Source organism: Ruegeria sp. H8 (assembly GCF_056532905.1).
In genome coordinates this window covers 226,101-283,297 of record NZ_JBQFNY010000005.1, presented here as the reverse complement: position 1 = coordinate 283,297, position 57,197 = coordinate 226,101, and the positions used below count along the sequence as shown (strand labels likewise).

The window sequence follows — 57,197 nt, the reverse complement described above, 5'->3', positions numbered from 1 at the left end:
GATCTTAAAGGGGGCAGGTCCTTCGAAATTCCAACCCCATGCCCAAGCCAGAATGACCCGCATGATACCGATATGGCAGACCGCGACCGTATCCTGCCGCAGCGCGGACAGCCAGGGGCGAAGCCTGTCCCGAACCTCGGCCGGGCTTTCCCCGTTTGGTGGACAGAAATCCCAGCCCCAATGCTCGATATGACGATATCCGCTGGATGTGTCCGCGATCAGGTCGACCCCGCGCTGACCTTCCCAATCGCCCCAGTTCATCTCGGTCAACGCGTCCGCGGTGTTCGGGTCGCGACCGGTCACGATTTGCGCCGTCTCACTGGCGCGGTGCAGGGGGCTGGACCAGATGTCAGCCTCGGCCCAGTCCTGTGGCAATCCATAGCCCGCCAATTCGGCTCGGGCGTCATCGTCCAGCGGTATGTCGCTGCGCCCCTGGATCCGTCCCGCTCGGTTCCAATGGGTGTGCCCGTGTCGGAGCAGTGCAAGCCGGGTCATGATACGTCCTTCAGCAGGGGTCGGAGGGTTGCCCACAAGCGCTCGGTCGCCTGTGGCATCAGGTGGCGCTCTGCCACGTAGTTGCGTGCCGCAGCGCCCAGAGTGTGGCGCAGCGTGGAATCCGACAAAAGGGCCTGCATGCCATCCGCAAATCCCCTGGCGCCACTTTCGACGGATGGATAGGCCGCCGGGGACAGAACATCGCGTACGCCGGGCCGATCCTGAGCAACCACAGGCAATCCCGCAGCCTGCGCCTCGAGGTAAATCATGCCGTAAGCCTCATTCACTCCGGGCCATGCAAGCAGAGATGATTGTTGATAGACGCGTTGCAGTTCTTCCCGGTCAAGCTGACCCAGAAAACGCACCCGCTGTCCGAACGGCGCCATCAGCGCCTCAACCTGCCTGCGCGCCGGGCCGTCTCCTGCGATGTTCAGGTGCCAGTCCCCGGTCAAATGCGCCAGGGCCTCGGACAATATCTGATAGGATGCCAGCTTGTCCCCATGCCGCATCATGCCGACGGTCAGCATGGGTGCGCCACCTGTGGCGGCCGGAGGCAGTTCCGAGATGGGCAGGAACGGAGGCAGTTCGACCAAAGCCTGATCGCCAAAGCGATCCCGCTGCAAAGTGATCAGGTCGTTGGCCGTATGATAAAAGATCACATCCGCCGCATCGCAGGCCTGATGCGCCGCCTTGGCGAACTCAGCCCACGGCCCGTTTAACCGACTGGATGCGCGGGTGCTTTCCAGTTGCACATAGGGAATGCCACGTGCCTTGCAAACCCGAGGGCCCAGCAGGTCAGGTGCCTTGTAATAATTGTGGTAGGTCACCCACAGATCGGTATCTGATGGCATGTCAGAGACAAGTCGCTTCGCTTCATCTTCTGCCGCGCGCCTCAAGGCTTGTTGCAGGTCTTCGTCGCCGCTTTTGTCATAGATGCGCAAGTCGGTCGCCAGAGCGACCGTATCACCCTCGGCGGTCAGCGCCTGCATCAGATTCCGGGCCATTTCACGGTCGCCCGAAGGTTTCGGGCTGTCAGGAGATTTCATCGGGGCATAAAACGCGACCCGCGCCATTACGCGTTTTCCATGCACATGGAGTTGAGGTGTTCCGACAGCCGTGCGATGCCGGGGGCCATCCGGAACTCGGCGATCAGGCGATCATAGGCCGCATGCGCCATCTGTGACGCTTGCTGCGGATTGGCTGACAAACGTTCCACGGCTTCCGCAAGTGCAGAGGGGGCGTCATCGGACAGAACCCCATGTGTTCCGGTTTCGATAAACTCGGGGATCGCCGAGACCGGTGTCGACAGGATTGGCAACAACTGAGACGCGGCCTCCATCAACACATTCGGCAACCCGTCGCGGTCTCCGTCCTTCGCGATGCGGCTAGGCAGCACGAACAGGTCGGCATCGCGCATTGCTGCGATGACCTCGGGCTGGTCGCAAGCCCCTTTCCAGGTGATCCGGTTCGCAATGCCGGCTGCGTTCGCCTGTGCCCGCAAAACGTCACCCAATGCGCCGCCGCCGATATGGGTCCAGTGCCAGTTCAGGTCATCGGGCAGCAATGCAAAAGCCGCGATCAGACGATCGAAGCCTTTCTTCTCGACCAGCCGCCCGACGGAAATCATGTGAAAAGGATCATTCACAGCACGCAGCTTTCGCGTCGGAGGCTTGGGAAAGCGAGACAGGTCCAAACCGTGATAGATCAGGTCCACGCGCTTGGGGTCATCGGCCAGGCTGCGCAGATGTTCCGCTCCGATGGCTGTGCAGGTGGCACCAAACGTGGCCCCGTAGGATGCGGCTTGCAGCTTTTCACGTTTTTCCCAATCCGGCGACGTCCAGATATCCTTGGCATGAGCCGAAAAACTCCACGGCAATGCGCGCATGATGGCGGCGTAACGGGCAACGGATGACGGCGTGTGCATGAAATGAGCGTACAACCCTTGCGTCCGGGCAGGCAATTCCGCGGCCAGAACGCAGGCTTGCCCAAACCGTCGGATGCGATTGGGTGTCGGGTCGCGCTTCAAGTCCTGACGCCAGATCCGATAGGCCTTGTCGTAACCGGGAAGCGTTTTGGCCAGGGCCCGTGCCGCCCAGACCCGTTTGGGTTCGTCATGAAGATACTCGGGCAGATATCGGACCCGTCCTGTGAACCGGTCGTGCAAGGGATGGCGTTTCGTATCGGTCGGGTGCCGCAAAGACCAGATGTCAAAGCGATGCCCGGCCTCCTGCAAGGCGACAAGTTCCTGCGCAATGAACGTTTCGGACAGTCGTGGCCAGCCTTTGACCACAACCGCCAATCGAGGAGAATCTGAGGTCATCCGGTGGCTCGTTCCTGTTCCCAGGTCAGCAGGCTTTCGATGCGGTCGGTGACATAGTCTAGCCCGTCCAGCAATCCGCTTTGTATCGCCTGCGACGGCAGGGACTGGTGCGGCAATTCCCGAATGGCGCGGATCATCGCGTCCGGCGTCAGGCCATCCCGGTTTTCATCCAGCATTCGGACAAGGCCCAGCCCTTCTGCGCGCGAGGCCCGTATCCACTGTTCCAGACGAGGCGTGGTGCGCGGGACGATGACAGCGCGTTTGTCAAAGGAAAGAACCTCGCAGAACGTGTTGTAGCCGCCCATGCAGACGACGCCTTCGGCCCCTGCAAACAGCGTTTCGATCTGGGATTCGAACCCAACGGCGGTGACGCGACCGTTCAATGCGGCAACGCGGGTTTCGAAATCTTCGCGCAACTCGCCGGACAGGAAGGGGCCATAGACCAAAACCGCCCGCGGCGACAGGTTTGGATCTTTTTCATAGGCAGACAGGACCAGGTTGACCATCGCCTTGCCGTCACCCCCGCCGCCGGGCGTGATCAGGATATAGGGTTGTTTCGGAGGCTCGCCGACCGGACCAAGATCGCGGCGCAGATATCCCGTCCAGTGGATGCGGGATTGTGCCGCGGCGCTCAGCGGCAACCCCCTTGTCGGGTCGTAAATCGACTGCAAGCCGTAAACCCAGATTTCGTGATAAAACCGTTCGGTGGCTTCAACCGCTTCCTTGCGCGCCCACTCGGCGGCCAGGACTTCGGGTTCATCCAGAACATCGCGCAACCCAAGCACCATTTTGGTTCCGCAGTTCTGTTGCAGGTGGTTCAGTGTCGGCAGCAGCTCACCCCGGAACCCCGTCGGTTCCTTGTCGACGATCAGCACATCAGGGTCGAACTGCTGAACAGCGGTTTGAATCAGACCCGACCGCAACTCGGTCACTTCTTCGATGCCCATCCCGATGGTGCGTGCAGCATAAGACCCGTCTGCGCGTTTGGTGACACCGGGCAGGCGCACGTGGTCAACGCGACGGGGAAAGGTAAACCGTCCGGCCACGGGTGATCCCGTCAGGATCAGCGCAGACGCGCTTTGGTCCGCCTGCGTGATCGCGGCCGCCAAAGCCCGAGACCGGCGAAGATGGCCCAGCCCGAACGTGTCGTGACTGTAAAACAGGATACGCGGTGCGCGGCCCGGTTTGGAATTGGTTTTGCCTAGGCTCATAGTGTTGCCTGTCTTCTTGATCCCGGTTCGAAATCCGCGCGTTTGCAAGCGTTACTGTATATATCCCCGTCACGCTTGCCAAAGGAGGAATTGCTCTTCCGCAAATGTTCCAAGCATTGCGATTTGGCAACAGCATATTGACGGTTTCGCGTCATGTCGCACCAAGGCTTGAGAGGGATCGCAAAAGAACCGGTGAACTGGCAAAGGGGCAGGGCCTACAGATCCCGTTCATATTCAATTTTCGCCAGATTGAAAACATCCGGAATCAGGCAGTGCGCCAAGAACACGCCCGAACACGATATTGAGCAGGGCGCGCCCGAGTGTTTGAACTGCCTGAAACCCTTCTGTAATCTGACCGCTATCGGAAAAACTGGATGCAAAACCCCATGAAACATACCTTCCTGGCCGCAACACTTCTGGCTTTGTGGGCTTTTGTACTGGCGTTTCCGGTCAGCGTTTCAGCGCAAACATCCTTGATTCCGGGATACAATGCGGACAGTTCGTCTGCGTCCTCGCCGGAAAGCGATCTGGCTGCCGCAATTCGCGCCGCCAGCGAAGCCGGGGCCAGTGTGATCGTCATCGACAGTGCCGGGCAGGTTGTGACAACAGCCGGCGGCACGGGTGCGGGCGCGGATGATGCAGCGGGCGATTCGAACAATCCCATGGGTGAGGGATCGCAGCTGATGAAGGCGCAGGAGCGGTTCTCGAAATTCCGTGAGTCCATGCAATCGCGGCTTGAGGCGCTGCCGTATTCGGTGTTCGAAGTGAAGTATATCCTGCGCCAGACCAGTCCGGACGGTCGCATTCAGACCTATGTGGAAGTTCTGGGCTGGAACATTCTGTTCCTGTTGTTGGGCCGCTGGCTGTCTATCGAGATATACGGGAAACGCATCGCGCGCCGCTGGGTCGTGGCGCGCATCAAGGATGAACCGCAGGGTTACCGAGAAAAGATGCCCTTCCTTCTGTTCCGGTTCCTGATGGGGATCGGAGCGACGATATTTGCCATGCTCATGGCCCTGATCGTCGGATACCTGTTTTTTGGCGAAGCGGACGATATCTCGATCCAGTTCACGGTCACGGCGATCTTCACGGCGTTCTTCCTGTCGCGCACGGTGTCCGATCTGTGGCGGATGGTTCTGTCACCTTACCTGAGCCAATACCGGCTGCCACCGTTCTCGGACCGGGACGCCAAGCGGCTGTATCTGTGGGCTTCGGCACTCGCGACCTATGACATCACGGTTGTTTTGTTTTCGACCTGGGTTGCGGATTTCGGGCTGAACTACAACGTCTACGCCATGGTCTATGGCTGCCTGACAATGGTGGGCGCTTTCGGCAATATTCTGATGATCCTGTTCAATGCCCGGGCCATTTCAAATGCAATCCGGGGCGGCAGAGCGCCGGATCAGGTCTCGTGGTTGTTGCGGTTTGTATCCTTCGGCTGGGCACCTGCACTGATCGTCTATGTCGTGTTCAGCTGGTTCCGTCTGGCGGTTGATCTTGCACTGGAGAACCCAACGCCGCTGCCGCTGATCGCAAGCAGCTATATGATCTTCATGTCCGTCGTCGTTGCCTATGGTGCGATGAACTACGTGCTGGAGCGGTATTTTGACCGTTCGCGCAAGATCAACGAGATAAATGAAGAAACCGCCGCTGCCGAAGCGGATGCCGAGCCCGTGGAAACGCCCGAAGCAGAACAGCGCAAACAGTATCTTCTGACCTATGAGGATCTGGCGCGCCGGGTGGCCGGAATTCTGGCCTTTGTGATTGGTGTCTATGCCCTTGTGGTGATTTGGTACCCCGATGCGGACTGGAGCGAGGACCTGCCAGTTGCACGCGTGCTGGATGTAATGGTCATCATCTTCATCGGCTACATCCTGTTTCATTTCTTTCGCATCTGGATCGACAGCAAGATAGCGGAAGAAGTCGATGATGGCACCGAGGCCGAACTGGGCGATGAGGGCGGGGAAGGCGGGCAAAGCCGGTTGGCGACGCTGCTGCCATTGTTCCGCGGCGCAATTCTGGCCGTTGTGGTCGTGACCATCATGCTGATCGTTCTCATGGAACTTGGTATCAATGTCAGCCCGCTGTTTGCCGGTGCCGGTGTGGTTGGCCTGGCTGTCGGTTTCGGATCTCAAACACTGGTGCGAGACATCTTTTCCGGGGCGTTTTTCCTGATGGATGATGCCTTTCGGAAGGGTGAGTACATCGATATCGGAGACGTCAAGGGAACGGTCGAGAAGATCTCGGTCCGGTCCTTCCAGCTGCGTCACCATCTTGGTGCGCTGAACACGATTCCTTTTGGCGAAATCAAGGTTCTGACGAACTATTCCCGTGACTGGGTGATCATGAAACTGCCGCTGCGCGTGACCTATGACACTGACGTGGAAAAGGTGCGAAAGCTGATCAAGAAGCTGGGGCAGGAGTTGCTGAGCGATCCTGTGATCGGCGAAAACTTCATACAGCCGTTGAAGTCCCAGGGCGTGATCGAGATGCAGGATTCAGCGATGATCATCCGGGTCAAGTTCATGACCAAACCGGGCGATCAGTGGTTGGTGCGCAAGAAGGTCTATCAGGAAATTCGCGAATTGTTCGCGCGGGAAGGCATCAAATTCGCTCATCGCGAAGTCACCGTGAGGTTGGCGGACGGCAAAGAGGCCGATGACCTGACGCCGAAACAGCGTGAGGCGGTAACAGGCGCGGTGCAGGCCGCGATCGATGAGGACTACCTGGATGATATCGGCCCTGGGGGCGATGATCGATAGGGGCGCGGCTGCGTACCGGATGGTCAGTTGGCGTCGAGCGGCCAGACAGGTTCTGAACTGCCCAGTTTCGACGCAGGCAAATCCCAGCGCATCGTCGCTTCGCCGACCCTCAGCGCAGGGTTGAGGCGATGGCCCGGCCCCCAGCCGGACGCCTCCGTCGCCGTGCCGTAATCCGTTGTTGCCGGGGTGATGGGCGCGGATTGTGCTTCGTCTTTGCCGAGCACGGCCAGAAGCTCGGCGGTGCGCGCCAGAGAGAGATGCGCGTGCATGATGGAATTGCCTGATGCGGCCTCGGCCAGTGCGGACAGGACAGCAGCCGCCATCAGATAGCCGGTCGCGTGGTCCAGAGCTTGAACCGGCAACGGGGTCGGCTTGTCCGCGTTCGCCCACTCCATCCCGGCATGGGCGATACCCGCGCTCATCTGGACAAGGCTGTCAAACCCGCGCCGGGTCGACCATGGCCCTTGCCAGCCATAGGCATCCAGCGTGACTTCGATCCGGTTCGGAGCCAGCTCGTCACGTTTGGCCCGGGTCAGACCCAGTGCCTCCAGCGCGCCGGGGCGATACCCGTGTACGAACACATCCGCCTGAGCCAGCAACCCATGCAATCGTTCAAGGCCGGTTTCGGATTTCAGGCCAAGATAGGCGCAGCGCTTTCCCAGCGATATGTCGGGGATCACCCCCGGTTCATCCCAGCCAGGCGGATCGATGCGCAAGACGTCGGCTCCGAACCCTGCAAGCGTTCGGGTAGAAACCGGGCCGGCCAGAACGCGCGTCAGATCCAGCACCCGCAACCCGGCCAGAGGCCGATCAGCGGTGGCCCGAGGTCTGTCGCGCAGATTGACATAGCGCGGTCCCTGCCATCCGATCAAAGGGTCGCGCGACACGGCGCGGCCTTGTGGGTGATCAAGCCATTCCGTCCGGCTGCGCATGGCAGCGGCCACCCCACCTTCGGCAACAACCGCGGTTTCCAGATCCGATACTGACCAAGACCTAACTGCTTTTGCCACGGCTTCACGCTCTGGCTGGGTGGCAAGGACTTTCAACGCGGCAGAGCGATGGCGGGGCAGGTTTGTGTGCAGCCTGATCCAGCCATCAGCGGCTTTGTAGTCGCCCGCGACCGCGTCCCACAAACTGGGCATGTCCCAACCTTCCGGTTTGAAGGAATAGCCGAACCACAGAGATGCCAGCCGATGATCGATCGAGACTTCGGGTGCGTTCCTGGACAGGTTGATCGCCTGGGTCAGCCGGGCCATTTCCCGCCCCACGGCTGCGAAACTGGCGGTGGCCAGTTCGGAAACGGCGAAGGCGCTTGGCAGAACACCGGCACCGACCCTGTGATAGCTGCTGGCAGCGGGAAGCGTGGCCAGCAGACTCATTGCTGATAGGGGTCGAGACTGTCGCGCAGCCCGTCACCAAGGAAGTTGAACGCCAAAACCACGACAATGATCGGCAGCATCGGGATTGCCGTCCAGGGATAGATCTCGATCGACGCGAGGTTCTGCGCGTCATTCAGCATCACACCCCAACTGACCGCGGGTGCGCGCAGGCCGAGGCCAAGAAAGCTGAGCGCCGTTTCCCCCAGGATCATGGCTGGGATCGACAATGTGGCCGATGCAATCAGGTGCGACATGAAGTTGGGCAGCAGGTGCTTGCGGATCACGCGGCCAGAACTTGCGCCCATCATCTCGGCGGCCCGGACATATTCCTCTTCCCGCAAAGACAGGAACTTCGCCCGAACCGAGCGCGCCAAACCCGGCCAGTCGAGGATGCCCAGAATGATCGAAATGATGAAGAACACCGCGACCGGGCTCCAGTTCGAAGGCACGGCGGCGGAAAGGGCCAGCCACAGCGGCAGTTCCGGCAACGAACGCAGGATTTCAATGACGCGGTTGATGGTCCAGTCGATACGTCCGCCGAAATAGCCGGCCATCGAACCGAACAGGATGCCAAGAAAGAAGGACACCGAGATACCGATCAGACCCACCGTCAAAGACAGCTGCGCGCCATAGAGAATTCGGCTGAAGATGTCTCGGCCCAGACGGTCGGATCCCCACAGGAACAGCGTTGTCCCCTCTGGCGGGCAGAACAGATGCGTGTCCGACGGTATGAAACCGGCCAGCTTGTATTCAGAGCCTTCGCAGAAGAACCGGATTGGGCGCGGGTCTTCCGTGTCGGGGACAAACTTCCATTGGAAGGTTTCAAGGTCCGCCTCGGCGACGATCGGATAGACATGTGGGCCGATGAACTCACCCTCGTGAAACCAGTTTACCGATTGTGGCGGCGCGTACAGGTGCTCTCCGTTTCGGTCATTTGGCCCGTAAGGCGCAATAAACCCGGCAAAGGGCAGCATCAGATAGCAAAACAGCAGGAAGATGCCCGAGATCAGGCCCAGCTTGTGGGTTTTGAACTTGCGCCAGACCAGAACCCAGTTGGGGGCATCCAGATCGGCGCGTTCCAGCTGCTGAATCGAGGCCTGCGGATCAAACGGCGCGTCATCGACATAGCGGTTGTCAGGACGATCAGTCATGCCTCGCGCCCCTCATACCGAATGCGCGGATCCAGCATCACCAGCAGGATATCCGAAATCATCGTGCCGATCAGCGTCAGCAGGGCGACGAACATCAGGATGAACGCGGACAGGAACTGATCCTGCGTCTTCAAAGCAGTCAGCAGAGTAGGGCCAATGGTTTGCAGGCCCAGAACGACCGATACCAGAACCGAGCCGGACACCATCGACGGCAGCAGGTTGCCGATATCGGCAACAAAGGGGTTGAAGGCCACCCGCAGGGGATACTTGGTCAGCATCCGTGACGGGGCCATGCCCTTTGCGATGGCGGTTTCCACATAGGGCTTGCCGAGTTCGTCCAGCATGTTCGCGCGCAGACGCTGCATCATCGCCGATGCGCCTGAAGTACCGATGACGAAGGTCGGTACGATCAGGTGGACGAGGATGGATTTCAGTTTCTCCCAACTCATCGGCTGGCCTTCGAAACTGGGATCCATCAAGCCCCCGATCGGCAGGTTGAAATACTGGTGGCCATAGTAGAACAGGATCAGCGCCAGCAAAAAGTTCGGCGTTGCCAGCCCCAGATATCCCACGAAGGCCGAGGTATAGTCGATCCATGTCCGGGACCGCGCGGCGGCGATAACGCCCAGCGGCAACGCGACGGCATAGACAAACAGGATCGCAGCCAGATTGACCACAACCGTCAACCAAAGCGTGTCGCCGACGATTTCGGAAACGGGACGGTCAAATTCAAAGGACCACCCGTAATTGCCTTGGATCAACCCCGAAAACCCATGCGGTCCGGGCCAGAATCCCATCCAGATCAGGTATTGTTCCCACATCGGACGGTCCAGAGCGTATTCAGCGCGCAGGAACTCTGCCTTTGCGACACCTGCCGACTGGCCCGAGGCCTGAAGTTCAGCGATCTGGTTGCTCAGATAGTCGCCGGGCGGAAGGTTGATGATTACAAAAACCAGAACCGAGACCACCAACAAAGTCAGCAGCATCGTGAAAAAGCGATACACCACGTAGCGCAGCATGATCATTTAGCTGCTCCTGCTCAGTCGGCGAAAAAGAACTCGTCCGGGCGGTGAATGCCGAAATGTGCACCGGGTTCCCAGGCCCACATAGCCTGTTCCGGAACATTTCGCAGGCGGTTTGACACCACAATGGGCTGGGGGGCGCCGTTCAGGATGCCTATGGCATAGACCTGATCGGCATGGATTTTCAACATCTCGGTCCAGACAGCCGCGCGTTCTTCATCGGTCGTGGCGATTTGCCATTCATGCGCCAATTCCATCAGGCGCTGCGCCTCTGGCATGTCGGGGGCTTCACCCGCTTCGCCACCGGTCTGATAGTGCTGCCCCCATTTTGGCCAGGCCAGGAACACCTGATCTGTCGGGGCCAGATAAGCCGGGGACGTATGCGCCTGCGGAATACCATCATCCCAACCGAACCAGACGGACGCCATGGAATTGCCCGCGAAAACGCGGTTGCGCAGGATGTCCCTGTCCAGCGGGCGCATGACCAGTTTGACACCGATTTCACGCCAGGTATCGGTTACGATCTGAAGCGCGTTTTCGACTTCCTGCCGCTCACCTGCGGTTTCGATCACCAGCTCCATCGGACGACCGTCAGGCAACAGGCGGATGCCGTTCTTGTCGCGCTGATCCAGACCAGCCTCATCCAAAAGCGCATTGGCCTGATCCACATCGTATTGCGCCCAGGCCTCGGCGTTTTCTTTACTGTAGAAGGGCGAGGCGGGAAGAACCGAGTTCGCGGCGGGGTGTGCGAGTTTGAAGTAAAGCGCCTGGTTGATGGTCTGCCGGTCGATGGCCAGCGACAAGGCGCGGCGCACGCGAACGTCCCTCAGTACATTGCGCCACACATCATCAGAAAAGTTCAGGTTCGGGTAGATCGCGATCTGCGAGGCCACGCCGGTTTTCCACAACAGCGTTTTGTATCCGCCTTGTGCTTCGCCTTTCTTGAGGATCGACGCGTCTCGGAAGGCAAGGCCACGGCCTTGCAGGTCGCTTTCACCGGCGTTGGTCTTAGCGGCAACAAGACCGGGGGCGACGATCTCCATCTCGACCACGTCAATATAGGGAAGTTGCACCCCCTTGCTGTCGATCCGGTGATAATAGGGGTTGCGCACAAAGTTGTGACGGATTTTCTTGCCCGAGCTGGCGTTCAGCCACGGCTGCAACGTGGGAAGTTCGTGGTTGTCGAACTTGTAAAGATTATCCAGCTTGTTGTGCAGCGCCGCCCAGCTTTTGACCCGGGCATCTTCAACCTGAAAGGCAAGCTCTTCCGCGTCCGCGTATTTCTCGTGATACTGTTTCAGAAAGGCGGCCGGCCGGTAAATAAATGGTGGTCGTGCTTGTGCCAGAGATTGCAGAAAGTTCGGGTTGGGATCATCCCATTCGAAGATCACTGTGGTCTCGTCAGGAAACGTGACCGTGGGCAATTTACCTTCGACGATCAGAAAATCGGGTGGGCCTGACGGGCTGAGCAACTCGTTGTTGGCGACGTCTTCCCACCAATAGCGGAAGTCTTCCGAAGTAAAGGGTGAGCCGTCCGACCACTTGTGTCCTTCGCGCAGTTTCAGGGTGAATTTGCGATTGCCCTCGTTTTCATACGAGGCCAGCAGGTCGGGTACCAATTCGTAATCTTGGTTGAACCCGACCAGCCTTGCATAGCCATAGACAACCATCTGCCGGATGTCTTTGGATCGCGTGACCATGGTGCGCAGAGTGCCACCCGGTTTCCCGAATTCTCTTCCTTTCGCGGCCAGATCCACAATCAGAGGGTCCTTCGGCAAACGCTCCTGCACTGGCGGAAGATTGCCGCTTTCAACCTCGGCGCTCCAGAATGCGCTTTCCTGAGGTGTTGGGATTGTATCTGCCGCCGCGGGCAGGATCCCTGAAAACGCCAGCATAGCAGCCAGCAGAAGAGGGCGAATGGTATTAAACATGGCAACGTACCTTATGGCCCGGTTCCAATTCCACCAATGAGGGTATCACGGTGTCCGAGAAACGAAAGGCTTCATCCCAACTGTCCGGCGCGCCGGCACCCAGAGAAACCAATTGAAGGTCAATCGGGCGATTGATGTCGGGTTCGGGTTGAGCGGCAATCAGCGCCTTGGTGTATGGATGGCGCGGATTGTAGAAAAGAGTTTCGGGCGGTGCCTGTTCGACGATCAGACCCCGCCTCATGACGGCAACTTCGTCAGCGATCCGTGCGACAACGGCCAGATCATGTGAGATGAACAGGTAGGACAGGTTCAGACTGTCTTGCAGGTTTTCCAGCAAGGTCAGGATCTGTTCCTGAACAGACACATCCAATGCCGATGTGGGTTCGTCGCACACGATCAACTGCGGGTCCAGCATCATGGCCCGCGCCACGGAAAGGCGCTGTCGCTGCCCTCCGGAAAACGCGTGCGGATAGCGTTTGAGCATATCACCCGTCAGGCCGACGCGCTGCAACATCTCGGCGGCCTTGTCCCGCTGTTCGGCTGTTGTGCCGATGCGGTGGATTTCCAGAGGTTCGGTCATGGCGTCCTGAATGCGCATCCGGGGGCTGAGCGAACTGTAAGGGTCCTGAAACACCATCTGCGCCTTGCGCTGAAACGCCGTGCGCTGGGCTCGGGTCATGTTGTGCACCGTGATCGGGTCGGCGTCGGGGGCGGTACGAAACAGGACTTCACCACCGGGGTCGGGCAATTCAGCCCCCAGGGCGATGCGGGCCGCCGTCGTCTTTCCCGATCCGCTTTCACCGACAATTGCCAAAGTCTTGCCGCGCGCCAGGTTCAGGTCGACACCTCGGCAGGCATAGATTGCTTTGTCGGACTGCCATCCTTTGCTGGACCGCATGGTGTAGGTCTTGGACACATCCTTCATCTGAAGGATCAGATCCGTGTCGGGCATCGGTATACCCACCGCATCCTGATCCGGTATTTCCGGCGCGGCATCAAACAGCTGCTTGGTATACGGGTGTGCGGGCGCGGTCAGGATCGGGGCGGCGGGGCCGGCCTCCATGATACGTCCCTTGTGCATGACGACGACCTGCTCGGCCATGTTGGCGACGACACCCAGATCATGAGTCACCAGAATGAGCGCCATGCCGGTTTCACGCTGCAACTCCTTGATCAGGCCCAGAACCTGCGCCTGCGTGGTCACATCCAGTGCGGTGGTCGGTTCGTCCGCGATCAGCAATTCGGGTTTGGACACCATGGCCATGGCGATCATGGCGCGTTGGCGCATACCGCCGGACAACTCGAAAGGGTAGGAGTCATAGGCACGCTGTGGATCAGGGAAACCGACGCGTTCGAATTGCGTCAGGACCTTTTTGCGTGCCGCGGACTCGGAAAGCCCACGATGCAACCACAAAACCTCGCTGACCTGATTGCCGATCTTGTGCAGCGGGGACAGCGATCTCATGGGTTCCTGAAAGATCATTGAAACCCGATTGCCGCGGATGTCGCGCAATTCACGCTCAGACACTGTGGTAAGCTCGCACATGCCCTTGGAATCGTTCAGGGTAATCGTGCCGCTTCGAATCTGCGCCGTGCGGGGCAGGATACGTAAGGCTGCGCGGCATGTGATTGTCTTTCCCGATCCCGATTCTCCGACAAGGGCAAGCGTCTGTCCGGCTTGGACATCGAAGTTCACATCCGTGACCACGGAATTGCCCGTACCAAAGCCGATGCTGAGGTCTCTTACGGACAACAACGCGCTCATGCGGGTTTTCCACCCGTTTGACCGTTCGATGACATCGGTTACTTCAACTCCCCGTGATTTTTTGTTCAGTGTCGCGCGGTTCCGCCCGTCTAGTCAAACCCGTTCTTGGGCCGAAATGTCGCGAAATCGTGAAACTACGGGCTTCGTCGCTACACAAAGTCTTGAGATTTTGCCATCAAGGACGGCATCGGGCGCATTTATGCTCTCGAATGGTATCAAGGAGATATTTTCCGGTGTCCGAGAATCAAAGCCGTCTGGATCTGTTCATCGATCGCATGGTGTCACAGCGCGCTTGTCTGGATTACGCAATCCGGCAAACTGCGGGCATGACAGGTCCGGTGTTCGAATTGGGTTTGGGCAACGGGCGTACGTATCACCATCTTGTGCAGCACATGGATGGCCGCCCGGTCTATGTGTTCGAACGCGCGGTGGCTTCGCACCCCGACTCGACCCCGCCCGAAGATCACGTGATTCTGGGCGATGTGCGGGATACCCTGCCTGCATCGGTTGAGCGGTTCGGCGCGTCAGCCAGCCTGATCCACGCGGATCTTGGTGGGCACAATCGCGAAAAGAATGACAAATTCGCGCGGTTTGTATCTCCGCTCATCGAGCCTTTGCTTGCTCCGGGCGGGCTGATGGTCTCAAGTGATCGGATGTATTTCGAAGGGCTGACCGAGATGCCGTTGCCCGAAGGCGCCGTCGAAGGGCGCTGTTTCATATATCGCCGCTGACCGAAAAGGAGTAACGGCATGATTTTTTACGATTGCTCCACTGCTCCAAACCCCCGTCGTGCGCGGATGTTCATTGCCGAAAAAGGTTTGGATATCGAAACGCATGAGGTCTCGATTGCGAAAGGTGAACAATTGAGCGAAGCCTTTCGCGCCGTGAACCCACGGGCCACGATCCCGGTTCTGGTAACGGATGACGGAACCGTTCTGACAGAAAATCTGGGCGTTGCAGCTTTTCTGGAGGCACAGTTTCCCGAACCGCCTTTGATGGGCCGAACCCCCGAGGAAAAAGGTTTGGTTCTGATGTGGAACGCGATCGTCGAACATCAGGGCGGGGCACCGATTGCCGAGGCTTTGCGCAATGGACATCCCGCCTTCAAGGATCGCGCCATTCCGGGCCCTTCCAATCATGCGCAGATTCCCGAACTTGCACTGCGCGGGCGCGAGCGTGTGGCATCCTTCTTTGAAATGCTGGAATCACGTCTGACGAAAAGCCCTTTTGTGGCCGGTGACTTGTTTTCCCTGGCGGATATCTCGGCTTTCGTTTTTGTCGATTTCGCCCGCGTCATCAAGATGCGTATCCCGGAAGACAATGCGGCCACCCTGGCGTGGTTTCAAGCCATCCAATCTCGTCCAAGCGCAAGCCAGTAAACCGGCCGAACCGCGCCGGGTTGCGTTGTGATCGGCACTGTACAGAAATGTCTAGACAGATGTGAACAGTGCCACTAGCGTCTCCTCAGATTCTGTTCAGGGGAGGTCGGGATGAAATCCCAATATCGCGTCGTGGTCATCGGAGGAGGCGTTGTCGGGGCCTCGGTTCTGTATCACCTGGCCAAGTTTGGCTGGTCGGATGTCGTCATGTTGGAGCGGCGGCGGCTGGCGTCTGGGTCGTCCTGGCACGCAGCGGGGGGCATTCATGCTTTGAATGCCGATCCGAACATGGCGTCTTTGCAGGCCTATACCATTGATCTGCTCAGCGAGATCGAGAAGGAATCAGGCCAGAATATCGGCCTGCATATGACCGGCGGTCTAACGCTGGCGGGAACCCCCGAGCGGTGGGAGTGGTTGCAGGCCAATTACCGTATCTTCCAGTCCATCGGCATTGATGACTGTGAACTGCTGAGCCCTGAAGAGGCGCAGAAACGCTGCCCGATCATGTCCACCGATGGCATTCTGGGCGCGATGTGGGCCGACCGCGAAGGCTATATCGACACCACAGGCACCGTGCAGGCCTATGCCACAGCCGCGAAAAAGCGCGGGGCGGAATACTATGAAGAAACCAAGGTCGAGGAACTGATCCAGACGGCGGATGGCTGGCAGGTGGTGACCGACAGGGGCACGATCACTTGCGAACATGTGGTCAACGCCGCCGGTTTGTGGGCCAAGCAGGTGGGGCGCATGGCTGGGGTCGAACTGCCGGTTTCTCCGCTGAAACACCATTACCTGATCACCGACACGGTGCCCGAGGTCGCAGCGGCCGATTTCGAAATGCCGATGACCGTGGATCTCGAGGGCTTCACCTATATGCGGCAAGATCAGAAGGGCGTTCTGGTCGGCATTTATGAGGTCGATCACGAGCACTGGGCCATGGACGGCGCGCCGTGGAATTATGGCGAAGAGCTGTTCCAGGAGCAGCTGGACCGCATCGAAAACGAGCTGACGCTGGGGTTCGAACGCTATCCGGCGATCCAGAACGTGGGCATCAAGACATGGGTGAACGGCGCGTTCACCTTCTCGCCCGACGGCAACCCTCTGGTCGGCCCGGTGCCGGGCAAACGCGGCTATTGGACCGCCTGCGCGGTGATGGCCGGGTTCCTGCAAGGCGGCGGCGTCGGCAAGACGCTGGCCGAATGGATGATCCATGGCGAGCCCGAGGCCGACGCCTGGCCGATGGACGTGGCGCGCTATGGCGACTATGCCCAGAACAAGCGCTATATCCGCGAGACGACCGGGCAGTTCTATTCCCGCCGCTTCGTGATGACCTATCCGAACGAGCAACTGCCCGCCGGGCGGCCGCTGAAAATGGCACCGGCGCATGATGCGATGACCGAGGCAGGGTGCAAATGGGGCGTCAGCTGGGATCTTGAAGTACCGCTTTATTTCGCGCCGAAAGGGTTCGAGGAAACCCCGACGCTCAAGCGTTCGAATGCGCATGACATCGTGGCCGAGGAATGCAAAGTGATCCGCGAAGGTGCGGGCTTGCTGGATATTTCGGGCTTTTCTCGGTTCGAGGTTTCCGGTCCGAACGCAGAAGCTTGGCTGGATAGGGTAATGGCCTCCAAGCTCCCCGGCCCGGGTCGTGCGAAACTGGCCCCGATGTTGGGTGAGGATGGTCGGCTGAAGGGCGATCTGACGGTTCTGAACTGGGGTGACGGGACCTGGTGGATCATGGGCAGCTATTACCTGCGGGCCTGGCATATGCGCTGGTTCGACGATCACATGATGGATGGCGTCAATATCCGTGATTTGGGCGAGGAATATTGCGGCTTTGCCGTGGTCGGGCCGAAGTCACAGGTGGTTGTGGAAAAACTGGCGGAACAGGATATCTCGGGCTTGAAGTTCATGGGGTGCGGCGATTTCGATATCGGCCTCGTGCGCGCCCGCGTCGCCCGTATGTCGGTGACCGGAGAAAAAGGGTACGAGATCAACTGCCGCTATGGTGACCATATCAAGCTGCGCCGCATCCTGTTGGAAGCAGGGGCCGAGGAAGGCATCCGCGAATGCGGCTTCAACGCGATGCTGTCAACACGGCTTGAGAAAAGCTTTGGCATCTGGTCGGCGGAATTCACGCAAGCCTATACACCGGGCATGACCGGAATGGATCGCTGGATCGACTGGGACAAGGACTTTGTTGGAAAGGCGGGCGCGCTTGCCGAACGTGACGGCAACGGCCCCGCGCAAATTCAGGCGACACTGGAAATTGATGCACTGGATGCAGATGCCAGCGGATACGAACCGGTCTGGGCCAATGGCGAGCGCGTTGGCTTCGTAACCTCGGGCGGCTACGGGCACTATACCGGCAAGTCTTTGGCGATGGCCCTGATCGATCGGGACAAGGCGGAACCGGGCACGGAACTGTCCGTCCATGTGGTGGGCGTTGAACGTCCGGCGCGCGTGATTGCGCCGTCGCCTTATGATCCTCAGGGCAAAGCGATGCGAGGCTGATCATGACTGCTGCGGAGCGCGGACGCCGACGGCGGGGGCGGGGGGCTGAAGCCGCCCCGCAGCCCGGTCGCGATGTGAACTATCGCCAGCTCAGGAATCCTTTTCCATTGATGGAAGTGTTCCCGGCCGACCAAATCGCGGACATGCATGACACCGCGTTGCGGACTCTGGAACAGTTGGGGGTAAAGACCCTGCTTCCCGAGGCGCGGAAACTGTTCAAACAAGGTGGCGCGCGGGTGGATGAAGACAGTGAGATGGTCTTTATCGGGCGCGAGATGGTTGAAGCCGCAGTCGCGTCAGCGCCCAAATCCATCGGCTGTCGCGCCGGTGCCCGGCGTCGCGATTTCACGCTGGAATTGGGTTCTTTGGTTTTCCAGCCCGGAGCCGGCGCCCCGAATGCCACCGATCTTGAACGCGGTCGGCGCCCGGCGACGGGTCAGGATTATCTGGAGTTCCTCAAGCTCACCCATCATTTCGACGTGTTCCAGATGATCTCGCCACAGGTCGAGCCGCAGGATGTGCCGACCCATCTGCGTCATTACTTCACGACTCGGGCGCAGATGGAACTGACGGACAAGTTTCCGTTCTTCTTTTCGCGTGGAACCCCGCAGGTGATGGACTGCTTTGAGATGCTGACCACGGCCCGCGGTCTTTCGGATGATGCGTTCCGGGGCCATGCCCACTGCTACACCATCATCAACACCAACAGCCCGCGCACGTTGGATATCCCCATGGCGCAAGGTCTGATCGACTTTGCCCGCCACGGTCAGATGTCGATCATCACACCCTTTACCCTGATGGGCGCGATGGCACCGATCACCGTGGCCGGGGCGATCACCTTGTCTCATGCCGAGGCCCTTGCCGCGCTGACTTTGACCCAACTTGCCAATCCTGGTGCTCCGGTCTGCTATGGCACGTTCACCAGTAACGTGGACATGAAGTCCGGCGCGCCCGCCTTTGGGACGCCGTCGCACTTTCAGGCATCGCTGGCTGCCGGTCAACTGGCGCGGCACCTTGGTTTGCCCTGGCGTTCGGCTGCCGGATCGGCGTCAAACATCAACGACGTGCAGGCCGCGAACGAGAACCAGTTTGGCCTTTGGGGATGCCTGATGGCCGGGGCAACGGTGATCATCCACTCCGCAGGCTGGTTGGAAGGAGGGTTGACGGTTTCCTTCGAAAAGCTGGTCTGCGATGCGGAAGTGCTGAACATGGTCGCCGAACTGTGCGCAGGTGCGCAGGCGGGGCCGTCCGAGATTGGGTTTGAATCTGCATTGAGTGAGGTTGAACCCAGTGGCCATTTCTTTGCATCAAGCCAAACGATGGAGCGCTACAACACTGAATTCTATCAACCGCATGTCCATGACTACGCCAATTTCGGCACATGGGCCGAGCGCGGGTCGGTGGACGCAAACCATCGGGCAACGGACGTTTGGAAGGGCATTCTGAATGACTTTCAGGCGCCCGCTGTCGACAATGATCGGATAGGTGATTTACATGACTTCATTGCCCGTCGTACCGCCGAGGGCGGGGCACCGCCGGAGAGTTGAATGAATACGAAACCGATCCTTCATCGCGATGACCCCGAGGCCGAACCCTTGATCGGCAACATCAAGGTCACGCGTGACGACTGGCTGAACGTGGCGATGGATGTGCTGATTTCGGACGGGGTGGATCAGATCAAGGTTCTGAACCTGGCCGAACGGATGGCAGTATCGCGGTCGTCGTTCTATTGGTACTTCAAATCCCGACAAGAGTTGCTGGATGCGCTGCTGGCCCGCTGGCAGGCCACCAACACAGCCGCTTTGATCGCGCAGGCCGAAGCTCCGGCCAAGACGATCACAGCGGCCGTCTGCAATGTTCATCGGTGCGTGGTGAACACCGATCTGTTCGATACTGCGCTGGATTTTGCCGTACGTGACTGGGCGCGAAAGTCAGGCAAGGTGCGGCGTATGCTGGACCAGTCGGACGCCCGCAGGCTGGAAGCCCTGCACGCCATGTTCGCCCGCTACGGCTATTCCGAGATCGAAGCCGAAACCCGGGCGCGCGTGCTGTATTACATGCAGATCGGTTATGATCTGGCGCAATTGAACGAACCTATCGAGATGCGGCTGTCGATGGTGCCGCATTACCTTTACGCCTTCACAGGTGTCGAGCCGAAGCCTGAAGAAGTTGAAGAATTCAGCGCGTATTCTCTGCGCTTTTGGAAAGGAAACCAGACATGAGCCAACCAGACGCAATCATCATCGGTACTGGCGTGATCGGCGCGGCCATTGCGTTCGAGATGTCCAAGGCAGGTTGGAAAACCCTGTCATTGGACCGGAATTCTCAGGTCGGGCACGGTTCTACCGCGGGGTCCTGCGCAATTATCCGGATGCATTATTCCACATTCGATGGAACCGCGTTTGCCTGGGAAGGCTACCACTACTGGCGCGACTGGGCTGAGTATCTTGGCTTGCCGCAAGACGCCAACCTTGCGCAGTTCCGCGAAACCGGCTGTCTGGTCATGAAGACCGAGGCGAACGGGATGCTGGAGAAGCACATGCGCAATTCGTCCGAGCTGGATTGCCCGTTCGAGGAATGGTCAGGTGAAAAAGTGCTGGACCGCTTGCCGGTCTATTCGCTGGACAGCTTTGCCCCGGCGCGGCGCATGGACGATCCGGAATTCGGCCAGCCCAACGGGCGCAAAATGACGGGCGGGGTGTACTGGCCGCAGGCGGGCTATGTCACCGACCCGGCCCTGTCGGCGCAGAACCTGATGGATGCTGCGAAGCTGCACGGGGCCGAGGTGCGAACCGGCGCTGAAGTCACGGAGATTCTGACCGAGGGCGGGCGCGTTTCCGGCGTCAAGCTGGCTTCGGGCGAGGAAATCCACGCCAAGGTCGTTGTCAATGTTGCGGGACCTGGTTCGTCGATCATCAACAAGATGGCCGGCGTTCTGGACGATATGACCATCAAAACCCGGCCCTTGCGGCAGGAGGTCGTGCATGTTCCCGCCCCCGAAGGGTTCGATTTTGAACACGACGGAACCATCGTTTCGGACAGTGACATCGCCTGCTATTGCCGCCCGGAACACGGCAATCACATCCTTGTCGGATCGGAAGACCCGGAATGTGATCCGCATCAGTGGTGCGAGGACGATGTGAACTACAATCGGGAATTCACCGACCAATGGACCACACAGGCCATGCGGTATGCGCAGCGTGTGCCCAGCCTTGGTATTCCATCGAAAACGCGGGGCGTGGTTGACCTGTATGATGCGTCGACCGACTGGATTCCGATCTATGACAAGTCCAGCCTGCCGGGGTTCTACATGGCCTGTGGTTCAAGCGGAAACCAATACAAGAACGCGCCGATTGCGGGCAAGATGATGGCGGCACTGATCGACTACTGTGAAGGTGGCGCCGATCACGACGCGAAACCGTTGCAGTTCGAATTGCCATACATCAAGCGGACAATCGACGTGGGCTTCTACTCGCGCAAACGCCCGATCAATGAGGAAAGCAGTTTTTCGGTTCTGGGCTAGTCGCGTTTCGCAAACGGTCTATGTCATGTTGGGCTGTCAACAAGCCCGGCCCTGACATGACCGACCGAAAGACAACCGTATTGATCCTAGGCAGCGCCCCATCGGCGCTGGAGGCGCGGGCATGGTCGCGCGCGCCTTTCACGCATATCGTCGCCATCAACAACGCGTGGCGCATCCGAGAAGACTGGGATTACCTGATCCACCCCGAAGACTTCCCAGCAGAGCGCCGCCCTGGAAAAGTTCTTGGCACTCAACACATAGTCACTGCCGACGAATACGTCCCAAGTCAGAATGACTATGGCGGGTTCGTCTATGCCGGCGGAACGATGGCTTTCACGGCAGGCTATTGGGCTTTGTCAGCCCTGAAGCCGGATGTTCTGGCTTTTTCCGGTTGCGACATGATGTATTCAGGATCGGGGCGAACACATTTTTACGGAAATGGCACGGCGGACCCTTTGCGAGAAGACGTGACACTGCGTTCGCTTGAAGCGAAGGCCGCCAGACTGGGTCTTTTTGCAGCCGCTCAGGGGTGCAGAACCGTACGGTTGTCCAGCGCGCCAAGCCGGCTGGTGTTTCCATCCGTCAACATATCTGACCTGACGGCCGCACCGCTTCCCGATATTGCAGCCATGCACAATGTGCAGCAAATGGAAGATGATCTTGGATATTATGTGGCCTCGGGTCGGTATTGGGAAGTTCAACACCGGTTCGACCCTGCTGCGATTGACGCATTGGATCGGATGTGGCTGAGGGCCTATCGGCTTGCGGTATCGGAGAACGCGGCCTAACACCGTCAAGCCGCGGCGAAAGTAACCCAGGCCCAAACCATCGCAACATAAGTCAAGTTGTGCATCAACTGATCCAAACCTGCAGCGCGCCAAAAAGCGGGTTGCGTTGGCTCAAGTCGCTTTTTGTCTGAATAGCTGGCCTTGATGAAATCGATATTGAAATGGATGAACCATTCCAGCGCCCCGACAATCAGAATAAAAGACAACGGCGCGCCGAACACCAAAAAAACGACGACAGAACCCACAACATGCACAGCGGCATGTTGCGCGCGTCCCAAGTGAAAATACTCTCCCCGACCGGAAAGCATCTTCGGTGTCTGGAGGTAGTAGTCAGCGAACATATGCTTGATCAACAAAAGACAAAGCATAAGAAACACTGCGCCAATACTGGCAGTCAAAAGAACCCTCCCGATATCGTTCTGCCGCCAACATTAGGCAATAAAACGGGCACGCGTAAATGAACTAGTTCACATTCGGTCAAGAAATTTTCCAAAAGGGAAAAATTTGCTTATCCTGTCTGGATGATATTTGATTCATGCTGTTGAAATTGCATGCATTGCGTTTAATCCACGTCGAAGGTCAGCAGCAGGGGCAGGTTCCATAGAACGCACAATTTTCCGCTTTATCTGGAAATACTCCAAGCGCGAACAGCTGATCCTGCTGGCCGTGACGGCGACGCTGTTTCCTTTGCTGTACCTCACACTTGAGTTGCCAAAACGAATAATCAATGACGCGATCGGGTCGTCCACCTCTGAGGTGACGATCTGGGGCTATTCCATGTCACAGACTAATTTTCTGGTTGTTCTGTGCTTTGCCTTTCTGGCGGCCGTGCTGTGCCACGGCCTGATGAAAATGCGCATCAACACCATGAAGGGCGTGCTGAGTGAACGGATGCTGCGGCGCTTTCGCTATCAGTTGATCAGCCGGGCGCTGCGCTTTCCTCAACCCTATTTCGAGCGTGTAAGCCAAGGTGAAATGGTGTCAATGATCACCGCCGAAAGCGAGCCGATGGGCGGCCTGATGGGCGATGCGATCAGCCAGCCGGTTCTTCAGGCCGGCCAAATGATCACCATACTTTCCTTCCTGTTCCTGCAAAGTGTCTGGTTCGGGCTGGCCGCGGTGGCGCTGATACCCTTGCAGGCCTGGTTGATCCCCAAGCTGCAACGCCAGATCAATCTGCTGAACAAAAAACGCATTCAGGAGGTTCGGGTTCTGGCGGCGCAGATCGGCGAGAACGCAGCGGGCGCGTCCACCCTGCGGACCAATGGCGGCTGGCGTTTTCGCCGGTCGATGATCTCAGAGCAATTGGGACGCCTGTTCGGCATCCGTTTCGAGATCTATCAAAAGAAGTTTTTCATGAAATTCCTGAACAACTTCATCTCGCAGCTTACACCGTTCATGTTCTATCTGGTTGGTGGTCTGTTGGTGCTTCAGGGCTCGGTTTCACTGGGGGCGCTGGTTGCCGCATTGGCTGCGTACAAGGATCTCAGCTCACCTTGGAAGGAACTGCTGACCTATTACAACCAGACCCAGGACATGTCGCTGCGCTGGGATGTGGTTCTTGACCGTTTTGCCCCGGCCGGAATGCATGATGAAACCTTGTTCAAAGGTGAACCTACCGAGTGGCCGCACCTGAACGGCGACATCGTGCTGGATCACGTTTCGGTGCGCGACATGGATGGCAATCAGGTGCTTGATGATCTGGACCTCAGTTTTCCTGCCGGAAAGACAATTGGGATCGCCGCCCCCAGCGAGGAAGATCGACGCGCCATCGGCGAATTGCTGACACGGGAAATACGTCCAAGTGCTGGCCAGGTTCGGATCGGGGATCTGAAACTGGCCGAGGTGCATCAGGCGGTTGTCGCCGCGCGTATCGGGTATGTCACATCACGCCCTGTCATGTTTCAGGGTACGCTGGGCGACAACGTGATGATGCCGATGCGGTTCAAACCGCTGACTGACCCGCCGGACGATCCGGATTTTCTTGAAACTCTGAGGGCGGGCAACAGTGCCGATCCGTTCAGGGCGGAATGGCTGGACCCAACTCTGGCCGGCTTTCAGGACGCCGCAGAACTGCGTGCCTGGTGGTTGCAGTTGATTGATGGAATGGGGTTTGGCGCAGCGCTGTTCCAACGGGGCGCCGAACAAAGTTTCGATGCGGCCGAGCATTGTGAACTGGCAAAGAAACTGATCGAGCTGCGCCCGGTCGTGCAGCAGGCCGTTCGGGAGGCCGGGCTGGAACAACAGGCGCTTGTCTTTGACCGGAACACCTATAACGCGGCTCTGCCTGTGGCTGAAAATCTGCTTTTCGCAACGCCACGTGTTCCTGTGACACAAGCTTTGCTTGCGCAGCAAAAGGTCTTTCTCGGACAGTTGCGTGAACTGGGGCTGGACGAGACATTGATCGCGTTGACCCGCGATGTGATCGACATGCTGCGCCAGATCTTCGGGATCGATGGAACCGACCACCCGTTGTTCCAAAAGCTTGGTCTTGATGCAAAAACCTATGAAATTGCGGTGGATCTGGTGGACCAGACCCGCAAAGAAGGTTCGGACGGGCTGGATGACGAACAGCTTGCCAACATGTTGGCGGTGCCGTTTGTGATCTCTGCCGAACAGATCGGACCTGCGTTCACGGATGAACTGAAGGATCGCATCCTCGAACTCCGGCACAGCCATTCCGAGAAACTGATGGAGCGTTTGCAAGACGTCTTCGTTCCATTGGATCCGAACGTCTTTGCGCCCGGATTGACGGTCATGGAAAATGCGCTGTTCGGAAAAGTCAGCCAGATTGGCGGTTCCCGTTCGGACGAAGCCCGCAAGGTGATTGTCGATGTATTGGCTGAAAACGGCGCGCGCCCATTGGTCACAGAGCTGATCTATGATGTGCAGGTTGCTTTGGGCGGTCAGAATCTTCCGGCGGTATTTGCCGAACCCTTGGCCTTTACCCGTGCGACGATCAAGAAACCTGACATCCTGATTCTGGAAAATGCGCTGGCCAGCTACGACATGAAAACGCAGGTTGCTGTCTATAAACGGCTTCGTGAACTGCTGCCGGACACCACTGTTGTCTATCTGAATGATCAGTTCGAAAACCCCGGTGCATTCGACATGTATGTGGAAATCCGGCAAGGTCGTGTGGTCTCGGACGGAGGGCCTGTGGAGGTGGAGGAAGACAGTGCAGCATCGGCGGATTTGACGCGGAAACTGCGCGCTCTGGAACAAACCCCGTTGTTTTCGGGCCTGGATCGGCGGCAGCTGCGCCTGCTGGCCTTTGGTGCGCGCTGGTTTGATGCCGAGCCAGGGCAGGTGGTGTTCTTGAAAGATGACCAACCCACCGACGGTGCCTATGTGGTGCTGGAGGGCGAAGCAGGTCTGTACCTGCCGCAAGAACAGGGGCCTGACCAATTGATCACCAAAGTCGGGCCTGGTGCTTTGGTCGGAGAGTTGGGCCTGATCAGAAAAGAACCGCGTGCGCTGAGCATGGTGGCGGAAACCAAGCTTTCCTGCTTGCGGATCGGTGAAGAAGAATTCCTTGCCGTTGTGGAAAACGACGCGGCGACCGCATTCAAGCTGTTGCAGGTGATCGCCGGCTATGTGTCCAATTAGCGATCAGCAGTCCGTGTTGCAGAACAAATCATAAAGCAGACGGATCACTTTTTCCGTGGCGCCGTCGCGCAATGAATAATAGATCGTTTTGCCTTCCCGACGCGTCGAGACCAACTCTTCCTCGCGCAAGCGCGCCAGCATCTGGCTGACTGCGGCCTGCCGCAGCTGAAGCAGCTCTTCAAGTTGGCCAACGGATTTTTCACCACCACCAAGATGGCACAAGATCATCAGACGCCCCTCGTGCGCCAGTGTTTTAAGAAATGCAGCCGCGCGTGCAGCATTGTCTTTCATGTCCGGCAGAGCGTCTGTTGGGTGTTCCTGAGGTTCGGTTTCGTTAAGTGCCACTTTCTGACCGTCATATCGCGTTTGTGCTGCCAATATGCATCAAGGCCATTGATATTGTCACCCCTCGGTTGCCGGGGCGCCCCCTTGAAAAGCGTTGCCTTCAACGTAATCGCATGGGTCTTCCTGCATTTGCAGATGCAAACCGTCTCCGTCATATGGGTGCGCGCGGGCCAGGTCTTCATCGACATCGATCCCAAGGCCCGGAGCATCCGGGGCGGCGACAAAGCCATTCTCGACCCGGATCGAGCCCTTGATCAGTTGATCGTGGAAAGGTGTTTCGATGGTTTCCAGAAGCAGCAGGTTGGGAATGGACGCCGCCAGATGAATATTGGCGGCCCATTCCACCGGGCCGGCATACAGGTGCGGCGCCATCTGCGCGTTGAAGACCTCGGCCATGGCGGCGACTTTCTTCATCTCCCATATTCCGCCTGCGCGTCCCAGGGCCGGTTGTAGGATTTCGGCGGCTCCGGCGCGCAGGACGGCTCCGAATTCGGCCTTTGTGGTCATCCGCTCTCCGGTTGCAACCGGAATGCGTACATTGCGCGCGACGCGGGCCATGTCTTCGATATTGTCCGGCGGCGTAGGTTCTTCGAACCACAGGGGTTGGTATGGTTCCAACGCCTGCCCCAGGCGAATTGCACCGGCTGTGTTGAACTGGCCATGGGTACCGAACAGCAGATCGGCCCTGTCCCCCACGGCCTCGCGGATCGCCTTGCAGAAGGCGACGGACATGGAAATGTCGTTCATCGCGGGCATGTGCCCGCCGCGGATGGTATAGGGGCCTGCAGGGTCGAATTTCACGGCGGTGTAGCCACGGCTTACCATTTCCGCCGCCGTTTCACCGGCCTGTTCGGCAGAGGTCCAGAAATCGTTCAGGTTGTGCTGGGGCAGGGGGTACAGGTAAGTATAGGCCCGGATCCGGTCATTCATCCTGCCGCCCAGCAGCGCATGCACCGGCCTGTCGCGATCTTTGCCCAGAATGTCCCAGCAGGCTATTTCCAGCCCCGAGAATGCGCCCATCACCGTCAGGTCCGGGCGCTGCGTAAAGCCGCTGGAATAGGCGCGGCGGAACATGAGTTCAATGTTTTCGGGGTTTTCTCCTAACATATGCCGGTCGAACACGTCCTGAATGACATGACGCATCGCTTCGGGGCCCACGGACGAGGCATAACATTCACCCCATCCCGTTATGCCGGTATCGGTCGTCACTTTGACAAGTATCCAGTATCGCCCTCCCCAGCCCGGAGCGGGCGGGGCGGTGACGATGACGTCGAGATCCTGAAGTTTCATCCCAAATCCTTTCGGTGGGTCAGGTCCTGTCGAACAGGATCACATTTCGCTTGGCCGATCCGGTTTTGGTGTCGGCGATGGCCTCGTTGATCTGATCCAGAGACCAGCGGCCCGAGATCAGCTCGTCCAGTTTCAGCCGCCCCTGCTTATACAGGTCCACCATCCAGGGTATGTCGCGCTGAATGACCACGTCGCCCATTTTCGACCCGACGATACCCTGGCCCAGGGCTGCCAATACAACAGGTTCATAGCTGGCCATGTCACCGGAATGTGGCATCCCGATCATGATCGCCTTGCCGCCGCGCCCAAGATAGCGCGGAGCCTGATCATAAGCGGGAACCGCGCCGACAGTGATCAGAACGGCATCGGCACCGCGCCCCCCCAGCGCCCTGTATGCGGCTTTCCAAGGTTGATCCAAGCTGGCCAGGACGCCGTGGGTTGCGCCGAACTCTTTGGCGATCTCAAGCTTTTCTTCGGTCATGTCCACGGCCACGATCCGCCGGGCGCCTGCAATCCGCGCGCCTTGAATTGCGTTCAGGCCTACACCGCCCGCCCCAATGACCACCACGTCCTGACCGGGGCGCACGCCTGCCGCATTCACCGCAGCGCCGACCCCGGTGATCACACCGCAGGACAGCAGGCTGGCCAGTTCCTTGGGCAGGTCATCCGGGATTTTGACGACCTGGCGGTGGCTTACCACGACCTTTTCGGCAAAGGCCCCGCATGCCATCGCCTGTTCGAGCGGGCCGCCATCGCCTGTTTTCAACGGACCTTTGACAGTGTCGTAGGGTGTTTCGCAAATTGTCGGTTGCCCGCCTGCGCAGGCAGGGCAAGACCCGCAGGCGCGGATCAGGGTCACCACCACAGGGTTGCCGACCTTGAAATCCCCGGCCGCCTCTCCGACTGCTGTGATCACGCCTGCGGCTTCGTGCCCATAAACGGCTGGCAGGAACCCTCCCCATGCGCCTTCGGCATAGGAAATGTCCGAATGGCAGATGGCCACGGCATCCAGTGTCACCTCGACCTCGCCCGTGCCAGGGGGGGCCAGATGAACGTCTTCGATCACCAGTGGCTCGCCAAATGCCCGGCAGACTGCGGCTTTGATTTTTTGCATGTTGTCCCTCACTCCCGTTGGGTTCACGGTGGCGCGGGAAAAGGCGGCTCGCAAGGCAGAAACCGCCATTTGCGTGTCGTTGTTACGCTACGACAGGCCGGGACCGTCTAAACAGAAGGAACCCTGCCAGCATCAACAAGAGTGCCAGCAGAAAAGGGGCGCCGGGCAGGTAGAGCGGGGTGTCAGGTCGAATGAACTGCGCGAATACGCTGGTCATCACCAACGGTGAGATCACCATGGAAAGCGCATGCAGCGCAGTCAGGACACCTTGCAATTCACCTTGCTGCGAATCTGGTGTGGCCCGTGACATCATCGCCTGAAGGGCGGGCGTGATGACCGCCCCAATGGCGGTAATCGGAATGAGAAGCAGTGCGATCAGGCCGTTGGTCAGAAAGGCCAGAATGGCGAAGCTCATGATTTCAAAGATCATGCCATAGATGATTGTTGCCCGCTCGCCCAAAAGCCGGATGGCCGGGCGGATCAGACCGCCTTGCACGACGGCCATGCCGATACCATAGATTCCAAGCGACAGGCCGATCATCTGCGCGGACCAACCGAAGCGTTCGGTCGTGAAATAGGACCAGATGGCCGGATAGACGTAGATTGAAACCGAATACAGGAAATAGACCCACAGCATCGGCCGGATGCCGGGCAATGATGCTATGGCGCGAAGCGAGTTCACCGGATTTGCGCGTCGCAGGTTGAAGGCACGCCTGTTTTCATCGGTCACGGTTTCGGGCATCACGAAATACCCGATGCACAAGGTTAGCGCCGCCAAACCCGCAGCAGCCCAGAATGGTGCACGGGTTCCAAATTCGCTTAGCAATCCGCCGATCACCGGACCCAGAACGAACCCCACACCAAATGCCGCGCCCAGAAGGCCGAAATTTGCGGCCTTGTCTTTTGGGGCGGACACATCGGCCATGAAAGCCGCCGCTGTCGAATGGGTGGCCGCCGTGATGCCGCCGACGATACGTCCGACCAGCAAAAGCCAGATGCTGCCCGCCATGGCCATGACGACATAGTCCAGCGCCATGACGAACAAGGACACCAGCAATACCGTTCTGCGCCCGTAAGCATCGGAAAGGTTTCCCAGAATGGGGCCGAAGATGAATTGCATCGCGGCAAAGGCTGTGCTCAGCACACCGCCCCAGATCGCGGCATTGGCCAGGGTGCCACCCTGAACCTCGACGATCAGTTGCGGCATGATCGGCATCACAAGACCAATGCCCATAGCATCGATCATGACGATGCCGAGGATGAAGAAAAACGGCAGACGCATGGGACCTGAACACATGAGTTGTGAGCGGCACCCTAGTCATGCCCGACGAATGAGGAAAGAGACAGTTCCGCCTGACACCCCATGTCGTTGCGGCAGGTCGCTAGAGTTTGCCTGCCAGTCCGGACAGAAGCTCGGCCAATTCCTGCGGATGTGAAAAAAACGGCGAATGCGAGCTGTCGATTGTACGTCGAAGATTTTCGGGGACGCAGGCGCTCATGTCTGCTTGGTACTCGGTTGGTATCGTGTGGTCGTCGGTTGTTCGGATATAGGCCTTGGGAACTTTGGCAAAGCGTGGGCCGATAGGCAGCGGTGTTTCTTGTGGCAGGATGGCTTGCGGACACAGGCGCGCGTATGCGTATGGCAGGACGTCGTCCGGGCAATCGTGATAAAACAGCTGTGGGATCGCATCCACGGACACGGTATAGGAAAGCCCGTCCGCAGATTTTTCCACTGCGTGCGCAATGGTTTGCCGCGGCCCGAGCCTGCGCATTTCCGCCATCGAAAGACCATCCCGAGGGACATAGGCACACAGGTATATCAAGGCGCGCATCGCATCCGGGCGCGCCTCGGCCGCTGCGCTGATCGGAAAGCCAGCCCAGGAATGGCCGACGACGATCGTATCGGGTGTACAGGCGCTCAAAATGGCATCGCGGCAAATGTCCAGCGTGACGTCGGCCACCGGCGTGGGGTCTGCACCATGGCTGGGCATGTCGATGGCGCGGGCGGAATGGCCCAGGGCTTCCAAAGCGGGGATCAGGTCGCGCCAGCACCAGGCGCCGTGACACGAGCCATGGACCAACAGGAAGGACGCCATTGTCATTCTCCTTCAGACATGTCCGATTTCGGTCAGAAATCCGGTCAGGATCTCTGCGTATTCCGCGGGATTCTCAACGCAAGGCAAATGTCCTGCGCGGCGGATCAGCCGAAATCGGGATCCGGGAACAAGATCAATCGTTTCCCGCACCAGATCGGGCGGGGTCGATCCGTCTTCGCTGCCCGCAATCCCAAGCGTGGGCAGGCGCAGGCCGCTTGTGGGGGTATAAAAGTCGGTACCGGCAATGGCAGCACAGCAGCCCAGATACCCTTCGACTGGTTGGCTGACCATCATATCGCGCCAGGGCAGGTGATTTTGGGCGCGGCGGAATTCGCGCGAGAACCAACGCTCCATCGTGGCATCGGCCAGAGTCTCGATCCCGCCCTTTCGCACCGCCTGAATACGCTCTTGCCAGATCGAAGGCGTGGCGATCTTGGCAGCGGTGTTCGACAGCACCAGCGCACGAATCTGGTCCATGCGTTTGACCGCCAGCCCCTGCGCGATCATCCCGCCAATCGAGAGGCCGACAAAGACGCAATCGCGAACCTGAAGGTGATCCAGCAGCGCCTCGGCATCCCGCACCAAAGCGCCCATCGAATAGGGTGCAGGGAGCACCGAGGATTGCCCGTGCCCACGTTTGTCATACCGGATGACGCGCAGCCCGTCGGGCATGTATGGCAGCACCGCGTCCCAAAGATGCAGGTCGGTTCCCAGGGAATTGGCAAACACAATGGGTGCACCGTCCGTGGGGCCGTCGATGCGATAGTTCAGTTTCACGTCGCCCAGATCAGCGATCATCATGACAAAGGTCCTTGTCGTCATGCGGTCCTGATGCAATTTGCACAGCTTTCGTGCCCATGTTAGGTCAGGAATTCCAACGCCTTAGCAAATTTTCCCGGATCGACATTCCCGCCCGATGTGACGACGATCACGTCGTCGCCTTCGATCTCGTCGCCCCGGAAAAGGGCCGCGGCCAGCGCTACGGCGCCGCCGGGTTCCAACACGATTTTGAGGCGCAGAAAGGCATATGCCATCGCCTGCAATGCCTCGTCTTCGGTGACAGAGAGTCCGGGGCCGCAAAGACGGTGAAGGATCGGAAAGGTGATATCGCCGGGCTGCGGTGTCAGGATCGCATCGCATATGTTACCCGACGCCGCATTGTTGTGTTGAATGCGACCTGACGCCAAGGATCGTTTGACGTCGTCGAACCCTTCCGGCTCGCAGGGGCGCGCCCGCAAATTCGGCGCGTGTTTCTCCAGCGCCAGCGCAATGCCCGAGGTCAAACCTCCGCCGCCGCAACAGATCAGAACATCCGCCTGCGAAACCCCAAGTTCCGCTGCCTGCCTGGCGATTTCCAGCCCGGTTGTGCCTTGCCCCGCGATGACCTGCGGTTCGTCATAGGGGCGGATCAGGGTCAGACCACGTTCGGCAGCGATGGCTTCGCCTATTTCCTCCCGTCTTTCATTCGCACGATCGTACAAAACGACTTCGCCGCCCAGCGCGCGGGTGTTGTCGATCTTGAGTTGCGGCGCGTCCGACGGCATGACAATGACCGAGGCAATCCCGTGCTTCGCGGCGGCCATCGCAACGCCTTGCGCATGGTTGCCCGATGAATATGCGATCACACCACGCTGGCGTATGCCCTCATCCAGCGCCGAAATGGCCGACCACGCGCCGCGGAACTTGAAACTGCCGGTATGTTGCAGGCATTCCGGTTTGACCCATATCCGGCGGCCCGCAAGCGTGTCGAGAAAGGGCGACGACAGGATCGGCGTTTCGCGAACGTGTCCTTTCAGCCGTTCTGCGGCGTCTTCGATCATCTCAAATGTGCTCATGCGGCCTTCTTCAATACCTTCTGTATCAGGTCCAGTGACTGGGGTTCGTCTAGGAACGGAACATGCCCGCGATCCGGTACCTCGACCGAGATCAGGTCCGGGTGTCGATGCCGCATCTCGGCCAGAGTGTCCGCGCCCAGAACATCGGAATTCGCGCCCCGGATCACACCGGTGGGAATGCCACGCAAGGCTTCGAAGAACACCCATAGATCAGGGGCTGCCCCACTTGCAGCTTGTTCAAGAAGCGCCTTGCGCAGGGCAGGATCATATCGCAGCTTCAGCCCGTCTTTGCGCATTTCATACTGAAATTCCGCCTGTTTGCGCCAGGTTTCCGGTGGAACACCGGGAAATTGCGGCTCCATTACGTGTTTCAATGCGGCGGCGGCTTCATCATAGGTTTTGGCCGTGGGCTGCGCCCCCACGTAGGCCATTATCTTGGCGATGCCCGACGGCTCGATGATCGGCCCCACGTCATTCAGAATTACGGCGGCCAGACGTTCGGGGTGGCTTGCGGCCAGCGCCATGGCGATCAGCCCGCCGCGCGATGTGCCCAGAATGACTGCTTTAGCGATCCCCAGATGATCGAGCAGCTCAATCGCGTCATGGGATTCGCGGAAGATATTGTAGTTCCTGAAATCGGGGTCGTATTCCGAACGCCCGCGCCCCCTGTAATCCATGGCGATCATGCGCAGGCCCGCGGCATGTGGCGCAAAAAACGAAAAGTCGCGGCTGTTTCGGGTCAGACCGGCCAGACACAAAAGCGGCGTGCCGGTGCCGGTCTCTTCGAAATAGATGCGCCTGCCGTCCGTTGTCATGAATTCTGACATCAGAGACCGGCCAGCTTGGGGATCGAGGTCAGATCGGACAGCACATGCGCAGGTGTCCAGGGAAGGCGATCCATGGGTTCACCAATCCGATTGACCCATGCGGTCACAAAACCGTACCCGCTGGCCCCGGCAGCGTCCCAGCCGTTCGAACTGACGAACAAGACCTCATCGCGTGCGCAGCTAAACCTGTCTTGCACCAGATCATAGACTCGGGCGTGGGGTTTGAAGACGCCGACGCTTTCGACCGACAGCACATCATCCAATACATCCCCGATTCCGGCGGACTTTACGGCTCCGTCCAGCATGGGGGGCGACCCGTTGGACAGGATCGCCGTTTGCAGCCCACCATCCTTGAGGGCTTTCAGCATGGCCGGAACTTCGGGATAGGCCTGTAATTCCCAATAGAGATCAAGCAGACGTTGGCGCAGTTCCGGGTTGCCTTGCAGGCCTGCGGCCTCCAGAGCCCAATCCAGCCCGTCCTGGGTGACGTCCCAGAAATCTGCATGCGCATCCGCCACGGCGCGCAGCCATGTGTATTGCAGTTGTTTCAGACGCCAATGCCCCGCAACGGTGGTCCATTTGTCTTTCAGGGCTTCGAAACCCGGCTCGTCTGCCGCCTGTCGGGCAGCCGCGGCAACATCGAACAATGTTCCGTAGGCGTCGAACACACAGGTCGTGATCGCCATATGGTCCTCCTTAGATTGCGCGCAGGTTGGCACATCGGCGCAGGGGGTGAAAGTACCGAGGGTTTACAACATTGTGTCAACCTATAGGGTTGGCCGCTTAACCCCTTGAAACGGCCGGAGGCCACGATGACCGAAATCAAACAAGGCGACACGGTTCGCATCCACTACACCGGGACGTTGCTGGACGGCAAAGTCTTTGACAGCTCGGACGGGCGTGATCCGTTGGAATTCGTGGTCGGGTCGGGCCAGATCATCCCGGGTCTGGACCGTGCCATGCCGGGCCTGTCCACCGGGGACAAGACGCGGGTCGAGATTGCCTGCTCCGACGCCTACGGCCCGATCAACCCGGCGATGCGTCAGGAAATTCCCCGTGAAGGCATTCCAGACGACATCCCCCTGGATCCAGGGACACAGTTGCAGATGCAAACGCCAGAAGGTCAGGCCGTGCCTGTAACGGTTGTCGATTCAAACGACGCCACCGTTACCCTGGATGCAAATCACCCGCTGGCAGGGCAGGATCTGGTTTTCGAGATCGAAGTCGTTTCAGTCAACTGAGACATGGTTCGGGCCGGATGTCCGGCCCGGATCTCACCCTATCAGAGCGTGAAACGCGGCCCGCACCTGTGGCTGCGTAAAGAAGACAAATACCAGCAACAGCGAAGTCAACGTAAGCAATAGCACCCTGGCCCGTTGGCTGAGAAAGCCGGGTTTTCGCCGACTTTGCGTCACGCGTGCATTATTTGCAATGATTTGGTCAAGTTTGCTCATATCGATTACCTGCCGCTTAATGATGGTAAAATCTGGGCAGCGGCAGGGAAAGATATGGTCACATGGATTCGGGTTGAGGCATGCCCAGAACGTGGAAACCACCGTCAACGCGGATGATCTCACCCGTCGTGCAGGCACCGGCATCTGACGTCAGGTACACAGCCGTTCCGCCGACAGCTTCAAGTGTGGCGTTAGAGCGCATCGGTGCATTCTGATCGCAGAATTTGTAGGTCTTGCGTGCGCCGCCGATGGCTGCACCGGCAAGGGTTCTCATCGGCCCTGGGGAAATCGCGTTCACGCGGATTCCATCGGGGCCAAGATCGTTGGCCAGATAGCGCGTCGCTGATTCCAGCGCAGCCTTTGCGACACCCATCACGTTGTAGTTGGGCACAACCCGGTTGGAACCCTGATAAGTCAGGGTCAGTAGGGAACCGCCATTGTCTTTCATCATCGGATAGGCGCGGCGCGCGACCTCGATGAAGGAATAGGCCGAAACATCCATCGAATGCTTGAAATTGGCCCGTGTGGTATTCAGGAACCGACCTGTCAACTCGGACTTATCCGAATAGGCGATAGCATGGACCACGAAATCTATGGTGGGCCAACGTTCGGCCAACTCGCCAAAAGCGCGATCTAGAGACTCGTCGTCGGTGACATCCGCATCGACCATGAAATCGCTGCCCAGGCTCTGAGCCAACGGCTCCAGCCGTTTTCCGAATGCCTCGCCCTGATAGGTGAATGCCAGTTCGGCGCCAGCCTCGTGCATGGCCTTGGCAATGCCCCACGCAATCGAGCGGTCATTGGCCACGCCCATGATCAGGCCGCGTTTACCTTTGAGAAGATCCGACATTACTTTCACCCGTTATACTTTGAAAGAACCATGGACCCGTTTGTGCCGCCAAAGCCGAAGCTGTTGGTCATGACACTGTCCAGTCCTGCGTTTTCAACCACTTGAGTTGCAATTTCACCGGGCTGAATGCCTTCGGCAAGCGTGTCGACATTGATCGATGGTGTAATGAAATCACTTTCCAGCATCAGCAGGCAGAAAATAGTTTCAAGCGCGCCCGCCGCACCCTGTGCGTGTCCGGTCATCGACTTGGTCGAGGAGATGGGGGGTACGTTGCCTTCGCCAAAGATTCGGCGCACCGCCTCTACCTCACCCACATCGCCGACGGGGGTCGAGGTGCCGTGGGCATTGATATAGCCGACCTTGCGCCCCTCGGGCAGGGTACTCAGAGCAAGTCTCATCGCGCGCTCGCCGCCCTCACCTGAAGGGGCCACCATATCGTGGCCGTCTGAAGTTGCGGCATAACCCGTAACTTCAGCATAAATCTTGGCGCCGCGGGCCAGCGCGTGGTCCAGCTCTTCCAGAACAACGATTCCACCGCCGCCCGAAATCACGAAACCATCGCGGTTTTCGTCGAACGCGCGCGAGGCTTTATCGGGTGTGTCATTATACTTCGACGACATCGCGCCCATTGCGTCGAACAGGCAGGAAAGCGTCCAGTCCAGTTCTTCCCCGCCGCCGGCGAACATGACGTCCTGCTTGCCAAGCATGATCTGTTCGGCCGCGTTGCCTATGCAATGCAGCGAGGTCGAGCAGGCCGACGTGATCGAATAGTTGATGCCCTTGATCTTGAACGCGGTCGCCAAGTTGGCCGAGATCGTCGAGCACATGCATTTCGGCACGGCAAACGGCCCGATCCGCTTGGTCGCGCCCGTCTTCAGAACAGTCTGATGCGCCGTCAGCATCGCGCTGGTCGATGGTCCGCCAGAGCCCGCAACCAGCCCGGTGCGCGGATTGATGATCTGGTCTTCGGTCAGCCCGGAATCGGCAATCGCCTGGCTCATGGCGATATGTGCATAGGCGGCCCCGGGACCCATGAAGCGCAATGTGCGCTTGTCCACATGCTGGGCCACGTCGATCTTGAGCGTTCCCGCGATCTGGCTGCGAAAACCATGTTCCGCCATCTGTTCGCTGGCCACGATCCCGGATTTACCTGCTTTGAGCGAGGTCAGAACCTCTTCGGCATTGTTCCCGATCGAGGACACAACCCCCAGACCGGTGACGACTACTCGACGCATTTGCGCACTCCTTGTTTCAGACCGTTCAGGCTCAGGCCTCGGACAGAACGACCTTCATGTCCTTGACATCATAAATCATCTCGCCATCGGCTTCGACAATGCCATCCGCCACACCCATTGTCAGGCGGCGCGTTTGAATCGCTTTTTTGAAATCGATTTTATACGTCAGCATCTTGCGGTCCGGGCGCACCATGCCGGTCAGCTTTACTTCGCCGACGCCAACGGCCATGCCGCGCCCCTGCCATCCACGCCAGCCAAGGTTGAAACCGGTCAGTTGCCAAAGCCCGTCCAGCCCCAGACAGCCCGGCATGATCGGGTTGCCCGGAAAGTGGCACTCAAAAAACCAAAGGTCGGGTGTGATGTCGAATTCGGCCAACACATGGCCTTTGCCGTGCAGGCCGCCATCGGCAGAGATGTCGGTGATCCGGTCCATCATCAGCATCGGTGGGGCGGGCAATTGTGCGTTGCCGGGGCCAAATAACTCACCGCGAGCGCATTTCAGCAGATCATCTTTGTCAAAACTGCTAGGGAACTGGGCCATTCTGCCACCTTTCCTGCCGGGGGTCTGTCTTTACATCTGGCTTCGTCTAACACCCGTTTGCAAGGTCCTGCAAGAGCGGCGCGCCACATCATGTTGTGTTGGTTCTTATCTTGCGAATGAATTTCATTTGTAATTGCCGGTGATGCGCCCCTATATATAAAGGCAGCAATAATGGGTATCGGATTGATGACACCTCAGAGCCGCGAAATCGCAACTGGTTGGCTGGTGAATGCCGGCTTGCGACCGACGCGTCAGCGCGTGGCGCTGGCCGAGCTTCTGGTGGGCGACGGCCGCCATCGCCATGTCACCGCAGAAAGCCTTTTTGAATGGGCAAAGGCGAACGGGGATGCGGTGTCTCTGGCAACGGTCTACAACACTCTGCGGGCTTTTTGCGATGCCGGAGTGCTGCAAGAAATCACAGTGGACGGATCGAAAAGCTATTTCGACACGAACACGCATGATCATCCCCATTTTTATTGGGAAGACGACGCAAGGCTAAGCGATGCGCCGTCGGATCAGCTGGTCATTCAGCGTCTTCCCGAGGCGCCGGAAGGTGTCGAAATCGCGTCTGTCGATGTCGTCATTCGCTTGCGCAAGAAGTAACAGACCTTAAACGCCTGTCAGCCCGGCCACCAATACACGTTCGGCCCTTTCTATGACCGTGTCAGAGGGCCCTGTGCCGTGCCGTGCCAGAACGACGGATTCTGCTGTGTCCGGATTGGCAATCGGTACGCTGACCAGATGCTTGTTGTCATAGCTGACGCTGCTGGGTGGGCTGGTATAGCTGATCCCGATTCCCTCACCATGGGCGGCAAGGCTGCGTTGGATTTCAAGGGATGCGGCCCGGTGCGCGACGGTAGGGCGCAGCCCGTTCTGCCGGAACAGGCCGAGAATGTGTTGGGCGGACAAACCTTCCGAAGACAGAATCAGCGGATAACCCTCCAGCAACGCAAGGGTGACTTCCTTGGTTGTCGCCAATGGATGATCCGGGGACATCAACGCCTTCGGCCTGCTGTCGAACAGCTTTGTACGGGCGAACCCCGCATCCATGGTCAGATCGTATGTGATTGCAATGTCAATCTGGCCATCGATCAATCCATTCAGCAGCCCTTCGAAGGACCCGGCCACGTATGTAAGGTTGATATCGGTGAACGTGTCGCGGAGAAGTTGCAGGGCCGGGGCCAAAAGGAAGGGAGCCAGGTCCGTAAAGCAGCCCAATCTCAGCCTGGAGGTGCCCGGCGCAGAGGTAACGGACGTTTCGATTCGCGCAGCATTTTTCAGCAAGACCTCGGCTTGGTCTATGAACGTACGTCCCTGAGGTGTCAGTGCCATGGCTGCGCCTCGGCGGCGAACGAACAGCGGATACCCCAAATGGGCTTCAACACGCGTCAGCGCAGTGGACAAGGCCGGTTGCGAAACATTGAGATGCTGGGCTGCCGCCGACAAACTGCCGTGACGCCCGACTGCACAGATATATTCATATTGGCGCAGCGAAATATATAACATGAGCTTAATAATAACTTCGAAAGATATGATTTGAACAGAATACATTTTTCCGGGCAAAAACAAAAAAACTTCAGGAGCTTCCGATGCCACACCCTCTTGTTTCTCAGCAGATGATCGACACTTATCAGGCCGACGGTGTCGTACTGGTCAAAGGGCTGTTTGCGGATCACGTGGATCAACTGCGCGATGGTGTGGCCGTGAATATGGCCGATCCCGGTCCCTATGCCTCGGAAAACAAGAAGGCGGGTGAAACAGGTCGTTTCTTTGATGATTACTGCAATTGGACTCGGATTCCGCAGTTCCGCGACGTGATCGAGACGTCTCCCGCAGCTGAGGTTGCCGCGGATCTGATGCAATCGAGACGCGTTCAGATGTTTCACGATCACGTGCTGGTCAAGGAACCCGGTACGTCGATGGCGACACCGTGGCATCAGGACGGCCCATATTATTTCGTCGAGGGTCAGCAGACGATCAGCTTCTGGTCTCCGCTTGATCCGGTCAGGCAGGCGACGCTGCGGTGTGTCGCCGGGTCGCACCGGTGGGAGAAAGAAGTTCTGCCGACACGATGGGTCTCCGAGGACGGCTTTTTCCCGGATGAAGGTCAGTACATTCCTGTGCCGGATCCGGATGCCGAAGGTATGAAGATCGTCGAATTCGAGATGGAGCCCGGCGATGCCGTCGCTTTCAACTATCGCACGCTGCACGGTGCGCGCGGAAACCAGTCGGACAGCCGTCGCCGCGCCTTTTCACTGCGGCTGGTGGGCGACGATGCCCGGTATGTAGAGCGCCCCGGCCGAACCTCGCCCCCGTTTCCCGGTCATGACATGACGCCGGGACAGCGCCTGCGCGAGGATTGGTTTCCGATCTTGTTGCAGCGCCAGGCCGGCTCAGAACCACTGACCTGATTCGATCAGCCCGAGATCCAGCAGCTGGCGGGACTGCCATTCAAACGGCACCGAGTTGCGCCAGCGAAAGCTTCGGATGTCAAAGGTTGACCCTGCATTGGATTTCAGAGCCTTCGCGGCACGGAAGGAACAAATGGCGGCCGTCAGGTTGTGATGCCAGGGACAGGAATAGGTATTGTATTCCGGTTCGTTGAAGGTGTGATCGGGTCTCAGCACCAGGTTTTTTTGCGCTTTGAACAATGCGATGCGGTCGATCCTGCGACGTTCGTAGGGGATGTGGTCCTCGAACCGCCATCGCAACCCACCGGAAAGATCCACCTGACGGTCCAGCGGTTGGCCGCTTGGGTCGTGGCGGGTATGGGCATAATAGCCAACACTGTCGAACATGGCCTGATCCGGGGCCACGCCATTGGGATGTGCGGTCAGATCCTCGGCGTATAGGTCAACGACATAGCTGAGCATCGCATTGCGACGCTCTTCACAATGAAAGACAAGCATCTCGCCCACGCTGCGCGTTTCGCAGTAGGGAAAGAATAGGTATTCGGCGTTGTAGCAATAATACATCCAGATGCCGGGTGCGGCCTGAATGATCCTGTTTATGGTTTCGAACACGACCAGCCGGGGAACACATTTCAAATTGATCCGATGCACCTTGGCGGACAGGTCCTCTGTCAGGTGAAACTCGTCCGGGGCAAAGACGATCACGGATTTGAAGCCGAGCCTTAGATGATGGTGCAGCGTGCTGGCCAGCTCCACGTCGTCCTCGGCAAAAATCAATGCTACGGGGCCTTTGGACAGTGCGGCCTGTCCCGATTTCAGGAAATGGTCGAGGGAATCGTACGTCATCGGGTGCTTTTTGGTCCGGCCTTGCTGGAAAGTCCTGCCAAATTCGGGTAATTGCGCCCGCATTGCAAGCGGCGTTCGAAGCGTATAGATGACGCCGATCCAGCGAATGCAAAGGCCCGTCCCATGTCCGAACCGAAGAAGCTGTTTATCAAGACTTATGGCTGTCAGATGAACGTCTATGACAGTGAACGCATGTCCGAGGCGCTGGGCGGGCAGGGCTATGTCGAAACCAAAACGCCTGACGATGCCGACATGATTCTGCTGAACACTTGTCACATCCGCGAAAAAGCGGCTGAGAAAGTGTATTCGGAACTCGGTCGCTTCAAGGGTCTGAAGGCCGAAAAGCCTGACCTGAAGATCGGTGTGGCAGGCTGTGTTGCGCAGGCCGAAGGTGAAGAAATCATGCGCCGCCAGCCGCTGGTCGATCTGGTCGTCGGTCCGCAAAGCTATCACCGTCTGCCCGAGATGGAGGCCAGGACCCGTGCGGGCGAAAAGGCGCTGGACACCGATTTCCCCGAGGAAGACAAGTTCGAAAAACTGAAAAACCGTCCCAAGGCCAAACGCGGCCCGACGGCGTTTCTGACCGTTCAGGAAGGGTGCGACAAGTTCTGCGCCTTCTGCGTGGTGCCTTATACGCGTGGGGCCGAAGTCAGCCGCCCCGCGGATCGCATCATCCGCGAAGCCCATGATCTGGTTGAACGCGGCGTGCGCGAGATCACGCTGCTAGGTCAGAACGTGAACGCCTATCACGGGGCCGGCCCCGACGGAGACATGACCCTGGCCGGGCTGATCTGGGAACTGAACAAGGTTGACGGGCTGGAACGTATTCGTTTCACCACGTCGCACCCCAATGACATGGCCGACGACCTGATCGAGGCGCATGGCAGCTGTGAGAAATTGATGCCATATCTGCACCTGCCGGTTCAGTCGGGCTCGGACCGTATCCTCAAGCGAATGAATCGCAGCCACACGGCAGAAAGCTATCTGCGCCTGATCGAGCGCATTCGTGCGGCGCGCCCGGATATCGTAATGTCAGGGGATTTCATCGTCGGCTTCCCCGAAGAAACCGAAGAGGACTTTCAGGCAACGTTGGATTTGGTTGAAGAGGTCAAATACGGCTACGCCTATTCCTTCAAGTATTCCACACGCCCGGGAACACCGGCGGCTGAACGGGCTCAGGTTGATTCGGCTGCGGCGGATGATCGATTGCAGCGCCTTCAGGCCCTTATCACGCGGCACCAAAGGGAAATTCAGGACGGTATGGTCGGTCGTACAGTCCGCGTTTTGTTTGAAAAACCGGGTCGCCTGCCGGGCCAGATGGTCGGAAAATCCGAGTATCTGCACTCGGTGCATGTGAAAGGGCCCGAGATTGCCGTTGGTGATCTGAAAGAGGTCCGGATCACCGACTCGGGCGCCAATTCTTTGGCGGGTGAGCTGCTCTGAGTCGGTAAGATTCCGCCGTTCAGACACCATAGTTGGTGTTTGTTTCGAAAATTTACCCTTGATTTATTGCTTGGAACTATGCTCGGAGAGGAGCCATGTTTTTTCAGGCGCCGTGTTTGCGTCAAAAAAACGATTATTCGCCGATCCCGAGATCGGAGTGATGGAGGTACGAGTGCCAATCTTGAACAGCTTCAGGACCCTGAGCCTAGTGAAAACCTTGCCTTTGGCCTCGGTTGTCACTTTTTTTGCCAGCGCGACGATTGCCGGAGACCTGAAGGGCACGACAACCGATCCTGTCGTTATCAGCCCCAAGAAGTTCAGCAGTGACGTCAGTGCATTTTATCTGGGGATTGCTGGCGGCTACGCCTCAGGCTGGGACGATCGATTTGGTCTGAGAACGCCCGCCGGACTGTTTGATATTGGCGACCTGAACGTATCCGGGGCATACGGTGGCTTTCGTGGTGGTTGGCGTGGTGTTCTGCCTTCAAGGTGGGGGCGTGATTTCGTTTATGGTTTTGAAGTCAGTTATGATTTCGGATCCTTGGACGATAGTGTCAGAACCCAGATCGGCGGTTCGAACGTTGAGGGTGGGGCAGAGATATCTGACGTTTTGTCCCTCAAATATCGAAGCGGCCTGACAAGCCGAAACGGTCGAGTTCTGTACTTTTTCAGCGTCGGTTACCTGTGGGGCGATGTTGAAACAACCAACAGCATCACATCCGGAACTACAGTACAGAGTTTTTCGGCATCGGATCGGCGGGGCGGATATACCGCAAGCATCGGTGCCGAACACAAGCTGACAGACAATTGGTCGGTCACCGGCGAATACGAATACGTCCAGTTCAAATCTGAAGACGTTCAATTCGGTTCGGGCTTTTCCACGAAGTCCACACCGAAATACGGCGGCTTGAGATTCGGGCTGAACTATACGTTCTGATGCGCGTCTGACAGGCTTTTTTCTTTTGTATGGTCGGCGCTTTTGTCATCCCTGGGCTTATTTTTGAAACTGTGGCTTGCGCCCACCGAGATTTGTTGTCTACGCTCGGGGAGAACTGCCAAGACAGGAGAACGGATTGGCCATCGGTGCCCTGACCCCACCGCAAGACGAAATGCCCCAACGCGAGGCGTTTTTAGAGTTTCCCGACAACCGATTGTTGATTGACCTGTGCGGCGAATACGACCGCAACCTGACCGACATCGAAAGCAAGCTTTCCGTCCAGATCGTGCGCCGCGGCAATCAGCTTGTCGTGATGGGCGATGAAGACGCCCAGAAGCAGGCTATTGAGGTGCTTCAATCGCTTTACGCGCGATTGGAAGGCGGGCGCGAGGTCGAGGCCGCGGACGTGGACCGAGAACTGCGGATGGGTGGTTCGGAACAGGGGACCGGCAGCCGCGACGGCGATCAGTTGGAAATGTTCAAGGGCGGTTCAGTCGAAATCAAAACCCGCAAGAAACTGGTGGAACCGCGCACGGACGCCCAGAAGGCTTATGTGCAGTCACTGTTTCAAAATGAGCTTGCATTTGGCATCGGGCCAGCTGGCACGGGGAAAACCTATCTGGCTGTCGCCGTGGGCGTGTCGATGTTCATTGGCGGGCATGTGGATCGAATCATCCTCAGCCGCCCGGCGGTCGAGGCGGGTGAAAAACTGGGCTATCTGCCCGGTGACATGAAGGACAAGGTCGATCCCTACATGCAGCCGCTGTACGACGCGCTGAATGATTTTCTGCCCGGCAAGCAGCTGGCCAAGCTGATCGAGGAAAAGCGAATCGAAATAGCGCCGCTGGCGTTCATGCGTGGACGCACGTTGGCCAATGCTTTTGTAGTGCTGGACGAGGCACAGAACGCCACGACCATGCAGATGAAGATGTTCCTGACTCGTCTGGGCGAAGGCAGCCGCATGGTAATCACCGGCGACAGGTCTCAAGTGGATTTACCACGCGGCGTTCAGTCGGGTTTGCAGGATGCGGAAAGACTGTTGAAAACGATCCCCAACATCAGTTTCAACTATTTCACGTCCAAGGACGTGGTTCGCCACCCGCTTGTGGCCGCGATCATCGAAGCGTATGAGGCGGATGCGGGCCGCGAAACCAGTTGATTGCAAGGCTCATTCACAGGGCTGTTGTGCGATAAGATGAATCTGGAACTCACTGTCGAAGACGACCGGTGGCAAGGGCTTGAAGCTTTGTCGCGGCAAGCGATATCCGCCGTCCTGTCCCATGCGGAACTGGACCCTGAGCTTTGCGAGATCAGCGTTCTGGGATGCGATGATGCGCGCATTTCGGAGCTGAACGCCGAGTTTCGCGGCAAACCAGCCGCCACCAATGTTCTGAGCTGGCCGGTAGAAGATTTGGCCCCGGACGAAGCCGGGCAAGCGCCCCATCCGCCAAAGCCGGATTTCACCGGTGAAATTCCTTTGGGCGATATTGCGATTTCCTTCGACACCTGCGCGCGTGAGGCGGATGAGGCGGGCAAGGACATTGATGATCACGTCATCCATTTGCTTGTTCACGGAACGTTGCATTTGCTGGGATATGATCACATTCGTGACCCCGATGCCGCTTTGATGGAAGGGATTGAGGTCGAGATACTTGGCAAATTGGGTATCGATGACCCATATAAGGTATAAGGTGGGTCATGTGACCCGATCAGTTGGAACAAGGTAATGGGCGAAACAGACGGCAGTTCTAGGGCGGCGCAAAGCGCGCAACCTCAGGACAGCGGCAATGATACAGAAGAGAAAAGCGGGTTTATTTCCCGCATTTTCGACGCGTTTTCGGGTCATGAGACTCAGCAAAACCCGGGGATGAATGGGCAGAGCGCAGCGGCCGCTCGGCCTCACGGGATGATGAACCTGCGCAGGATGCGCGTCGAAGACGTGGCCATTCCGACGGCCGAGATCATCGCGGTTCCTTCCACCATCACCAAGGATGAACTGGCCGACGTGTTCCGGGACAGTGGGTTGTCCAGAATCCCGGTCTATGAAGGAACGCTGGATACGCCGTTGGGCTTTGTTCACCTCAAGGATTTCGCACTGACCCATGGTTTCAACGGCGGCGCGGACAAGTTTGACCTGAAATCCATGTTGCGCACGCTTTTGTTTGTGCCGCCTTCAATGCCGATCGGTGTCCTGCTGACCAAGATGCAGACCGAACGTCGCCATATGGCGTTGGTTATTGATGAGTATGGTGGCGTCGACGGGCTGCTGACGATCGAAGACTTGATCGAGCAGGTCGTGGGTGAGATCGCGGACGAACACGATGCAGACGAAGATCAGCTTTGGGTGCAGGAAAAGCCCGGCTGTTACGTTGTGCAGGCACGTGTGCCGCTTGAGGACTTCGAGGCCGAGATCGGCAGATCCTTGACCAGCCACGAGGATGTGGATGAAGAAGACATCGACACGCTGGGGGGGCTAGTGTTCATGCTGTCCGGGCGTGTTCCAGCACGGGGTGAGGTCGTGATTCATCCGGAAGGGCCGGAATTCGAAGTGATCGAAGCCGACCCGCGGCGCATCAAACGGTTGCGCGTCATGCTGCCGGACGTCGCTGCATGACGCCTGTCCGGGGCTGGCCGTTATCGTTGAGATTGTTTGCCGCCGCCGCACTGGGCGCCTTCGGCGCTTTTGGCCAGGCACCGCATGGGTATTGGGGCGCTACGGTTGTTGCACTGGTTTTGATCGTTCCGGTGTTCCTCGCCAGTGAAACCCGTGCTCGCGCGGGGTGGATCGGCTGGTTCTTCGCCACCGGCTATTTTGCCCATGCGCTCAGCTGGATCATCGAGCCCTTTCAGGTGGATGCAGAGCGCCACGCCTGGATGGCGCCGTTTGCGCTGGTGTTCATGGCCGGCGGGCTCGCCCTGTTCTGGGCGGTTGCGTTTCGACTGGCGCGGCATGTTGGCGCGACCGCCATGCAGCAAAGCGTTTTGCTGATCGCAACGCTGTCGCTGGCTGAACTGGCACGGGGATACGTACTGACCGGATTCCCCTGGGGCGGAGTGGCGCAAATCTGGGTGAATACGCCCGTGGCGCAATTGCTGTCTCTGATAGGGCCGTATGGCCTGAATGCGCTGACATTTGCCGTGGCGTTTCCGATAGGGGCGGCACTGATTCAGGAAAGACGCTTGCGGGCACTGCTCCGTCCACTGGGATTTGCAGCTGCGGCGGCGGCGCTGGCAGTTGGCTATGCGTCGATGCGGCCAATAGTGCAGGAAGGCCCGCACACAGTTCGTGTTGTTCAGCCCAACGCGCCGCAGCACCAAAAGTGGGACCCGGCATATGCGCCCTTGTTCTTTGCCCGTCAGATTGAATATTCCGCCGCTTTGCCCAGACCGGACCTGATCGTCTGGCCCGAGACCGCAGTTCCAGCCTGGCTGGGCAGCGCGCAACCGTATTTGACGGCCATTGCGGATGCCGCTCAGGGGACGCCCGTGGTTTTGGGGATCCAGCGCGGAGACGGCCCGAGGATTTTCAACTCGATGGTCTATCTGGATGAAGCCGGGCAGCAGGGCGGTCTGTATGACAAACACCATCTGGCCCCGTTTGGAGAATATGTGCCTTTTGGCGAGTTGATGGGCCATTTTGGGATTTATGGGATGGCGGCGACGACGGGGCATGGATTCAGCGCAGGGCCGGGGCCCGAGCTCTTGGGCCTTGGCAAATTGGGAAAGGCGCTGCCTCTGATCTGTTACGAAGCCGTGTTCCCGCAGGATGTGAACGGGGCGGCGGGTCGGGCGGACTTTTTGTTGCAGATCACCAATGACGCATGGTTCGGAACGCGTTCGGGACCGTTTCAGCATCTGGCACAGGCCCGGATGAGGGCAATTGAACAGGGTCTGCCGATGATCCGTTCGGCCAATACCGGCATATCGGCCATGATTAACCCATTGGGTCAGGTCACGGCCTCATTGGCGCTGGGCAAGGCGGGTTACGTGGATGCGATCCTGCCGCAGCCACATCAGCCAACAGTTTATTCCAGCATCGGGGACAGCCCTGTTCTTGGACTGCTATTGTTTCTTACTGCATTGGCGTGGTTCAACATCCGTCGCCTGACCAAATAATTTAAGATTGACCCCATCTTTAAGCGAGCGTATGCGTCTGTGACCTGTCACAACGGCTTCCTGGCGTGGCGGAGAAACCCCTAATGGAGCGCATTTATGTCCCGACAGAACTATACATTTACTTCGGAATCCGTTTCCGAAGGGCATCCCGACAAGGTCTGTGACCGCATCTCGGATGCTGTCCTTGATGCATTTCTCAATGAAGAACCAGAAGCCCGTGTGGCCTGCGAGACTTTCGCCACGACCAACCGGGTTGTGATCGGTGGCGAAGTAGGTCTGTCTGATCAAGACAAGCTGCACGATTACATGGGTCGCATCGAACATATCGCCCGCGACTGTGTCAAAGACATCGGTTACGAGCAGGACAAGTTTCACCACGAAACCGTCGAAGTAACCAACCTGCTGCACGAACAATCCGCCCATATCGCTCAGGGCGTTGATGCTGCGGACGACAAGGACGAGGGTGCCGGCGACCAGGGCATCATGTTCGGTTATGCCACGACTGAAACTCCGGCGCTGATGCCCGCACCGATCCAGTATTCGCACGCTATCCTGCGGCGACTGGCGGAAGTGCGCAAGAATGGTACCGAACCTGCTTTGGGCCCTGATGCAAAGTCGCAGCTTTCAGTCGTTTATCGCGACGGCAAGCCGGTCGGCGTCAGCTCGATCGTTCTGTCTACGCAGCACCTGGATGAAGCGTTGTCTTCGGATGATATCCGCGCCATCGTCGAGCCCTATATCCGCGAAACCCTGCCTGACGGCTGGCTGTCGGCCGAAACCGAATGGCACGTCAACCCGACCGGCAAATTCGTTATCGGCGGACCGGATGGTGACGCGGGCCTGACCGGGCGCAAGATCATCGTGGATACCTATGGCGGTGCGGCCCCTCACGGCGGCGGCGCGTTCTCGGGCAAAGACCCGACCAAGGTTGACCGTTCGGCAGCTTACGCAGCACGCTATCTGGCCAAAAACGTCGTGGCGGCCGGCATGGCTGAACGCTGCACGATTCAGCTGAGCTATGCGATTGGCGTGTCCAAGCCGCTGTCGATCTATGCCGACACGCACGGAACCGGCCAATTGGCAGATGCGGTTATCGAAAAAGCTGTGGGTGAGGTCATGGATCTGACACCGCGCGGCATTCGCCAGCATCTGCAACTGAACAAGCCAATCTATCAGCGCACTGCTGCTTACGGCCACTTTGGTCGCCAGCCGAGCGATGATGGGGGTTTCAGCTGGGAGCGCACCGATCTGGTCGATGCGTTGAAATCCGCAGTCTGATCTGAACAACACAAAGCGCGCCTTGCAGGGCGCGCTTTTTCCTTGCGCGTACCGCGCGCCCTTGCAACGTTCTCTGGCGCGCAGTATGGCGACCGCCATGAGCACCGAGACCCCACAACGCCCGCGCAGAAACTTCTATGGCCGCTTCAAGGGCAAGGCCCTGAAGCCCAGCCAAAAGACCTATCTGAACGAAGATCTGGCGGCTTTGTCGCCCGGTGCGGTGGATTGGGATACAAACCCCGAACGCAGGCCGTTGGACCTGAACAAGTTGTTCGGCGGCAAGCCGGTCTGGCTGGAAGTCGGCTTTGGCGGCGGCGAGCATCTGGTTCATCAGGCGCAAAGCAACCCCGACATCGGCATCATCGGGGCCGAGCCCTATATCAACGGCGTTGCCATGCTGCTGGGTAAAATTCGGCAGGCGGGGGTTGATAACCTTGCTGTGCATCCCGGCGATGCCCGAGACCTGTTCGACGTGCTGCCAGAGGCCAGCATATCGCGCGCCTTCCTTCTGTATCCTGACCCGTGGCCCAAAACCCGGCATCATCGTCGCCGTTTCGTGACGCCGGAACATCTTGAACCCTTGGCAAAGGTCTTGAAGCCTGGATCGATCTTCCGAGTCGCCACGGACATCCCCGACTATGTGCGGCAGACACTCGAGGAAGTCCCCCGCGCCGGGTTCGAGTGGCTGGCCGAGCGCCCCGCAGATTGGCGCGAGCCGTGGGACGACTGGATTTCCACACGCTACGAGCAGAAAGCCTTGCGTGAAGGTCGCACGCCCCATTACCTGACCTTCCGCCGCAATGACTGATTGCCGCTGGACCAACCGGTGCCAATTCGCTAATCGGCTTGAGCACTGATAGCGCAAAAGGAGCCCCCATGTCCGGACACGGAACGCCCATCTCGATGACTTCGCATCCCTGCGGCCCGCTGACCGGCACGGCAGAGGTGCCGGGCGACAAGTCGATTTCGCACCGGTCGTTGATCCTTGGCGCGATGGCTGTGGGCGAGACCAGGATCTCGGGGTTGCTCGAAGGTGAGGACGTCTTGGACACCGCAAAGGCAATGCGGGCCTTCGGGGCAGAAGTCACAGATCATGGCGGCGGCGAATGGACCGTGCATGGCGTGGGCGTGGGCGGGTTTGCCGAACCGGATCAGGTGATTGACTGCGGCAATTCCGGCACCGGAGTCCGGCTGATCATGGGTGCCATGGCGACCTCGCCGATTACGGCAACCTTTACCGGCGATGCCAGCCTGAACAAACGCCCCATGGCGCGGGTAACGGATCCGCTTGCGTTGTTTGGTGCGCAGGCCGTTGGCCGCTCGGGGGGGCGTTTGCCCATGACGATCGTCGGTGCGGCAGACCCGACTCCGGTCCGGTACGAAGTTCCGGTGCCCTCGGCGCAGGTGAAATCAGCGGTTCTGCTTGCGGGGCTGAATGCCTCCGGTAAAACCGTGGTTATCGAGAAAGAGGCAACCCGCGATCATTCCGAGCGGATGTTGTCCGGTTTCGGTGCCGAAATTACGGTGGAAGACACTGATGAAGGCCGGGTCATCACTTTGACGGGTCGCCCGGAGTTGAAGCCGCAAGTCATCGCCGTTCCACGCGACCCGTCCAGCGCGGCCTTCCCGGTTTGCGCGGCGCTGATCACGCCCGGTTCGGACGTACTGGTGCCGGGTATCGGTCTGAACCCCACGCGCGCGGGCCTGTTCACGACGCTGCGCGAGATGGGCGCCGACCTGACCTATGAAAACGAGCGCGAAGAGGGCGGCGAGCCGGTTGCCGATCTGCGCGCGAAATACTCGCCAGACATGAAGGGTATTGACGTACCGCCTGAACGCGCGGCCTCGATGATCGACGAATATCCCGTTTTGTCCGTGGTTGCCGCAAACGCCACGGGCACCACGATGATGGGCGGAGTGAAGGAACTCCGGGTGAAGGAAAGCGACCGCATCGATGCCATGGCGCGCGGTCTGCGCGCCAACGGCGTCACGGTCAACGAGGGTGACGACTGGTGGTCGGTCGAAGGGTTGGGTATTGGCAAGGTTCCGGGCGGCGGGACGTGCGAAAGCTTCCTGGATCACCGCATTGCCATGTCCTTCATGGTCATGGGCATGGGCGCGCAGAACCCGGTAAGCGTGGATGATGGTGGTCCGATCGCGACATCCTTCCCGATTTTTGAGCCGTTGATGGCGTCGCTTGGTGCAAGGGTAGAGCGCAGGTGAGCTTCACTGTCGCCATTGACGGACCTGCGGCTGCGGGCAAGGGCACGATCTCCAAGGCCGTTGCGGCGCATTTCGGGTTCGCGCATCTGGACACCGGCTTGCTGTATCGAGCCGTTGGGCGGCGCACTCTTGAAGGGTTTGGCACGCTTGAAGCAGCGCAGGCCCTGACCGCCGAAGAGCTTGAGCAGGGTGATCTGCGCACGGCTGAAATCGCGCAGGCCGCATCCAAAGTGGCGGTGATCCCCGAGGTTCGCGCCGCCTTGGTGGATTTTCAGCGCGCCTTTGCCCGAAGTTCGGGCGGGGCCGTCTTGGATGGGCGCGACATCGGGACGGTGATTTGTCCCAATGCCGAGGTGAAGCTGTTTGTAACGGCCAGCCCAGAGGTGCGAGCCGAACGCCGGTTTCTGGAGCTTAGCGCCAAAGGTGCTGACGTGACGCGCGAACAGGTTCTGGCAGATGTCAAAGAGCGGGATGCACGCGACGCAGAGCGCAGCGCTGCGCCGATGAAGCCAGCTGAGGATGCAGTGCAACTGGACACGACAGACCTCAGTATCGAGGCTGCATTGGCCAAAGCGCTTGAAATCATCAGCGCAAAACTGCCCGCGACGCGCTGACGTCGCAGGCAGGGGCGGCATTTACAGCTTGCCTACGGCGATGCTCTTGATATTGGCCCACTGTTCGTCCGCCGTTTTTGCGGTGGCGGGAACGTCCTTCAGGAAGGCCGCGCGGGTTTCGGCGTTCAGGAACAGGTACAGTTTTCCATCTGCAACCAGGTACTGATCCGGGTCTCCGTCGAACTTCTTGCCGACCGATACGCCGAATGAACAGAACCCACCATGCTGCGGCAAGTAGGCCTCCGGGTTTGCTTCGAACGCCTCGAGGTTGGCGGCGGTGGTGAAGTAATAGGACGCGCCGTCATAGGTTGCCGAGTGGGTGGCGAAGCCTTCGACCGGGTTGCCATCATTGACCAAAGCAACCAGATCGACCCCATGTGCGGCAAGCGGGGCACCTGCGGCTGAGATGCCGTTCGACACGTTGATTTCGTCCGCGGCAAAAGCCGGAGTGGACAGGGCGATGGCGGCTGCTAGGGCGGTGAAGACGATAGTTTTCATTGCACGTTTCCTCTTGGTTCTGGGTTCGGGTCGATCGGATCGTCGACCGGTGAAACATAGTTAGGGGATGAAAGCTGGACGTGTAATCGCAGATAGGCCATCAGATATTGCAGATCGTACAAGTATCTGAATGTCCAGAAGGTGCGTTCACCAAGCTTTGTTTGGTCAGTGTGGTTTTGCGTACCTATGCTGAAAGAATGCCCGCAGGAGTGCCATCATGATCCGATTAGCCCTCATCCTTGTTTTCATTGCCCGAAGCCTTGCCGCGCAAGAGCCCGTGCAAAGCCCACCCGAAGCCGAGCCGCCGATGACGTATGAACGGCTGGGCAACATTCTTTTCGCGCTTGACCCCGAAGCAGAGCCGAGCGGCCCCGGGTTTCAATTGACGATTGCAGGGGTGGAGGTTTTGGTCATCACCGACACCAATGCGGATCGGATGCGGGCCATGGTCCCGATCCGCAGCGCCGAGGCGCTGTCGGAGGAAGACTTGATCCGAATGATGCAGGCCAATTTCGACAGCACGCTGGATGCCCGTTATGCGATTGCCAATGGCACCTTGTGGGCTGCGTTTATCCACCCATTGTCCCTTTTGGAAAAAGACCAGCTGATCTCGGGGCTGGCCCAGACTGTGAACATCGCCAGGACATATGGCACCCTGTATTCCGGCGGCGCGGCAGAGTTCGGAGGCGGCGACAGCACCGATCTGCAACGTGAGTTGATTGAGGAACTGCTGAAGAAAGGCGAAGAGATCTGACTGCATCGTGAATATGGGACTGGCGTGACGCCAGCTGATTGGCCGACGTTGCACGGACGGGCCTTCAGGCCGGTGCGTCATAGACCCTAGATGGATTCAGGAAAGCTGTTATAGTTTCTTCCCAGCGAAAAGGGAAAGCTGCGACACAACCCGCAAAAAGCAGGGGCGCAGCATAAAATTCCCAAGCCAACAGGGACAAAACTACATGAACAATCGTTTGAACAAAATCACCATCGTGGGTGGCGGTACGGCTGGATGGATGACCGCGCTGATCCTGGACATGGTGTTTTCCCGCACGTCAGCGCCCAAGGATCGACCGCAAATCTGCCTGATCGAAAGCCCGAACATCTCGACCGTAGGGGTGGGTGAAGCCACGGTTCCGCGGATGCCTGTCACGCTGCGTCAGGCGGGCATTTCAGAGCGGAGTTTCTTCCGCGAGACCAACGCGTCCTTCAAGCTGGGTGTGAAGTTCTGCAATTGGAACAATGACGCCAAGGGCAATCGCATCGACTACATGAACCCCTTTGCGCATGGCCAGATGCTTGAGGGGCTGGAGGCTGCCGAGTATTTCCTGCGCTTCGGCAATGGCGACCGGGATTTCACGCAGTCCATATCGCCCCATGATGATCTGGCCCGTTTGTGCAAGGGTGCGCGTCAGTTGGGGCAGCCGGAGTTCGAGCAAAGGTTTGGTTATGCCTATCATCTGGATGCCGTAAAGTTTGCAGGCATGCTGACTAGGGTCTGCACGAAGCGCGGAGTGGAGCATATCCGGGATGAGGTGCAAACGGTTGAACTGGATGAACAGGGCAATGTCAGTCATCTCATGCTCGAGGCAAAAGGCCGCCATGACATTGAGATGGTCGTGGATTGCACCGGATTTCGTGGGCTGATCATCAACAAGGCACTTGGTGAGCCATTTTTGGATTACTCTGACTACCTGCCCAATGATCGGGCCATGGCGTTGCAGATCGAGCATCCGGATCCTGACAAGATCGAAAGCGCCACCAGATCCACTGCCTTGGGCGCAGGTTGGACGTGGCGCGTGCCGCTTTTTAACCGTGTGGGCACAGGATATGTCTATTCGTCGGCACACCGCACGGATGATCAGGCAGCGGACGAATACCTTGAGTGGCTGGGTGACAGCGGCAAGGGTTTGACACCACGCGTGATCCCGATGCGCGTCGGTCGCGTGCGCAATGCCTGGGTCAAGAATTGCGTGGCCATAGGCCTGTCCGGCGGGTTCATTGAACCGCTGGAAAGCACGGCGATCCACATGATTGACCATGCGATACGCTGGTTCGCCGAGCATTTGCCCACGCGAGACATCGAGCCTTCGCTGAGGGACAGATACAATCGACAGATGGACAAGCTCTATAATGAGGTTCTGGAATTCATCTGTTTGCACTATCGGTTGGGCAACCGTACCGATGACCAATACTGGATCGATGCGCGCACCGAGATGAAGATACCGGATCGGTTGGCCGAAAATCTTGACTTGTGGCAGTATCGCCTGCCGATGGACCACGATATCGAGTTCGCCACTTTGTTTGACAGCCGCGTTTATCAGACCGTTCTTTTGGGCAAACAGGTTTATGATACGGGCTACGGTTCAGGCATCCGTGATCGTCTTCGACCGTTGAAGAAACCGATTTGGTTCCAGGGTATGAAGAACGCGAAAATGGATCTGGCGAAGATCGTTAAATCCATGCCGGATCACAAAACACTGTTGCGCGATATCCGGGGGGAACTTGATCAACCTGCCTTTGGAATGGCGGCGGCAATGAAGCCGACAGTGGCGATGCCTGGTACGGCGCCAGCCCCTGTTGTCATCGAAAACATGCCGAACTTTGCTGAAATCCAAAGCGGCAAAAAGGATCTGCAACTGTTCTGACTGCTTCCTGCCCGTCGCGCAGGGAGTGTTTTCAGGAAAGGCGGGGTGCGAATTCCCCGTCTTTTGTGCTTCCGTCTGCCTTGTTGGTATGTAATGTAATTACATATACTTTGCGAAAGGCGACCGTATTGCAGCAACACAAGAAACAAGGGCAAACAAGGGGCCGGAATTTGCAGAGCACCCTCAAACGTCGGAGGCGACAGGCAGCGCCTATGCAGGTCTACGACTCTCTGCCGTCAGGGCTGCGCCAGTGGTTGGCCTCGGCAAGCTTGCCGTGGAGCCCCGTTTCTGCGCAAAAAATCTGGAACCGGGCCGGAGGCGCACGCAACCCTTCCGCAGCGTTGATGCGACTGGACGCAATTGAACAGGCCATGCTGCGGCGCGATGCCGGGGTTTGGACCTTCAAAACCGGCAACGCGCCTGGGCATAGAGCCGCCAAACCTTGAAAATATGGGCTTTGCCCTTGCACATACCGGGGAATCCGCCTATACGCGCGCTGTCGATACAAGGGCGGTCAACGTCCGGATGACGTTTCTGAGCAGGGCCGAGTTACCTCGGCCCTTTGTGTTTGTTTGCTCAGGGGCGCACCGGATCACGCCTGAAGACATCATGAAACAAGACCGGCGGAGACAACCGCTCGGCCAGCAAAAACGTATTGTAAAGGAAAACAACGCCACATGGCTAACGCATCCATGGAGGAATTCGAAGCCCTCCTGAATGAAAGCTTCGAAATGGACACACCCGAAGAGGGGTCTGTTGTCAAAGGCAAGGTTCTGGCGATCGAAGCCGGCCAAGCCATCATCGACGTAGGCTACAAAATGGAAGGCCGCGTTGATCTGAAAGAATTCGCAAATCCCGGCGAAGCCCCTGAAATCGCTGTAGGCGACGAGGTCGAAGTTTACCTGCGTGCCGCAGAAAACGCCCGTGGCGAAGCCGTCATCTCGCGCGAGATGGCCCGCCGTGAAGAGGCATGGGACCGTCTGGAAAAAGCATATGCCGACGACCAGCGCGTCGAAGGTGCAATCTTTGGTCGCGTCAAAGGTGGCTTCACCGTCGATCTGGGTGGCGCAGTTGCGTTCCTGCCCGGCTCGCAGGTTGACGTGCGCCCCGTGCGCGACGCCGGCCCGCTGATGGGTCTGAAGCAGCCGTTCCAGATTCTGAAAATGGACCGCCGCCGTGGCAACATCGTTGTCTCGCGTCGCGCAATCCTGGAAGAATCGCGTGCCGAGCAGCGCGCCGAAGTCATCGGCAACCTGTCCGAAGGTCAGACCGTCGAGGGTGTTGTCAAAAACATCACCGAATACGGTGCATTCGTTGACCTGGGTGGCGTTGACGGCCTGCTGCACGTCACCGACATGGCATGGCGTCGTGTGAACCACCCGTCCGAGATCCTGACGATCGGCGAAACCATCAAGGTTCAGGTCATCAAGATCAACAAAGAGACCCACCGCATCAGCCTGGGCATGAAGCAGCTGCAGGAAGATCCGTGGGATCTGGTTGCTGCCAAGTACCCGCTGGGCTCGGTTCATCAGGGTCGCGTCACCAACATCACCGACTACGGCGCGTTCGTCGAGCTGGAAGCCGGTGTCGAAGGTCTGGTGCACGTGTCCGAGATGTCCTGGACCAAGAAAAACGTCCACCCCGGCAAGATCGTTTCGACCAGCCAGGAAGTCGACGTCATGGTTCTGGAAATCGACGGTGCCAAGCGTCGCGTGTCTCTGGGCCTGAAGCAGACTCAGCGCAACCCGTGGGAAGTGTTTGCAGAAACACACCCCGAGGGCACCGAGGTCGAAGGCGAAGTCAAGAACATCACCGAATTCGGTCTGTTCATTGGCCTCGAAGGCGACATCGACGGCATGGTTCACCTGTCCGACCTGTCCTGGGACGAGCGTGGCGAGGATGCGATCCAGAACTACCGCAAGGGCGATGTCGTTCAGGCGGTTGTCTCGGAAGTTGACGTCGAAAAAGAGCGTATCTCGCTGTCGATCAAAGCCCTGGGCGGTGACAAGTTCGCCGAAGCCGTGGGTGGCGTGAAGCGTGGCTCGGTGATCACTGTCGAAGTCACCGCGATCGAAGATGGCGGCATCGAGGTCGAATACGAAGGCATGAAGTCGTTCATCCGTCGTTCGGATCTGTCGCGTGATCGTGCCGAACAGCGCCCCGAGCGTTTCTCGGTCGGTGACAAGGTCGACGTCCGCGTCACCAACGTCGACAGCAAGACCCGTCGTCTGGGCCTGTCGATCAAGGCGCGCGAGATCGCCGAAGAGAAAGAGGCCGTGGAACAGTACGGTTCTTCCGATTCGGGCGCATCGCTGGGCGATATCCTGGGTGCAGCCTTGAAATCCGGCGACTGAGCCAAGGCAGTATCCCAAGCATGAATTTCGGCCCCGCACGACAGTGCGGGGCCGTTTTTGTTGCGAATCAATATGTTCCGAACCGCAGGGTTAATAAGGGGATTGATCGCGCATTAAGTGTGGAAATTGGCCTGACAGATAAAATTTCGCGCGAGAATGTGGCAAAATAAAGCCTCAAAACTCAGAGTATCCGTTCCCCCCTTCCGGGTTTTTTCCTATACTGTCAAAACAGTAGACCTGTCACACCGGCTGCCTGGGAGGGTATCACGCATGATCCGTTCAGAATTGATTCAGAAAATCGCTGACGAAAACCCGCATCTCTATCAGCGTGATGTCGAGCGGATCGTGAACACCGTATTCGAAGAAGTCACAGACGCCATGGCGCGCGGTGACCGT

The 57,197-nt window shown here is 58.5% G+C and carries 52 protein-coding genes and 1 riboswitch (2 of these 53 cut by a window edge); of the genes, 27 read left to right on the top strand and 25 right to left on the bottom strand.

What is annotated here, in order from left to right; all coding sequences use genetic code 11:
• The 4 genes in view from ACR0A2_RS14490 to ACR0A2_RS14475 are tightly spaced (each overlapping or abutting the next) and all read right to left on the bottom strand, a layout consistent with a single transcriptional unit that may run on beyond the window.
• Nucleotides 1–495, bottom strand: the 5' portion of a protein-coding gene (locus ACR0A2_RS14490) for a histidine phosphatase family protein (protein WP_480835709.1). 90 nt of this gene lie to the left of the window's left edge; 495 of the gene's 585 nt are visible here — the first part of the coding sequence; its start codon is at nt 493–495; the stop codon falls past the left edge of the window.
• Nucleotides 492–1,568, bottom strand: a complete 1,077-nt coding sequence (locus ACR0A2_RS14485; RefSeq protein ID WP_480835708.1) for a glycosyltransferase family 4 protein — start codon at nt 1,566–1,568, stop codon at nt 492–494. Before ACR0A2_RS14485 ends, ACR0A2_RS14490 begins: the two co-directional genes overlap by 4 nt.
• Complete coding sequence (locus ACR0A2_RS14480; RefSeq protein ID WP_480835706.1) at nt 1,568–2,815, bottom strand: glycosyltransferase family 4 protein; 1,248 nt, start codon at nt 2,813–2,815, stop codon at nt 1,568–1,570. Before ACR0A2_RS14480 ends, ACR0A2_RS14485 begins: the two co-directional genes overlap by 1 nt.
• Complete coding sequence (locus tag ACR0A2_RS14475) at nt 2,812–4,026, bottom strand: glycosyltransferase family protein (protein WP_480835704.1); 1,215 nt, start codon at nt 4,024–4,026, stop codon at nt 2,812–2,814. The genes ACR0A2_RS14480 and ACR0A2_RS14475 overlap by 4 nt, the downstream gene beginning before the upstream one ends.
• 386 nt (nt 4,027–4,412) lie before the next feature.
• On the opposite strand from ACR0A2_RS14475, the gene ACR0A2_RS14470 reads away from it, so the two are divergent.
• Nucleotides 4,413–6,788 carry a mechanosensitive ion channel domain-containing protein gene (locus ACR0A2_RS14470; RefSeq protein ID WP_480835702.1) on the top strand — a complete coding sequence of 792 codons (2,376 nt, stop codon included), beginning with the start codon at nt 4,413–4,415 and terminating at the stop codon, nt 6,786–6,788.
• 23 nt (nt 6,789–6,811) lie between these two features.
• Here ACR0A2_RS14470 and ACR0A2_RS14465 read toward each other — a convergent pair whose 3' ends face one another.
• The 5 genes from ACR0A2_RS14465 to ACR0A2_RS14445 are packed head-to-tail and all read right to left on the bottom strand — an operon-like array spanning nt 6,812 to nt 14,036.
• On the bottom strand, nt 6,812–8,167 hold the full coding sequence (locus ACR0A2_RS14465) for a CoA transferase (protein WP_480835701.1): 1,356 nt from the start codon (nt 8,165–8,167) through the stop codon (nt 6,812–6,814).
• Complete coding sequence (locus tag ACR0A2_RS14460) at nt 8,164–9,318, bottom strand: ABC transporter permease (RefSeq protein WP_152457136.1); 1,155 nt, start codon at nt 9,316–9,318, stop codon at nt 8,164–8,166. Before ACR0A2_RS14460 ends, ACR0A2_RS14465 begins: the two co-directional genes overlap by 4 nt.
• Complete coding sequence (locus ACR0A2_RS14455; protein ID WP_171232652.1) at nt 9,315–10,343, bottom strand: ABC transporter permease; 1,029 nt, start codon at nt 10,341–10,343, stop codon at nt 9,315–9,317. Before ACR0A2_RS14455 ends, ACR0A2_RS14460 begins: the two co-directional genes overlap by 4 nt.
• 14 nt (nt 10,344–10,357) lie before the next feature.
• Nucleotides 10,358–12,271 carry an ABC transporter substrate-binding protein gene (locus ACR0A2_RS14450; RefSeq protein WP_480619290.1) on the bottom strand — a complete coding sequence of 638 codons (1,914 nt, stop codon included), beginning with the start codon at nt 12,269–12,271 and terminating at the stop codon, nt 10,358–10,360.
• Nucleotides 12,264–14,036 carry an ABC transporter ATP-binding protein gene (locus tag ACR0A2_RS14445; protein ID WP_171117332.1) on the bottom strand — a complete coding sequence of 591 codons (1,773 nt, stop codon included), beginning with the start codon at nt 14,034–14,036 and terminating at the stop codon, nt 12,264–12,266. The genes ACR0A2_RS14450 and ACR0A2_RS14445 overlap by 8 nt, the downstream gene beginning before the upstream one ends.
• Before the next feature lie 209 nt (nt 14,037–14,245).
• Here ACR0A2_RS14445 and ACR0A2_RS14440 point away from each other — a divergent pair, with 209 nt between their 5' ends.
• The 7 genes from ACR0A2_RS14440 (at nt 14,246) to ACR0A2_RS14410 (ending at nt 22,240) form a co-directional block, all read left to right on the top strand.
• Nucleotides 14,246–14,767 (top strand): class I SAM-dependent methyltransferase, encoded by a 522-nt coding sequence (locus ACR0A2_RS14440; protein ID WP_171117334.1) that lies wholly within the window; start codon nt 14,246–14,248, stop codon nt 14,765–14,767.
• 18 nt (nt 14,768–14,785) lie between these two features.
• A complete protein-coding gene (locus tag ACR0A2_RS14435; protein WP_480835698.1) occupies nt 14,786–15,415 on the top strand; it encodes a glutathione S-transferase family protein in 630 nt (209 codons plus the stop codon).
• A gap of 111 nt (nt 15,416–15,526) precedes the next feature.
• On the top strand, nt 15,527–17,929 hold the full coding sequence (locus ACR0A2_RS14430; RefSeq protein WP_480835697.1) for a GcvT family protein: 2,403 nt from the start codon (nt 15,527–15,529) through the stop codon (nt 17,927–17,929).
• A gap of 2 nt (nt 17,930–17,931) precedes the next feature.
• Nucleotides 17,932–19,476: a trimethylamine methyltransferase family protein gene (locus ACR0A2_RS14425; RefSeq protein WP_480835695.1), complete on the top strand. Its 1,545-nt coding sequence runs from the start codon at nt 17,932–17,934 to the stop codon at nt 19,474–19,476.
• Complete coding sequence (locus ACR0A2_RS14420; RefSeq protein ID WP_480835694.1) at nt 19,477–20,151, top strand: TetR/AcrR family transcriptional regulator; 675 nt, start codon at nt 19,477–19,479, stop codon at nt 20,149–20,151.
• Complete coding sequence (locus tag ACR0A2_RS14415) at nt 20,148–21,452, top strand: NAD(P)/FAD-dependent oxidoreductase (protein ID WP_480835692.1); 1,305 nt, start codon at nt 20,148–20,150, stop codon at nt 21,450–21,452. Before ACR0A2_RS14420 ends, ACR0A2_RS14415 begins: the two co-directional genes overlap by 4 nt.
• 56 nt (nt 21,453–21,508) lie before the next feature.
• Complete coding sequence (locus ACR0A2_RS14410) at nt 21,509–22,240, top strand: hypothetical protein (protein ID WP_480835691.1); 732 nt, start codon at nt 21,509–21,511, stop codon at nt 22,238–22,240.
• Nucleotides 22,241–22,245: 5 nt separating this feature from the next.
• Here the strand turns inward: ACR0A2_RS14410 and ACR0A2_RS14405 are convergent, their stop codons facing one another.
• A complete protein-coding gene (locus ACR0A2_RS14405) occupies nt 22,246–22,608 on the bottom strand; it encodes a DUF3307 domain-containing protein (RefSeq protein WP_371419740.1) in 363 nt (120 codons plus the stop codon).
• Nucleotides 22,609–22,852: 244 nt separating this feature from the next.
• On the opposite strand from ACR0A2_RS14405, the gene ACR0A2_RS14400 reads away from it, so the two are divergent.
• Nucleotides 22,853–25,849 (top strand): cyclic nucleotide-binding domain-containing protein, encoded by a 2,997-nt coding sequence (locus ACR0A2_RS14400; protein WP_480835728.1) that lies wholly within the window; start codon nt 22,853–22,855, stop codon nt 25,847–25,849.
• Between the two features lie 3 nt (nt 25,850–25,852).
• On the opposite strand, the gene ACR0A2_RS14395 is transcribed toward ACR0A2_RS14400, so the two are convergent.
• The 9 genes from ACR0A2_RS14395 to ACR0A2_RS14355 all read right to left on the bottom strand — a co-directional run bounded on the left by ACR0A2_RS14395 (nt 25,853) and on the right by ACR0A2_RS14355 (nt 34,042).
• Complete coding sequence (locus ACR0A2_RS14395; protein ID WP_170345119.1) at nt 25,853–26,140, bottom strand: ArsR/SmtB family transcription factor; 288 nt, start codon at nt 26,138–26,140, stop codon at nt 25,853–25,855.
• A 111-nt stretch (nt 26,141–26,251) separates the two neighbouring features.
• Entirely contained in the window at nt 26,252–27,484 is a 1,233-nt protein-coding gene (locus tag ACR0A2_RS14390; protein ID WP_480835689.1) for a mandelate racemase/muconate lactonizing enzyme family protein, read from the bottom strand.
• A gap of 19 nt (nt 27,485–27,503) precedes the next feature.
• Nucleotides 27,504–28,598 (bottom strand): Zn-dependent alcohol dehydrogenase, encoded by a 1,095-nt coding sequence (locus tag ACR0A2_RS14385; RefSeq protein WP_480835688.1) that lies wholly within the window; start codon nt 28,596–28,598, stop codon nt 27,504–27,506.
• Between the two features lie 82 nt (nt 28,599–28,680).
• Complete coding sequence (locus tag ACR0A2_RS14380) at nt 28,681–29,880, bottom strand: TCR/Tet family MFS transporter (protein ID WP_480835687.1); 1,200 nt, start codon at nt 29,878–29,880, stop codon at nt 28,681–28,683.
• 100 nt (nt 29,881–29,980) lie between these two features.
• A complete protein-coding gene (locus tag ACR0A2_RS14375) occupies nt 29,981–30,694 on the bottom strand; it encodes an alpha/beta fold hydrolase (protein WP_480835685.1) in 714 nt (237 codons plus the stop codon).
• Between the two features lie 12 nt (nt 30,695–30,706).
• The gene (pcaD, locus tag ACR0A2_RS14370; protein WP_171232760.1) at nt 30,707–31,495 is read right to left on the bottom strand and encodes a 3-oxoadipate enol-lactonase; all 789 of its coding nucleotides are present in this window, start codon (nt 31,493–31,495) and stop codon (nt 30,707–30,709) included.
• 59 nt (nt 31,496–31,554) lie between these two features.
• Nucleotides 31,555–32,529 carry a threonine ammonia-lyase gene (locus tag ACR0A2_RS14365; protein WP_480835684.1) on the bottom strand — a complete coding sequence of 325 codons (975 nt, stop codon included), beginning with the start codon at nt 32,527–32,529 and terminating at the stop codon, nt 31,555–31,557.
• Complete coding sequence (locus ACR0A2_RS14360; protein WP_480835682.1) at nt 32,526–33,356, bottom strand: alpha/beta fold hydrolase; 831 nt, start codon at nt 33,354–33,356, stop codon at nt 32,526–32,528. Before ACR0A2_RS14360 ends, ACR0A2_RS14365 begins: the two co-directional genes overlap by 4 nt.
• Complete coding sequence (locus ACR0A2_RS14355) at nt 33,356–34,042, bottom strand: haloacid dehalogenase type II (protein WP_480835681.1); 687 nt, start codon at nt 34,040–34,042, stop codon at nt 33,356–33,358. The genes ACR0A2_RS14360 and ACR0A2_RS14355 overlap by 1 nt, the downstream gene beginning before the upstream one ends.
• A 126-nt stretch (nt 34,043–34,168) precedes the next feature.
• Between ACR0A2_RS14355 and ACR0A2_RS14350 the strand changes: the two genes are divergently transcribed.
• Complete coding sequence (locus tag ACR0A2_RS14350) at nt 34,169–34,597, top strand: FKBP-type peptidyl-prolyl cis-trans isomerase (RefSeq protein WP_480835679.1); 429 nt, start codon at nt 34,169–34,171, stop codon at nt 34,595–34,597.
• Nucleotides 34,598–34,868: 271 nt separating this feature from the next.
• Here the strand turns inward: ACR0A2_RS14350 and ACR0A2_RS14345 are convergent, their stop codons facing one another.
• From ACR0A2_RS14345 to fabA, 3 genes are read right to left on the bottom strand one after another with little or no spacing between them, the layout of a single operon-like run.
• A complete protein-coding gene (locus ACR0A2_RS14345) occupies nt 34,869–35,660 on the bottom strand; it encodes an enoyl-ACP reductase FabI (protein ID WP_171641355.1) in 792 nt (263 codons plus the stop codon).
• Nucleotides 35,661–35,665: 5 nt separating this feature from the next.
• Nucleotides 35,666–36,895, bottom strand: a complete 1,230-nt coding sequence (fabB, locus tag ACR0A2_RS14340) for a beta-ketoacyl-ACP synthase I (protein WP_480835677.1) — start codon at nt 36,893–36,895, stop codon at nt 35,666–35,668.
• Nucleotides 36,896–36,926: 31 nt separating this feature from the next.
• The gene (fabA, locus tag ACR0A2_RS14335) at nt 36,927–37,436 is read right to left on the bottom strand and encodes a bifunctional 3-hydroxydecanoyl-ACP dehydratase/trans-2-decenoyl-ACP isomerase (protein WP_152457158.1); all 510 of its coding nucleotides are present in this window, start codon (nt 37,434–37,436) and stop codon (nt 36,927–36,929) included.
• A 186-nt stretch (nt 37,437–37,622) separates the two neighbouring features.
• On the opposite strand from fabA, the gene irrA reads away from it, so the two are divergent.
• The gene (gene irrA, locus ACR0A2_RS14330) at nt 37,623–38,039 is read left to right on the top strand and encodes an iron response transcriptional regulator IrrA (RefSeq protein WP_480835726.1); all 417 of its coding nucleotides are present in this window, start codon (nt 37,623–37,625) and stop codon (nt 38,037–38,039) included.
• 6 nt (nt 38,040–38,045) lie between these two features.
• On the opposite strand, the gene ACR0A2_RS14325 is transcribed toward irrA, so the two are convergent.
• Nucleotides 38,046–38,942 (bottom strand): LysR family transcriptional regulator, encoded by an 897-nt coding sequence (locus ACR0A2_RS14325; protein ID WP_480835675.1) that lies wholly within the window; start codon nt 38,940–38,942, stop codon nt 38,046–38,048.
• Nucleotides 38,943–39,025: 83 nt separating this feature from the next.
• Here ACR0A2_RS14325 and ACR0A2_RS14320 point away from each other — a divergent pair, with 83 nt between their 5' ends.
• Complete coding sequence (locus ACR0A2_RS14320) at nt 39,026–39,847, top strand: phytanoyl-CoA dioxygenase family protein (protein WP_152457161.1); 822 nt, start codon at nt 39,026–39,028, stop codon at nt 39,845–39,847.
• On the opposite strand, the gene ACR0A2_RS14315 is transcribed toward ACR0A2_RS14320, so the two are convergent.
• Nucleotides 39,830–40,693: a hypothetical protein gene (locus ACR0A2_RS14315; protein WP_480835673.1), complete on the bottom strand. Its 864-nt coding sequence runs from the start codon at nt 40,691–40,693 to the stop codon at nt 39,830–39,832. The two genes, ACR0A2_RS14320 and ACR0A2_RS14315, sit on opposite strands and share 18 nt — an antisense overlap.
• A 123-nt stretch (nt 40,694–40,816) precedes the next feature.
• On the opposite strand from ACR0A2_RS14315, the gene miaB reads away from it, so the two are divergent.
• From miaB to cmk, 10 genes are all read left to right on the top strand, one after another.
• Nucleotides 40,817–42,136, top strand: a complete 1,320-nt coding sequence (gene miaB, locus ACR0A2_RS14310) for a tRNA (N6-isopentenyl adenosine(37)-C2)-methylthiotransferase MiaB (RefSeq protein ID WP_480835671.1) — start codon at nt 40,817–40,819, stop codon at nt 42,134–42,136.
• Nucleotides 42,123–43,073, top strand: a complete 951-nt coding sequence (locus tag ACR0A2_RS14305) for an outer membrane protein (RefSeq protein WP_480835670.1) — start codon at nt 42,123–42,125, stop codon at nt 43,071–43,073. Before miaB ends, ACR0A2_RS14305 begins: the two co-directional genes overlap by 14 nt.
• A 136-nt stretch (nt 43,074–43,209) precedes the next feature.
• Nucleotides 43,210–44,232, top strand: a complete 1,023-nt coding sequence (locus tag ACR0A2_RS14300) for a PhoH family protein (RefSeq protein WP_171229543.1) — start codon at nt 43,210–43,212, stop codon at nt 44,230–44,232.
• Between the two features lie 36 nt (nt 44,233–44,268).
• On the top strand, nt 44,269–44,763 hold the full coding sequence (ybeY, locus tag ACR0A2_RS14295; RefSeq protein ID WP_171641343.1) for an rRNA maturation RNase YbeY: 495 nt from the start codon (nt 44,269–44,271) through the stop codon (nt 44,761–44,763).
• Nucleotides 44,764–44,799: 36 nt separating this feature from the next.
• Complete coding sequence (locus tag ACR0A2_RS14290; RefSeq protein ID WP_152457166.1) at nt 44,800–45,687, top strand: hemolysin family protein; 888 nt, start codon at nt 44,800–44,802, stop codon at nt 45,685–45,687.
• Nucleotides 45,684–47,189, top strand: a complete 1,506-nt coding sequence (gene lnt, locus ACR0A2_RS14285; RefSeq protein ID WP_480835667.1) for an apolipoprotein N-acyltransferase — start codon at nt 45,684–45,686, stop codon at nt 47,187–47,189. The genes ACR0A2_RS14290 and lnt overlap by 4 nt, the downstream gene beginning before the upstream one ends.
• 41 nt (nt 47,190–47,230) lie before the next feature.
• Nucleotides 47,231–47,280: riboswitch (SAM-SAH riboswitch) on the top strand.
• Nucleotides 47,281–47,285: 5 nt separating this feature from the next.
• Complete coding sequence (gene metK, locus ACR0A2_RS14280) at nt 47,286–48,467, top strand: methionine adenosyltransferase (RefSeq protein WP_480835665.1); 1,182 nt, start codon at nt 47,286–47,288, stop codon at nt 48,465–48,467.
• 97 nt (nt 48,468–48,564) lie between these two features.
• Nucleotides 48,565–49,275 carry a tRNA (guanosine(46)-N7)-methyltransferase TrmB gene (trmB, locus tag ACR0A2_RS14275; RefSeq protein WP_480835664.1) on the top strand — a complete coding sequence of 237 codons (711 nt, stop codon included), beginning with the start codon at nt 48,565–48,567 and terminating at the stop codon, nt 49,273–49,275.
• A gap of 68 nt (nt 49,276–49,343) precedes the next feature.
• Entirely contained in the window at nt 49,344–50,690 is a 1,347-nt protein-coding gene (gene aroA, locus ACR0A2_RS14270) for a 3-phosphoshikimate 1-carboxyvinyltransferase (RefSeq protein ID WP_480835662.1), read from the top strand.
• Nucleotides 50,687–51,304, top strand: a complete 618-nt coding sequence (cmk, locus tag ACR0A2_RS14265) for a (d)CMP kinase (RefSeq protein ID WP_480835660.1) — start codon at nt 50,687–50,689, stop codon at nt 51,302–51,304. Before aroA ends, cmk begins: the two co-directional genes overlap by 4 nt.
• 21 nt (nt 51,305–51,325) lie before the next feature.
• Here cmk and ACR0A2_RS14260 read toward each other — a convergent pair whose 3' ends face one another.
• Nucleotides 51,326–51,802, bottom strand: coding sequence for a YHS domain-containing (seleno)protein (locus ACR0A2_RS14260; protein WP_171641330.1), 477 nt, complete (start codon nt 51,800–51,802; stop codon nt 51,326–51,328).
• Nucleotides 51,803–52,019: 217 nt separating this feature from the next.
• Between ACR0A2_RS14260 and ACR0A2_RS14255 the strand changes: the two genes are divergently transcribed.
• From ACR0A2_RS14255 to ihfB, 5 genes are all read left to right on the top strand, one after another.
• Nucleotides 52,020–52,556, top strand: a complete 537-nt coding sequence (locus ACR0A2_RS14255) for a hypothetical protein (RefSeq protein WP_171330066.1) — start codon at nt 52,020–52,022, stop codon at nt 52,554–52,556.
• Nucleotides 52,557–52,761: 205 nt separating this feature from the next.
• Complete coding sequence (locus ACR0A2_RS14250) at nt 52,762–54,447, top strand: tryptophan halogenase family protein (protein WP_152457174.1); 1,686 nt, start codon at nt 52,762–52,764, stop codon at nt 54,445–54,447.
• Between the two features lie 65 nt (nt 54,448–54,512).
• Complete coding sequence (locus tag ACR0A2_RS14245) at nt 54,513–54,893, top strand: DUF6525 family protein (RefSeq protein ID WP_371813358.1); 381 nt, start codon at nt 54,513–54,515, stop codon at nt 54,891–54,893.
• 231 nt (nt 54,894–55,124) lie between these two features.
• A complete protein-coding gene (gene rpsA / locus ACR0A2_RS14240; protein ID WP_068337749.1) occupies nt 55,125–56,801 on the top strand; it encodes a 30S ribosomal protein S1 in 1,677 nt (558 codons plus the stop codon).
• 270 nt (nt 56,802–57,071) lie between these two features.
• On the top strand, nt 57,072–57,197 hold the beginning of the coding sequence (ihfB, locus tag ACR0A2_RS14235; protein ID WP_050603110.1) for an integration host factor subunit beta. The gene runs 159 nt beyond the window's last position; only the first 126 of its 285 coding nucleotides appear in the window; its start codon is at nt 57,072–57,074; its stop codon lies off the right edge, out of view.

Excerpts from the sequence above, each read along its gene's own strand:
- ACR0A2_RS14475 (WP_480835704.1), bottom strand. The coding sequence starts at position 4,026 with ATGAGCCTAGGCAAAACCAATTCCAAACCGGGCCGCGCACCGCGTATC.
- ACR0A2_RS14445 (WP_171117332.1), bottom strand. The coding sequence starts at position 14,036 with ATGAGCGCGTTGTTGTCCGTAAGAGACCTCAGCATCGGCTTTGGTACG.
- ACR0A2_RS14480 (WP_480835706.1), bottom strand. The coding sequence starts at position 2,815 with ATGACCTCAGATTCTCCTCGATTGGCGGTTGTGGTCAAAGGCTGGCCA.
- ACR0A2_RS14395 (WP_170345119.1), bottom strand. The coding sequence starts at position 26,140 with ATGAAAGACAATGCTGCACGCGCGGCTGCATTTCTTAAAACACTGGCG.
- trmB (WP_480835664.1), top strand. The coding sequence starts at position 48,565 with ATGAGCACCGAGACCCCACAACGCCCGCGCAGAAACTTCTATGGCCGC.
- irrA (WP_480835726.1), top strand. The coding sequence starts at position 37,623 with ATGACACCTCAGAGCCGCGAAATCGCAACTGGTTGGCTGGTGAATGCC.
- ACR0A2_RS14380 (WP_480835687.1), bottom strand. The coding sequence starts at position 29,880 with ATGCGTCTGCCGTTTTTCTTCATCCTCGGCATCGTCATGATCGATGCT.
- ACR0A2_RS14255 (WP_171330066.1), top strand. The coding sequence starts at position 52,020 with ATGATCCGATTAGCCCTCATCCTTGTTTTCATTGCCCGAAGCCTTGCC.
- ACR0A2_RS14470 (WP_480835702.1), top strand. The coding sequence starts at position 4,413 with ATGAAACATACCTTCCTGGCCGCAACACTTCTGGCTTTGTGGGCTTTT.
- ACR0A2_RS14345 (WP_171641355.1), bottom strand. The coding sequence starts at position 35,660 with ATGTCGGATCTTCTCAAAGGTAAACGCGGCCTGATCATGGGCGTGGCC.
- ACR0A2_RS14325 (WP_480835675.1), bottom strand. The coding sequence starts at position 38,942 with ATGTTATATATTTCGCTGCGCCAATATGAATATATCTGTGCAGTCGGG.
- ACR0A2_RS14435 (WP_480835698.1), top strand. The coding sequence starts at position 14,786 with ATGATTTTTTACGATTGCTCCACTGCTCCAAACCCCCGTCGTGCGCGG.
- miaB (WP_480835671.1), top strand. The coding sequence starts at position 40,817 with ATGTCCGAACCGAAGAAGCTGTTTATCAAGACTTATGGCTGTCAGATG.
- ACR0A2_RS14360 (WP_480835682.1), bottom strand. The coding sequence starts at position 33,356 with ATGTCAGAATTCATGACAACGGACGGCAGGCGCATCTATTTCGAAGAG.
- ACR0A2_RS14425 (WP_480835695.1), top strand. The coding sequence starts at position 17,932 with ATGACTGCTGCGGAGCGCGGACGCCGACGGCGGGGGCGGGGGGCTGAA.
- ACR0A2_RS14375 (WP_480835685.1), bottom strand. The coding sequence starts at position 30,694 with ATGGCGTCCTTCCTGTTGGTCCATGGCTCGTGTCACGGCGCCTGGTGC.
- ACR0A2_RS14410 (WP_480835691.1), top strand. The coding sequence starts at position 21,509 with ATGACCGACCGAAAGACAACCGTATTGATCCTAGGCAGCGCCCCATCG.
- ACR0A2_RS14260 (WP_171641330.1), bottom strand. The coding sequence starts at position 51,802 with ATGAAAACTATCGTCTTCACCGCCCTAGCAGCCGCCATCGCCCTGTCC.
- ACR0A2_RS14430 (WP_480835697.1), top strand. The coding sequence starts at position 15,527 with ATGAAATCCCAATATCGCGTCGTGGTCATCGGAGGAGGCGTTGTCGGG.
- metK (WP_480835665.1), top strand. The coding sequence starts at position 47,286 with ATGTCCCGACAGAACTATACATTTACTTCGGAATCCGTTTCCGAAGGG.
- ACR0A2_RS14455 (WP_171232652.1), bottom strand. The coding sequence starts at position 10,343 with ATGATCATGCTGCGCTACGTGGTGTATCGCTTTTTCACGATGCTGCTG.
- fabB (WP_480835677.1), bottom strand. The coding sequence starts at position 36,895 with ATGCGTCGAGTAGTCGTCACCGGTCTGGGGGTTGTGTCCTCGATCGGG.
- aroA (WP_480835662.1), top strand. The coding sequence starts at position 49,344 with ATGTCCGGACACGGAACGCCCATCTCGATGACTTCGCATCCCTGCGGC.
- fabA (WP_152457158.1), bottom strand. The coding sequence starts at position 37,436 with ATGGCCCAGTTCCCTAGCAGTTTTGACAAAGATGATCTGCTGAAATGC.
- ACR0A2_RS14485 (WP_480835708.1), bottom strand. The coding sequence starts at position 1,568 with ATGGCGCGGGTCGCGTTTTATGCCCCGATGAAATCTCCTGACAGCCCG.
- rpsA (WP_068337749.1), top strand. The coding sequence starts at position 55,125 with ATGGCTAACGCATCCATGGAGGAATTCGAAGCCCTCCTGAATGAAAGC.
- ACR0A2_RS14315 (WP_480835673.1), bottom strand. The coding sequence starts at position 40,693 with ATGACGTACGATTCCCTCGACCATTTCCTGAAATCGGGACAGGCCGCA.
- ACR0A2_RS14385 (WP_480835688.1), bottom strand. The coding sequence starts at position 28,598 with ATGCAAAAAATCAAAGCCGCAGTCTGCCGGGCATTTGGCGAGCCACTG.
- ACR0A2_RS14415 (WP_480835692.1), top strand. The coding sequence starts at position 20,148 with ATGAGCCAACCAGACGCAATCATCATCGGTACTGGCGTGATCGGCGCG.
- ACR0A2_RS14320 (WP_152457161.1), top strand. The coding sequence starts at position 39,026 with ATGCCACACCCTCTTGTTTCTCAGCAGATGATCGACACTTATCAGGCC.
- ACR0A2_RS14440 (WP_171117334.1), top strand. The coding sequence starts at position 14,246 with ATGGTATCAAGGAGATATTTTCCGGTGTCCGAGAATCAAAGCCGTCTG.
- ACR0A2_RS14450 (WP_480619290.1), bottom strand. The coding sequence starts at position 12,271 with ATGTTTAATACCATTCGCCCTCTTCTGCTGGCTGCTATGCTGGCGTTT.
- ACR0A2_RS14355 (WP_480835681.1), bottom strand. The coding sequence starts at position 34,042 with ATGGCGATCACGACCTGTGTGTTCGACGCCTACGGAACATTGTTCGAT.
- lnt (WP_480835667.1), top strand. The coding sequence starts at position 45,684 with ATGACGCCTGTCCGGGGCTGGCCGTTATCGTTGAGATTGTTTGCCGCC.
- ACR0A2_RS14365 (WP_480835684.1), bottom strand. The coding sequence starts at position 32,529 with ATGAGCACATTTGAGATGATCGAAGACGCCGCAGAACGGCTGAAAGGA.
- ACR0A2_RS14465 (WP_480835701.1), bottom strand. The coding sequence starts at position 8,167 with ATGAGTCTGCTGGCCACGCTTCCCGCTGCCAGCAGCTATCACAGGGTC.
- ACR0A2_RS14390 (WP_480835689.1), bottom strand. The coding sequence starts at position 27,484 with ATGAAACTTCAGGATCTCGACGTCATCGTCACCGCCCCGCCCGCTCCG.
- ACR0A2_RS14250 (WP_152457174.1), top strand. The coding sequence starts at position 52,762 with ATGAACAATCGTTTGAACAAAATCACCATCGTGGGTGGCGGTACGGCT.
- ACR0A2_RS14290 (WP_152457166.1), top strand. The coding sequence starts at position 44,800 with ATGGGCGAAACAGACGGCAGTTCTAGGGCGGCGCAAAGCGCGCAACCT.
- ACR0A2_RS14460 (WP_152457136.1), bottom strand. The coding sequence starts at position 9,318 with ATGACTGATCGTCCTGACAACCGCTATGTCGATGACGCGCCGTTTGAT.
- ybeY (WP_171641343.1), top strand. The coding sequence starts at position 44,269 with ATGAATCTGGAACTCACTGTCGAAGACGACCGGTGGCAAGGGCTTGAA.
- ACR0A2_RS14420 (WP_480835694.1), top strand. The coding sequence starts at position 19,477 with ATGAATACGAAACCGATCCTTCATCGCGATGACCCCGAGGCCGAACCC.
- pcaD (WP_171232760.1), bottom strand. The coding sequence starts at position 31,495 with ATGATGATCGCTGATCTGGGCGACGTGAAACTGAACTATCGCATCGAC.
- ACR0A2_RS14405 (WP_371419740.1), bottom strand. The coding sequence starts at position 22,608 with ATGCTTTGTCTTTTGTTGATCAAGCATATGTTCGCTGACTACTACCTC.
- ACR0A2_RS14350 (WP_480835679.1), top strand. The coding sequence starts at position 34,169 with ATGACCGAAATCAAACAAGGCGACACGGTTCGCATCCACTACACCGGG.